Here is a 57671-nt window from a genome sequence, read left to right on the forward strand (position 1 = left end):
TTGGAAGTTGAGCTGGCTAAAGCACAGGCAACTGTGGTTGAACAGCAGGATTCAGTGTTGCGCGCCAAAGCGGAAGCAGAAAATGCCCGTCGCCGCGCAGAAGGCGAAGTAGATAAAGCTAAGAAGTTCGCTTTAGAGCGTTTTGCCGGAGAGTTGTTACCTGTTATCGACAACCTGGAGCGCGCGTTACAGGCTTCTGATAATGCCAGTGACGAAATGAAGCCAATTTTGGAAGGTGTTGAACTTACCCACAAATCATTTGTGGCAACAGTGCAAAAATTTGGTTTGGAAGTTATCGATCCGCAAGGACAACCTTTTAATCCGGAACTGCATCAGGCTATGTCTATGCAGGAATCCGCGGACGTTGCACCAAATACAGTAATCGCTGTGATGCAGAAGGGCTACCAGTTAAATGGTCGTCTGGTGAGACCGGCTATGGTAGCTGTTTCTCGCGCTGCTTCCGACGGTGTAAATACCGAAGCGTAAAAAAAATGCAAAAAACTGGGTTCGGCTTTGTTGAAAAAACGCTGAGCAACCCTATTAAAAATACAGTTTTAAAGAATTTTAAGTTGGAGACATCCTGATGGGTAAAATCATTGGTATCGACCTGGGTACTACAAACTCATGTGTTGCAGTACTGGACGGTGACAAAGCAAAAGTTATTGAAAATGCGGAAGGGGATCGCACAACTCCCTCCATCATCGCTTATACACAAGATGGTGAAACCTTAGTTGGTCAGCCAGCTAAACGTCAGGCGGTGACAAACCCGAAAAATACCTTATTCGCTATCAAGCGTTTAATTGGTCGTCGTTTCGAAGATGCTGAGGTTCAGCGCGACATCGACATCATGCCTTATGAAATTGTTAAGGCTGATAACGGTGATGCATGGGTTGCAGCCAAAGGCGAAAAGATGGCACCACCTCAGGTATCTGCTGAAGTGCTGAAGAAAATGAAGAAAACAGCAGAAGATTATCTGGGTGAGCCAGTAACTGGTGCGGTAATCACTGTTCCTGCTTACTTCAACGATTCTCAGCGTCAGGCCACTAAAGATGCTGGTCGTATCGCAGGTTTAGAAGTTAAACGTATTATCAACGAGCCAACTGCTGCGGCACTGGCTTATGGTATGGACAAGAAGAAAGGCGACAACATTGTTGCTGTTTATGACTTAGGTGGTGGTACCTTCGATATTTCAATCATCGAGATTGATGAAGTTGAAGGCGAGCACACTTTCGAAGTACTGGCCACAAACGGTGATACTCACTTAGGTGGTGAAGATTTCGATAACCGTGTTATCACTTACCTGGTAGACGAGTTTAAGAAAGATCAGGGTATCGATCTGCGCAAAGATCCATTAGCGATGCAGCGTCTGAAAGAAGCGGGTGAAAAAGCCAAGATTGAATTGTCTTCTGCGCAACAAACAGAAGTTAACTTGCCTTACATCACAGCTGATGCCTCTGGTCCTAAACACTTAGTTATCAAGGTAACACGTGCCAAGTTAGAGTCTTTAGTTGAAGACATGGTTAAGAAGTCTCTTGAGCCGGTTAAACAAGCTCTTGCGGATGCTGACCTGTCAGTTTCTGAGATTCACGACATCATACTGGTGGGTGGTCAGACACGTATGCCTCTGGTACAGAAATACGTAACTGAGTTCTTCGGCAAAGAAGCACGTAAGGACGTGAACCCGGATGAAGCGGTAGCCGTAGGTGCAGCGATTCAGGGCGGCGTACTAGCCGGTGAAGTAAAAGACGTATTGTTACTTGACGTAACGCCACTATCTCTGGGTATCGAAACTATGGGCGGCGTGATGACGCCACTGATTGAGAAAAACACCACGATTCCTACTAAGAAATCGCAAACGTTCTCAACCGCTGATGACAACCAGGCAGCAGTAACGGTACACGTACTGCAGGGTGAGCGTAAGCAAGCTTCTGGTAATAAGTCTCTGGGTCAGTTTAACCTGGAAGGTATTCGTCCGGCACGTCGTGGTGAACCACAAATCGAAGTTACTTTCGATATCGATGCTGACGGTATCTTGCACGTATCTGCGAAAGATAAAGATACTGGCAAAGAGCAGAAGATCACTATCCAGGCTTCTTCTGGTCTGAGTGATGAAGAAGTGGAAAAAATGGTACGTGACGCCGAAGACAATGCGGCGGAAGATAAGAAGTTCGAAGAACTGGTATCGGCACGTAACCAGGCTGACGCTATGATTCACGGCACCAAGAAGCAGTTGGAAGAGTCTGGTGACGCGTTAAGTGCAGAAGACAAATCTGCGATTGAAACCGCACTTTCTGCGCTGGAAACAGCGGCAAAAGGCGAAGACAAAGCGGAAATCGAAGCCAAGACTCAGGAGCTAATCCAGGCGTCTGGCAAGCTGATGGAAGCCGCACAGACTGCGCAAGCGGCCGAAGCTGCTGCCGGTGAAGGTGCTAAGTCATCTGGTAAACCTCAGGACGATGTTGTTGACGCTGAGTTTGAAGAAGTTAAAGACGACAAAAAGTAAGAAAAAGACAGCATCAGAATTGTGATGCTGTTACTTGAAACATGGGCGCACCTCAGACTGCGCCCTTGTTTGTGTTAACAGGTTTACTATCTGAAACGGAAATCTGTTCAAGATTTCTGAAGCAAGGTTAAAGACGGGACATATTATCTCCATGTCAAAAAGAGATTATTACGAAGTACTCGGTGTCAGTAAAAGCGCCGAAGAACGCGAAATTAAGAAGGCATATAAGCGCCTGGCAATGAAATATCACCCTGACCGTACGTCGGGCGATAAAGAACTGGAAGAGAAGTTCAAAGAAATCCAGGAAGCTTATGAAATCCTGTGCGATAAAGACAAACGCGCTGCCTATGATCAGTTTGGTCATGCCGGTGTTGATCCTAATCGCGGGGCAGGAGCCGGTGCGGCTGACTTCGGTGATATTTTTGGCGATGTGTTTGGTGATATCTTCGGTGGTGGCCGTGGTGGCGGTCGTCGACGTGCCAGACAGGGCGCTGATTTGCGCTACAACCTGGAAATGTCGTTAGAAGATGCCGTCAGAGGTAAATCAGTCGAAATCAAGGTACCCACCCTGGTATCCTGTGATTCTTGCGACGGTTCAGGGGCTAAAAAAGGTACTTCACCGACAACCTGTCCCACCTGTCACGGTAACGGCCAGGTACAGATGCGTCAGGGCTTTTTTGCGGTTCAGCAAACCTGTCCTACCTGTTCCGGTAAAGGCAAAATCATTTCAGATCCCTGCCGCAAGTGTCATGGACATGGTCGCGTAGAAGAAACCAAAACCTTGTCGGTTAAGATTCCTGCAGGCGTGGATACGGGTGACAGAATTCGTCTTTCCGGTGAAGGTGAAGCCGGAGAAGCGGGTGCACCTCCTGGTGATTTATATGTTCAGGTAAATGTGCGCGATCATGAAATCTTTGTTCGCGACGAAAACAACCTGTACTGTGAAGTTCCGCTGAGCTTTACCATGGCAGCCTTAGGTGGCGAACTGGAAGTACCTACTCTGGATGGTCAGGTTAAGTTGAAGATACCGGCGGAAACTCAAACTGGTAAAATGTTCCGGTTGCGTGGCAAAGGCGTTAAATCAGTACGTAGTGGCGCTGTGGGTGATTTGATGTGTAAGGTATTGGTGGAAACGCCGGTAAACCTGAATAGCCGTCAAATCGAGCTGTTAAAAGAATTTGATTCAACGATGGATTCCGAAAAGGAAAAGTATCGTCCAAAGGAAAAAGGCTTTTTCGACAGCGTTAAACAGTTTTTTGATGATCTGAAAGGCTAAAGACTAATCGAACCGGATTAATGTTGAGAAAACCCTCTTTTTTGGAGGGTTTTTTGTTTTCAGGCCTTTATTAACTGGCTTTTAACGTTTTTAATAAGGCATACCTTCCAAAAACTAATACAACAGGTTAACTATGAAAAAAATTATCGCGCTAATGCTCTCGTTTTCGCTACTTTCTTCAGTGGCAATTGCCGAAGAGGAAGCGGCTTCTGTTAAAGAAGCCCGTAACGCGCTTAAGTTCAGACAATCTTTATTTCAGCTGATTCGCAGCAACATGGGAGATTTAGGCGCCATGGCGAAGGGGGTTAAACCTTTTGATGCGGCGGTGATGGAAAAAAACGGCATGCGCTTGGAGCAATTAAGTTTAATGATTGCTGACTACCTGGCCACAGATACCAGAGAGCATAAACTGGAAACCGATGCTTTAGACAAAATCTGGGAAGAGCCTGACAACTTCAACGAAAAAATTCAGGCGTTAACTACCGCTGCGCAACGATTACAGGCTGTTGCAAAAGCCGGAGATGAATCCCAGTTTCGCTCCGCCATCGGTGGTGTTGGTAAAAGCTGTAAAGGCTGCCACGACGTGTTTAAGGCTGAGTAAGCAAATTATACCTAGGCTGATTAGCTCAGGTTTTTCCAAATACCTGAGTTTGACAGCCATATTGATAATCAAACCTGAATTTACCGGCTCTGAATAGCAGTGAATAATGACCAAATGGCGTATGCGTTGTCAGCAGTAATCTGAGTTTATTTGAGTAATCCGCTTGCCAAGACTTCGAAGGCGTCTATTGCTCTGGGTAGAATTTCTTCAGGATTATCACTGGCTGCCACCCATAGCGCTGCATTGAGTGCTGCGCCATTAAGTAGCCTCGAGATTGCTTCTACATCTACCGGTTTTAAATGGCCGGAATCAACCAAATTACTAACGGTGTTAATCGTTGATTGCAGACAGCTACTTTGGCTTGGCCATTGCGATGGATCACCTAAAAATGCAGGGCCGTCTAGCAGAACGATTCGCTGAACTTCAGGGACCATAGCCATTTCAATGTAGGCTTTACCTTCCGCCATCAGGCCTTCCCATGCACCATCAACCACAGTGGCTTTAGCCTTGGCTTTCGCAGCCATTTCAGAATCAATTTGCTCAACTACTGCAGCGAGTAGGCCGATTTTATCACCAAAGTTATGATATAGCGCTCCACGTGTTAACCCTACGCTGGACGTTAACTCGTCCATAGATGCAGCGGCAAACCCTTTTTCTGCAAAAGCCGCCCTGGCGGCTGAAATCATTTTGGCCCGATTTTCGACCATTTTCTCTAATCGTTTATTCATTTTTTTACTAATCCATTCATATACGATATGTATGTGAAATTGACATACGGCGTGTATGTTAATTATATTCACATACGCTACGTATGTGAGGTTGAGAGTTACTCACTGACCACAGACTCTGTTGTAGTCAAACCTATATCGATTTATAAATATTTTGGAGATTTTGCAATGTCAAAACGCAATGCTATTTATCCTGCCGAATCTTACCGCCATGCACTTTATGATGCACATGGTTATTCAGCGGCAATAAAGTCAGGGGAATTACTTTTTGTATCCGGACAGGTAGGCAGCCATGTTGACGGAAGCCCTGAGCCTGATTTTAAGAAACAAGTTGAGTTGGCGTTCGAAAACTTAAACAGTGTTTTAGCCTCGGCTGGATGTACGTTTGACGACATCGTTGATGTTACAACTTTCCATACCGATCCGGAAAAGCAATTTCCTGACATTATGCAGGTGAAGGAAGAGATATTCCACTCTAAGCCTTATCCCAACTGGACTGCCGTAGGGGTGACCTGGTTATCAGGATTTGACTTCGAAATTAAAGTGATTGCAAAAATTCCGTAAAACCAACCTGAAAACGAGGCTCCTTTGTTCGTCACGGTATTGAGGTAGTCGTAAGTTTAATTAATTCTGAAGAGAACGTTTGTGGCATTCGGTGAGTTGAATTGTGGCCGGATAGGTTTCACAATCCCTCACATGAAATGCCATGAATGTACTTATGCGGCTAATACTGCCCTGATCTTAAACAGGAGACGGGTAGTTCACAAAGAGAATAAAGAGGACAATCTGTTGCACATTACTCGTTTTGCTTAGGTGATTCACACTGGCAATCAATAATAGTCATCGAGGCTCGCCTCAGGCGCAAGGGTAATCAAAACATAAAAAATTGCTGCTGCTATCAACAGCATAACCAGTGCCAGCCACAATTTTGAAGACGCAATGCTTTGCTCTTCGTCAATCATTTTCTTGCCATTGATCATGGCCATGATCAGATTATTTTTCCTGAACAATAAATAGTAGAAGGCGGCGGCAATGTGAATGGCGGCCGCAATCTGAATCAAAGTGAACAGGTTGTGGTGAGCCCAGTCAGCTAAGTCCTGATACTCAGCACTTAAAGCACTTCGCCAGGGGCCATCGGTAAAGATCTCGTCGCTGGTAAACAAACCACTAATGGCTTGCAGTAGCACTGCCAACATCAACAATAACGCCATATAACCACCTAGTGGCGTATGTCCCGGACTATCCTGTTGTTGTCTGATTGAGCTAATCGCTTTAATTGGAGAAACAATAAACTGTTTAAACAGGGCGTAACGGGTACCGAAAACACCCCACAAAATCCGAAACAGAATTAACCCCAGTACAAAATAACCGAGATAAAAATGCCAGGTGAGCCAATCATCCCCTTGCTCACCGGTAAACCATAGACCGGCTAAAGCTAAGACCAAAAGCCAATGAAACAGCCGAACCGGCAGGTCCCAAACCAGTAACGATTTTTTATTATTTGGATTCATTCTCTTTCCATATACCAATCCCACTAAATATTTGACCAACTCAGTGGGAATTGAAACGCGTTTAGGCAAGGCAGATGTTTACAGGTTTAGTGGTTCTAAATCAAGAGCATCTAACGTAGCATAAATGCGTTTCAAACCCATCTTCGACGTTGCTCAGAGCCGCGATCTCTTTGTTGCGTGACGTTTGCAAGACCACCAGTATTACTTCAGTCACGCGCCTTGACCTCGCGGCTCTGAGACAAACGCTGAGTGATTAAATATTTAGTGGGATTGGTATTACTTCCTCCCAGCGCCCAAGTCTAACGTATTTCTGTGGTTTTTTAACTTCGGTTAATGTCAGGTATTTTGATTGATATTATAGCCTTTTGTTCTCATGCATTTATGGAAAATACAGCGCTAAAACGCTAGTATCGGCAGCAAATTATGTAGCAGAGAGTAAACCGGTGAGTCTGGTAAACAGTGGAATATTTGGTGCCAATGGGCGTATGGGCAGGGCGTTGATTGAAGCCCATTTGCAGGAACAAGATATCAACCTCAATTATGCACATGTCAGAGCGTCGTCAAAATGGCAGGGATTTGATATTGGCGAGTTGGCAGGCACAGCTAAGCAGGGCATATTAACGACTTCTGATAGCAGTCAATTACCCGTTGATGTGATGATAGACTTTACGCTGCCAGAAGCGCTGGCAGCGAATCTGGAATTATGTGTGGCACAGCAGCGTCCGGTTGTAGTCGGAACTACCGGACTTGATGAACAGCAAAAAACGTTGATTGCAGAAGCTGCGCAGTCAGTTCCAGTGGTATTTGCCGCGAATATGAGTATTGGCGTAAATCTGTTATTTAATCTGGTACGCCAGACCGCAAGGGTAATGGGGCAGACTGCTGATATCGAAATTTGGGAAGCTCATCATCGCTTTAAAAAAGACGCACCTTCAGGCACCGCTGTGGCGATTGGTGAAGTGATTGCAGACGAACTGGGGCGGGATTTAAACGAGTGCGCTGTCTATGGCCGTGAAGGCGACACAGGTGAACGTGATCCACAGACTATTGGCTTTGCCACCATCCGTGCCGGCGATATCGTCGGCGAGCATACCGCCATGTTTGCAGAGTTGGGTGAGCGTATAGAGTTGACCCACAGAGCGTCTAGTCGCTTAACCTTCGCCAAAGGTGCAGTCAGGGCTGCTAAGTGGCTTGTAAACCAGCCAGTTGGGCTTTATGACATGCAAGATGTTTTAGGCTTAAAAGGCTAAAACAAGCATGTTTATGAAATGTTAACTGGAATTTTTGACCGTTTGGATAGGAAAACGTGTTAAAGGCCTTAAAAGGATAAAAAACCAAATTAAATATGGACCAATTTGCGATGTTGCTCTACAATACGCGGAATTTGCCATAAATTTAGGTTGAACCTAAGTTGTACTCAAAAAAATATCAGTTTAGCCAGAAAAACGGGATGTGAATAAGTTTAGTAATAAGCTTAGAAACAGCCCGTTTTTTATGGGTGTTTGGCAGACTGGCTACGTTAATATTACCGCATTTGGGAGGTTATCTTGACGCATTCAGCGCTACTTGTACTTGCAGACGGCTCTGTCTTTAAAGGCACTGCATTTGGAGCCGAAGGTATTTCAGTTGGAGAAGTGGTATTTAACACTTCGATGACGGGATATCAGGAAATTCTTACTGATCCCTCCTACGCGGAACAAATTGTCACTTTAACCTATCCACATATAGGTAACACAGGTGTCAATTCAGAAGACGAAGAATCTGAACAAATCTGGGCTAAGGGGCTTATCATTCGTGACTTGCCACTCGTTACCAGCAATTTCCGCAGCGAACAATCATTATCTGACTATTTAAAAGCGCGAAATGTATTGGGTATCGCGGATATTGATACACGACGCCTGACCCGTATTCTGCGTGATAAAGGCGCACAAAACGGCTGTATTATCACCGGAGCAGATCTGGATGAAGCGAAGGCCTTAAAAATGGCTCAGGAATTCCCTGGCCTGAAGGGTATGGACCTGGCGAAAGTGGTTTCAGTTAAAGAAAAGTACGAGTGGAAAGAAGGCGTATGGGAGCTAGGGAAGGGGCATTCTGAGTTACAAGAAAACCCAGACTTTCACGTGGTTGCCTACGATTTCGGTGTAAAGCGTAATATTTTGCGTATGTTGGTAGCCCGAGGTTGTAAATTAACGGTAGTGCCAGCGCAAACTTCTGCTGAAGAAGTATTAGCGTTAAATCCAGACGGCGTATTTTTATCCAACGGTCCTGGTGACCCAGAGCCTTGTGATTATGCCATCAAAGCAATTCAACAAATTCTTGAGACTGATATTCCGGTGTTCGGTATTTGTTTAGGGCATCAGTTGTTAGGTTTAGCATCGGGTGCGACTACTGAGAAAATGAAATTCGGTCATCACGGCGCAAACCATCCGGTAAAAGACCACAAACGTGGTGTGGTCATGATCACCAGCCAGAATCACGGTTTTGCCATTTCAGAAAGTAACTTGCCTGATAATCTGGAAGTCACTCATACCTCTTTGTTTGATGGCTCAATGCAGGGTATTCATCGCAATGACAAAGCTGCCTTTGGTTTTCAGGGACACCCTGAAGCCAGCCCGGGACCTCATGACGCCGCGCCGTTATTCGACCACTTTATTGAACTCATGCAAGCACGTAAGTAACAGGATCTGACAATGCCAAAACGTAACGACATACAAAGTATTTTGATTCTGGGCGCAGGCCCAATCGTCATCGGTCAGGCTTGTGAATTCGATTATTCGGGTGCTCAGGCGTGTAAAGCCCTTCGCGAAGAAGGCTATCGGGTAATTCTGGTTAACTCCAATCCTGCCACTATCATGACAGATCCGGAAATGGCTGATGCAACCTACATCGAGCCAATTCACTGGGAAGTGGTCAGAAACATTATTGCCAAAGAACGCCCTGATGCGGTGTTACCCACCATGGGTGGTCAGACAGCACTGAACTGTGCTCTGGATCTGGAAAAGCACGGCGTACTGGCTGAATTCAACGTAGAAATGATTGGTGCGACAGCTGATGCCATAGATAAAGCTGAAGATCGCGAGCGCTTCGACAAGGCCATGAAGTCTATTGGCCTTGAGTGTCCTCGCGCAGAGATCGCTCACACGCTGGAAGAAGCCCACGACGTACTAAGCCGAATCGGTTTCCCTTGTATCATTCGTCCATCTTTTACAATGGGTGGAACAGGCGGTGGTATCGCTTATAACGTTGACGAGTTTGAAGAAATTTGTCGTCGCGGTCTGGATCTTTCACCCACTAACGAATTGTTGATTGATGAATCACTGATTGGTTGGAAAGAGTACGAAATGGAAGTGGTGCGTGACAAAAACGACAACTGCATCATTGTCTGTACCATCGAAAACTTTGACCCTATGGGTATTCACACCGGCGACTCCATTACCGTTGCTCCTGCGCAAACCTTAACAGATAAAGAATTTCAGATTATGCGAAATGCCGCCATGGCGGTATTACGTGAAATCGGCGTTGAAACCGGCGGGTCAAACGTACAGTTTGGCGTTAATCCTGAAGACGGACGTTTGGTTATCATCGAAATGAACCCGCGTGTTTCACGTTCATCTGCACTGGCCTCTAAAGCCACGGGTTTCCCGATTGCAAAAGTAGCGGCCAAGCTGGCAGTGGGATATACCCTGGATGAGCTGGCTAACGATATCACCGGCGGGCTGACCCCGGCATCTTTCGAACCTGCGATTGATTATGTGGTTACCAAAATTCCACGTTTTAACTTTGAAAAGTTCTCCGGTGCAAATGACCGCTTGACTACCCAGATGAAATCAGTGGGTGAGGTGATGGCCATTGGCCGCAATCAGCAGGAATCATTGCAAAAAGCATTGCGCGGTTTAGAAATCGGCGTAAATGGCTTTGATCCAATCCTCGACCTGGAAGCGGCAGATGCTAAAAACCAGTTAGTGAGAGAACTCACTGAAGCTGGCGCCGAGCGCATTTTTTACATTGCAGACGCGTTCCGTTTTGGGATGTCAGTGGATGAAGTGTTCAATCTTACCAATATCGACCGATGGTTCCTGGTGCAAATTGAAGACATCGTGAATCTGGAAAACCACATGCAGCATCAAGGCGTTGCTGCCTTAACAGGTGATTTTCTCAGAAAAATTAAGCGCAAAGGTTTTGCCGATGCCCGCATTGCTGATTTAACAAAACTGGCTGAATCTGATGTTCGTGACCTACGGGTTAAGAACCAGGTATTGCCCGTTTACAAGCGAGTTGATACCTGCGCGGCAGAGTTTTCCACTACGACTGCTTACATGTACTCTACCTATGATGAAGAGTGTGAGTCCAATCCATCTGATAAGGATAAAATTGTCGTTTTAGGTGGCGGTCCAAACCGCATCGGTCAGGGTATTGAATTCGATTATTGCTGTGTTCACGCTTCACTGGCGTTGCGTGAAGACGGTTACGAAACCATTATGGTTAACTGTAATCCGGAAACCGTTTCTACTGACTATGATACGTCCGATCGTTTATATTTTGAGCCGGTGACTCTGGAAGATGTATTGGAAATCGTCCGGGTTGAACAGCCTAAGGGCGTTATTGTTCAGTATGGTGGTCAAACACCGCTTAAGCTGGCCAGAGCTTTGGAAGAAGCGGGAGTGCCTATTATTGGTACGCCACCAGATGCCATTGATCGCGCAGAAGATCGCGAGCGCTTCCAGCAGATGGTGCACAAGCTGCAACTGAAACAACCCGCCAATGCGACTGTCAGCAATATGGAACAGGCACTGGCGGAAGCTGAAAACATCGGATTCCCATTGGTAGTACGCCCTTCTTATGTACTGGGTGGTCGCGCAATGGAAATCGTGTACGACATTCAGGATTTAAAACGCTATCTGAATGAAGCCGTGAGTGTATCTAACGATTCTCCGGTACTACTAGATCGATTCCTGGATGATGCCATTGAAGTGGACGTGGATGCTATTTGTGACGGCAAAGACGTAACAATTGGTGGCATTATGGAACACATCGAGCAAGCCGGTGTTCATTCTGGCGACTCTGCCTGTTCACTGCCTTCCTATAGTTTGCCCAAAAAAGTACAGGATGTGATGCGTCAGCAGGTTAAAGACATGGCGCTGGAGCTGGGTGTCATCGGCTTGATGAATACCCAGTTTGCGGTGAAAGATGGTGAGGTTTATCTGATTGAAGTAAATCCTCGTGCCGCCCGGACTGTTCCCTTTGTGTCCAAAGCAACCGGCAAGCCTTTAGCTAAGATTGCCGCGCGTACCATGGTGGGCCAGACGTTGCAGCAGCAAAACGAGATGGAAGAAGTGATCCCGCCTTACTATTCAGTCAAAGAAGTGGTGATCCCCTTTGCGAAATTCCAGGGCGTGGACCCGCTGATCGGCCCTGAAATGCGCTCTACTGGTGAAGTTATGGGGGTTGGCGAAAGCTTTGTTCAGGCATACGCTAAAGCCAACCTGGGCGCAGGAACGCCGTTACCGAAAAAAGGTAAAGTCTTGCTGTCTTTGCGAGATAATGATAAAAATCGCGCTGTAGAACTGGGTAAAGCTATGCTGCAAAAAGGTTTCGCACTGGAAGCCACCAGTGGTACCGCCCGGTTATTGAACAACGCGAATGTCGATTGTGATGTGGTTAACAAGCTGTCTGAAGGCAGACCAAATATTGTTGACGCCATCAAAAACGGCGAATACTGCTACGTAATTAACACGACCGAAGGGCGTCAGGCCATATCTGACTCCGTATACATCCGTAAAGAAGCACTGCTGAATAAAGTAGCTTATACCACCACCATGAACGGGGCTTTTGCCACTATAAACGCTCATGCTTCGGATGATCGCAATGATGTTAATTCTGTACAGGAGTTACATAAGAGAATAACTAAATGAATCAAATTCCGATGACAGCCGAAGGGGCTGAAATGCTAAAGACGGAGTTGCACGAACTGAAAACCGTGAAGCGTCCGCAAATTGTGAATGCAATTGCCGAAGCGCGAGAGCATGGCGATTTGAAAGAGAATGCTGAGTATCACGCCGCCCGTGAACAACAAAGCTTCTGTGAAGGCCGTATTCAGGACATCGAAGGTAAACTGAGTAATGCTCAGATTATTGATGTTAAAAAGATGACCAACAATGGCAAAGTCATTTTCGGAGCCACTGTTACTCTGTTAAACCTGGATACCGATGACGAAACCACGTACCGCATCGTGGGTGATGATGAAGCCGATATCAAGAGTAATCTGATTTCGGTTAATTCACCCATCGCTCGTGGTTTGATTGGTAAGAGCCTGGACGATGTTGCAACCATCCAGACGCCTTCAGGTGCAAAGGAATTCGAGATAATCGAAGTACAATATATCTAAGCAGTTATTTGTTAAGTAAGTTAAAAAGCCGTTCAATATGAACGGCTTTTTTGTAGTTTCTAATCCATAGTTATCAGCGTATAATGCTGTTTTATTTTTCTGATATTTTCAAGGGAATGATGCATGAAAACCCAGTTTGGGATTCTGCCCAAAAGCGTTTGTTCGCTAATCATTGTAATGACTATTTTTTGTGGTTTTATCGCAAAATCTACAGCAGCTACAATTGATATCACTGCCACACCTCGTTCATATTTATTTAGTGACTCAGCAGTTGCTCAATCTATTTTATCAAATGTTAACGTTACTATCAGTGATGATATTGAGTTAGGTGGAGGGTATCTTACGATTGAGGTTATTGAGCATTCAAATAGCGATAATGAGTTCCTCACGTTATATTATAATCACATCTCTTATAACTATGAAGAAACCGCAGGTGGTGAGGTTTACGACGGTGACAACCAGCAGGTTGGCACCCTTGTTGAAAACCTGAGAGAGCCTGGTAACCGTGTATTAATATTACTAAATGAAAATGCTGACGCCAATGACATTGAGTATTTGATTGAGCAAGTTTTATGGGGAGTTTTTGATAACTCTTTTGACTATACCGGAAGTCGTGAAATAAAAGTCAATCTGACAGACGCCAATAATGTTGAAGAAAGTGCCAGCTTTACAACGGAGATTTCCGTTACCCCAAAAAACGTTTTGTTTACATTTGACCCAATTGGTGACGTTTTATTGGATTCCACAACTCGAAGTCAAGCTGGTTCGGTAACTCTTGTTGAATTTGATATCACCCCACCTAAATTTCAATCTGATTTTCCATATTTGTTATTCAATGAATTGATATTTGATATTGAAGGGGATCTGGACTTAGACAATCTCGAATTTATTCTGGAAGGGCCATGGCTTTCGAAGGAGGGAGAATCTTATTACAAGATCGAAAATGAGAAACTGTATCTTCAAAATACTCTTTTTTATGTTAGTGAAGGTAATACAGAGACATTTGAACTGAAAGCTTGGTTTAAAGAGGATGCAAGTATTGTTGATAACGAATCTTTCACTCTTACCATTGACGCCGACCAGGACATCAATTACGTAACTGAAAACGCAACATATTATGTGTTTCCCGGTTTTGCCGCTACTGAAGCAGTTATCTCAGGCAACCTCATTAGTTCAGTGGAAGCGACGGAATTAGATTTTATCCAAATTGCATCAAGCGCCGTATCGGGTGAAGTAATTCAACCTGCCATTAATATTCATGCTACCGATCAATATGGTAATCTGGATACCGATTTCAACGAAGAAGTTACCGTCGCATTGTCTTCATCAGACCCAGGTACCTTATCTGGAACAACGACAGTCAATGCTGTCAATGGCGTAGCAACATTTTCTAATCTGGTCATTACAAATGCAGCGGTTGGAATTGAGAATGCAAGTCTTGTTGCCAGTGCAACAGGTATTTCTGGCACTTACACCGTTCAAACCGCAATTGCGTCAAACACTCAAATTTCGCCAGTTATTTCATTTCCGAATGATGCTGATGTCCCCTCAGTATTTGGCGATAGCGAGGTTATTCAGAAAATTACTTCAGTCAGTATCGGCGATGTAGACAGTCCAAATTTCAATAATGGCTCAGTCACCATATCTTTTGGAGATGGTGTAGTTTTAGATGAGGACTACCTAACATTGTTTTCGGAGTATATTGATGGTAGTGAAAACGGAGCCAGTGTTATCGTCGATGATATTGTTATTGGCCATCTTGCGGCCGCGATAGCTATCCCAGGCGAGTCTTTAGAAGTAGCACTTAATGAAAATGCAACGACCGAGAATATTGCAGAATTGCTCAGTGAAGCACTTAAGTATGGGAATGCCAATTATGATAATCCGACTACAGGCACACGTACCATCCACTATTCACTTTTTGATGGTAATAGTACGCCTGCGTCAGCGCAATTAGAAATAAATGTCGAATTAAAAGACCGAAAAGTAGAATTTATCCCTGTCTCAATAGTTGGTAGCAATGAATTTCCAAGTACAGTAATAACCTCATTTGATACCGGTAAGAAGTTGTTGGAATTTCAGATTGGCATATCTTCTACAAAATTGCCTACGCTGACTATGAATAAAATTGAATTCCAAACATTTGGCACACTCGACCCCAATTTATTGAATTTCTATATTAAAGCGCCTTTTAGTCCACATGGACAAAGATTGTCATATAGTGGTCGATATGAAAATGGTAAGGTAGTCTTTGATTGCTGTTGGTTTTGGGCCAATAACTATGCTGATTTCACATATTCGGTTTTTGCTTCGTTTAAAACTAAGTCAACATCGGCGCTTGAGCTTAATGATGGACAAACGCTTCAGTTAGCCATTGATCCAAACGAAAATATTCAAATACTTGATCTGTATACAAGTGATGCTTACATTCTTTCAAATGAGTTCCCTGCCACTGAAACATTTTACGGAGACACGTTTGTCGCGGAAATTGCCGCATCAAAATTGGACTTCTCAGATATCCCCGCCCAAATTGTTCAAAATACATCAAATGAACTGAGTGTAACTGTGTCTGCTGTGGATCCTGCCGGGCGGACCGATGTTGACTTCGTTGATCAGGTAACGCTTTATGCTGAAGATCAAAATGGCAATCCAGTTACACTTTTGGGCAATACTACGGTGACTGCGGCAAATGGGGTCGCGGTGTTTTCAAATCTTTCTTTGGGTTCATCATTCCCCGATGGCTCTACAATTCGGTTTATGGCTAATGATACTATTGCAGGTGAAGAGGGGGATTTAACAGAGCTCACTTCCTCCAATATCAGAGTTGTACTCGCTGAATCGACACCCACAGTATCACTTTCTTTAAGTGGTTCAGCCTCGAATATAGCTTATATGTCTAATGCGGAAGTGGATACAATTACTATTGTTGCTGAAATTAAAGGAGAAGATGGCAGCCCGGCAACGCTGGATAGCGATGTATCTATACCTTTGGACTTTTCTGGAACCGCTGTTTTAGGAGAGCAGTACCAACTGTCCAACAATGCACTTATTATTTCTGCTGGTGAATCAATAGGCAGTCTTGAACTTTCCTCTATTCAGTATAGTCCTGTGTCAATTGAAAACCACAACTTAAGCATTAGTATTGTGAATGGTCAGCTTTTGAAGCTCAGAGAAGATACTGAACAGCAAGTTCTTGTGTATTTTTTTGACTCAATGTACCCCAATATTTTTTCTGTCGACACTATCACTTTTTCTGGAAAAGAAGACGTAAGCGGAAACATTGATCTGTCTCAACTTGTTTTGGTAAATGAATCTTATGAGGAATCAGTGTTTACAATCCAGGTTGAGCGTGGGGTTATTACTGGTGGTAGTCCTGATAGTTATGACATAACTTACTCTTTATCTGAGGACATGAGAAAAATTGAAATAGGTGGTAGATTTGATGTTATTCAGGCCTACTTGCAGGATCAACAAGCGATCATTTTTAATCCCGATGAGAATGATAATGGCCAGTTACCTATCGAAATATCTTTATCTGAGATTGGTTCTGCAGTTACAGCAGCTGGTAAATTGGAAATTGAAGCGGTCAATGATGCCCCAACCATATCAGGGTCACCCGTTACCAGTATTTTGGAAGGTGAAGATTATTTATTTATTCCAATTAGTACCGATGTAGATAGCACTGACTTAGTTTTTTCAGTGAGCAATTTACCTTATTGGGCACAATTGAATTCTGAAACCGGAGCGATTTCTGGACTAACAGATAATAATGACGCCGGTATTTACAGCGATATAATTTTAACTGTTTCTGATGGAGAATACTCGGCGACCCTACCTGCGTTTAGTATTGAAGTCAGAGACTTAAATTCACCTCCTGTCATTAGCCTGGGAGAGTCTCATTTTGTTTCCTTAAATGAAGACTCACAATCGGTGGTATCCCTGTCTGCCATTGATGAAGATGGCGATCGCCGCGATTGGAGTATTAGCTCACCGGCCATCAATGGTGTAGCCATACTCTCTGGTACTGGTAGGCCGTCCTTAATCTATACACCTGATGCTGATTATTTTGGTACTGACAGTGTCACGGTTGTGGTAACGGATGGAAAGGATAGTGATTCTGTAATCATTGACTACAATGTTGTTTCTGTAAATGACGCACCAGTAATTTCTGGCTCACCAATAGCTGAAATACAGGTGTCAGAAAGCTACCAGTTTACGGCACTTGCAGAAGATATTGATAGTACAAATCTCACTTTTTACGGACAGAATATTCCAGGCTGGTTAAGCCTCAATACTTCAACGGGATTGTTAAGTGGGGTGGCCAGCGAAGCCGACATTGGTCGCTACCTTAACATTGTCATTGGGGTTAGTGATGGCGTTTTGAACAACACTCTACCCGCATTTAATATCGATGTAACGCGCGCAAATGCTCAACCACAATTGTTAGGGCAGCAGATTGAAGTTGATGAAGACAGCGCCATCGTGATCGACCTAAATGGTACAGATAGTGATGGTGACGAGTTAACTTACGAAATTGATTCAAATCCTTTCAATGGCAGCATTACACTCAATAACGAAAGCATCACCTATACACCTAATCCTGATTACTTTGGTGAGGATAATTTTACCGTAACTGTTTCTGATGGCATCGCAACTTCAGAAGCTGCTAACTTTTCGGTGTCAGTTTTAGGCATAAATGATACACCGGTGATAAGAGGTCAACCTACAATATCCATTGATGAAGGGAAGTTTTATTCATTTACCCCTTCTGCAGAAGATCCGGACAACGACGACATTCGTTTTTCGGTGTTGAATAACCCACAATGGCTGGTGTTAAATGAGATTACGGGAGAGTTATCAGGCAATGTGCCACAAGATGCAGAAGGACTCTATCCGGGGATACAGGTAACAGTTTATGACGATGAGTTTTCTCAGTCTTTGGATGGCTTTGATTTAACAGTTATTGGAGTGAATGTCGCACCAATAATTGTATCAGAAGCGCTTGTTTTAGAGGAAGACCAACCGGCACAGCTTAATTTACAAATCAACGATGTCGATGGTGATTCTACTACTGCAAGAGTAGTGAACCAGGGGCAATTGGGCAATGCTCATTTTGCAGGTGCAACACTTCACTATCAACCCTACACAGATGTATTTGGCTCCGATTCGATTACTGTTATGGCAAATGACGGCGACTTGGATTCTTTGCCTGTTACAATTGATATTGAAATTCGACCGGTGAATGACGCGCCTATAGCTAATGACGATACATTTAACTTTATTAAGTCGTCGACAGGTCAGTACTTACTTGATGTGTTAGTTAATGATACTGATGTTGACTTATTGTCAGGAGAGGACCAGTTAACATTGTTCTCAGCAGCGACTAGTTTTGGCAGTGTATATGTTGCAGAAGATAGGTTGCAACTAGATGTTGGAAGTGCATTTAAGGGGCCACTTTCATTACAATATACACTGGTGGATAGTGCAGGAGAAATGAGCTCAGCCAATGCAACCGTGAATGTCTCCGCTGGACCGGGGGATGCTCTGGTTGTTATTACTCCCCCTGATGATATTGAAGTAAACGCTCAGGGCCAGTTCACTTGGGTGGAACCAGGAAAAGCGGTCGCACATGACACATTCGGCAATAAGTTAGATGTTCATTTAAATCGTGAGGACCTATTATTTAGCAGCGGAGCTCATCAAATAGAGTGGCGGGCCAGACTGGATAATGGTGATTTAGTTTCAGCTCTTCAGAAAATCAATGTATGGCCAGTTATTTCTATAGAGGATGAAGTTTATGTCCAGGAAGGGCATCCAGTATCGATTAAAGTGGAGCTAAATGGACTGCCGCCAGAATATCCCGTGATATTGAACTACTCAATTTCCGGTACAGCTGATATTGACGACCATGACTTGTCCGAAGGTGAGTTAATAATAGAAAGTGGAATGGTGGCTTTCATTGATTTTAACATTGCTGAAGATGATGTCGCAGAGGCCGACGAGACTATTGTTGTAACACTGAGAAGTGATGCACAAAATATAGGTAATGACGAATCTATTGTGTTAATCACAGAAAATGAAATGCTACCCAAAGTAGCATTGATTGCAACGCAAAAAGGTGTACCGAAATCAATTGTTGAACAAAATGCAGAAAACCTGGTTGTCAGCGCTAAAATTTCATCAGTAATTTCTGGAGACAGGGAAAGCATTCAATGGTTTTTAAATGGAACAGTACTTCAAGATGAAACAAGTTCTGTTCTTGAGCTGAATCCCATGGAGATGGAAATGGGAGTCAATAAAATTGCTGTTGTGGTGACATCTGCAGTTGCCCCTTCTGTGAAAAACGAGACTGAAACATTTATAAATTTAGTTACATCATATCCTGCTCTTTCACATGCAGATAGCGATGGCGATTCAATTCCGGATTTAATGGAAGGATTCCTGGATTCTGACTCAGATGGGATTGCTGATTATCTGGATTCGACAAATTCTTGTAGTCTGATTCAACTAACTTCCCACGCTCAGGAATACATCTTTGCTGAGACTTTAACTGGCGAGTGCATAGTTCTGGGTGAGCATGCTATTGAAGACGGAGCAGACGGAATTGCTTTGAATAGTGAATTAGTTACCTCAGCAACAGAATCTCAAGACTTTACTGCTATTTCTTCTGCTGTGGACTTTCGGGTCAATGAAATAGCAAGGTTTGGAGGGACCTCCGAAATTGTAATACCACTTGATTCTGAGATTGCTACTGGTGCCTGGTATCGACAGTTCAATTCGACAGTTGGTTGGCATGACTTTTTGTTATCTGCAAATGATCAAATATATACAGCTAACCAGGTTAACGGGGTTTGCCCTTCTGTTCGTGATAGCAGTTGGAAACCCGGAGTGTTGAGCGGGTACCAATGTCTCAAGTTGGCAATTCAAGATGGAGGGAGTAATGATATGGATGGACTACAAAATTATGCTGTCGCTAGTTTGGGGTATATTGGCTTACCAAAAGGAAGTAATATGCCTCCGGTAGCGAATGATGATGCTTATGTCATACGGCAAGGTGTCACCACGTTGTTTGACTTATTGGCAAATGATATCGACCCCGAAGGTATGCCTTTGCAAATACTTGAAATTGCATCTTTACACGGTGAAATCGGATTGATTGACGCTACAACAGTTCAATATCATTCCCCAAATAAATTCAGTGGTACAGACAGGTTGAATTATAAAATTGTTGACGATATGGGGGCTTCGGATAGCGGTTTTGTAACGTTGACTATTAGCGAGAATCAAGCACCTGTTGCAATCTCAGAACAATTTGAAGTGCGATTTAATAGCGAGTCATTGTTTCCGGTATTGGATAATGACTATGATTTAGATGGTGATTCAATTTCAGTGGTTAGTGCTTCCGCAAAATTAGGGATTGCAGAAGTTCAACAAAATGGCTTTGGAATTAGGTATACAGCCCCTGAATGTTGTGGCGGATTAGATAGCATTAGATACACGATTCAGGATGAGTTTGGAGGAATATCCATTGGTTACGTAACCATCAGGCTAATTGAAGACGACGGTAACTAGCAAAAAGCAGAATAATTCGCCCCAGAATGGGGCGAATCCTTTTATTTTACTTTCGGCAATTCGATCTTTTTCTCTTCCGACTGCTTGTAGAGTACCAACATGTGACCGATGGTTTGCACTTTAACTGCCCCAGATTCGCGAACGATAGCGTCCATTATCAGGTTTTTTTCTTCCCGGTCTTCAGACGGAACTCTGACTTTAATTAGTTCGTGATGCGCCAGGGCTGCATCAATTTCAGCCATTACCCCTTCGGTCAGACCATTCCCACCTAAAAGTACCACTGGCTTAAGACTGTGAGCCAATCCCTTCAGGTGTTGTTTTTGTTTGTTTGTCAGTTGCATAAAACTCTCTGTATTAGCTATTCCCGTCAAAAAATTTTGCGAGATTTAAATGTGATTAATATTGCTTATAGATTACCACATTCCTTATTTAGCAATAAAAAAATTGTCGATCTCTTACAAGAAAACGAGCAAAACCGGAAGCACATTGAGGATAAAAAATATACTAAAGTACTATTTTGCACAGCCACACTAATGACTATGCTAAAAGCAATTATCAAGTTTTTGCAGTGTTGAAGATGACAGATTGTGGCGTTTATACAGAGGACATATTGCGGTTTACCAGCTCTGTCGGGCTGGCACCTGATAGCCTTAAATCCTACATCGAAAATTTAACCGACTACCTGAGAACCACTTTTAATCTCAGTGCCTGTGCGGTCGCGTTAACAGACGTTCATTTTCAAAAAATAGCGCAAAGCACGGGGTATTTTGAAGACGGTCTGGCTGATGAGGATCTGATATATCGTCAGGTAATTGAAGCCAAAACACTGTGCTTTTTCAATGAACGCGCTTTGCAAGACTCTTTTAAGGGCAGTTGGTTGTTAAAATCTGCAGATCACGCCGGGTACTTTGTCGGCGTTTTATTGACGTCTGGCAGCGATAATCCGGTGGGCATGCTCTATGGTTTTGGTAAGGGCGATATGCCCGATCAAAGTGCGGAATGGAGCGGTTTTACCGCGATAGCCAAAAGTATTGAACTGTACCTACAGCAACAAACGGCCAGACCTGACTATTTGTCGAGTTTAGAGTTTCCGCATCTGCTGACCGCCGCTCATGAAGATCTGATTTTTGCAAAAGACGAGCAGTTTCGCATCGTGTTTGCGAATCCTTCGTTTATGCAATTGTATCCGGGAAAAAACCCACAGGACATTCTTGGAACGACGACTGTGGAAGATTATTTGCCAGAAGATGCAGAAGCGTTTCTCGAGCAGGACAAAATCGCATTTGAGCAAGGAAAAAGTGAGGTTTTCGAAGAAATCCTCATGCCGGATGGCCGCAATTGTATCCTGTGGACCATTAAGAAACGCTACATTGCAGATGATGGTCGAGCCTATATTCTGGGCATAGCGCGAGACGTAACACGCCATGAGCAAAGTAAATCTGAGTTAAAGCAAAGCAACGAAGATTTGGAAAACTTTGCGTACATTGCATCACATGATTTAAAAGCGCCGTTAAATTCAGTTGAAAAAATCTGTGGCTGGATAAAGGACGACCTGCAGTCAAAGCTGGATGCCAGTGCCCAGGAGTATTTTAAGCTATTAAGTGGACGCATCGACAGGATGCGTGGATTGCTGGATGACCTGTTAGATTATTCCCGACTGGGACGCATGAACTACAAAGTCAATGACATATCCGTTGCTGATGTGACCAGAGGTATTGTGGAGTTTTTAGATATTGGCCAGGAGTTTACGGTTACCGCTGATGACGTTGTGGTGCAGCTTCCGTCTATACCCTTTGAGTTGGTGTTGCGCAATCTTATTCAAAATGCGGTCAAGCACCATCACAAGGGACAAGGTACTGTTTCTGTTTTAGTGGCTCGCAAGAGTCGTAATTACGTGATTTGTGTAGATGATGACGGTCCCGGAATTGCCCCTGAGTATCGTGAAAAAGTAGTGAAAATATTTCAGACACTGCGCCCAAGAGACGAAGTGGAAGGGGCTGGTATGGGATTAGCCATAGTAACTAAAACGCTCAGCGTTGCAGGTGGCGATATGAAAATCGAAGATAGCCCAATTGGGGGGACACGAATCCAAATTCAATGGCCAGTTTATGCACGTCGGGAGGGATTGATTGATGAGAGCAAATAGTATCGCTGACTTAGAAGTATTGTTAATTGATGATGATGACGTGGATGCCATTTCGGTGAAAAGAGCCTTTACTAAACTGAATTTGCAGGAAACCTTAACGCGTAAAAGCAATGCGGTTGAAGGTTTAAAGTATTTGCGAAATCGCACCAGACATCGCGACATTATCGTTATCCTGGATCTTGAGATGCCGATGATGAATGGATTTGAATTTCTTGAGGAATTAAGGAATGACACCGCGTTGTGCCGTACGGTCGTTTTTATGCTGTCTACCTCATCCAGTAGAGAGGATATTCAAAAAGCTTATGCCAGAAACATTGCAGGATATATTTGTAAAGAAAACGTAGGTAAAGACTTTGAAGGGCTGATGCAGTTAATTGATGGTTTTGGACAAGTGGTGAATTTACCAACGCTTACTAAAGGAGGCAATCATGCGTGTGCTTATAATTGATGATGACATGGTGGATCGCAAGGATATCGTCAGGGTTTTGCAAACTCAGGCAGGCACTTCAATCGTTGAAACCGCAACAGCTCAGGAGGGAATGGCTGCGCTGACCAATATTAAATTTGATATTGTACTTCTGGATTATTTACTGCCTGACAAAAACGGGTTAGAGGTTTTGGCGGGTATTAAAACACTCAATCTCTCGCACCCTTGCGGCATCATTTTGATGAGTGGCAATGATGACAGTGAATTGTTAGAAAAAGCACTTGAAGCAGGCGCTCAGGATTTCCTTGGGAAAAACGAAATTAACCAGCAACGATTACAACGCACAATTCATTTAGCGAGAAAGCGTTTTGAGCTGGAATATCATGTCCGCAAAAGTCAGGAGCGCAGTAAAATCGCTGCCCGTATGGATAATCTGACGCGATTGTTCAATCGAACTGCGTTTGAGACCGCATTGGAAAAAATGCTGTCTTCCAATACAGAGTACGAAGAAGGGGCGGTTATTTTTTTGGATGTGGACAATTTTAAATTTTTTAACGAGTGTTACGGGCATGAAGTGGGTGACGAACTGCTGAAGCAAGTCGCCGCACGGATAAAACAAGTGGTTGATAAGAACGACCAGGTTGCCAGGGTTGGCTCCAATGAATTTGCTGTGCTGTTCAAAGCCCAGGACATTGAAACTAAAAAACGTCGATTGTTAAACCGTTTACTAAAAGCGCTGGATTTTCCTTTTGCATTTGATGATGTGGAGATCAATTGTACTTTCAGTATTGGCTGTACGTTTTTAGGCAATGAAAAATCTAAAAAAGACATTATCAAGCAAGCTAATCTGGCCTTGCACAAGGCGAAAGGCGAGTCTGGCTACAGCGTGACAGAATTCGATGCCAGTCTTTCTGCAGAAATTGAAAAACAGCGCAAGATGAAAGAAGGCCTGGAGTTTCATCTGAATCGAGGTGAATTTAATGTAGTGTACCAACCTATTATTGCTGAATCTGGTGAAACGGTGTCATTGGAAGCTTTGGTTCGCTGGCCTGAAAATAGCCCATTCGGACACTTCAGGCCAGATGAGTTTATTCCTATTTCAGAGCAAAACCAAACTATTGATAAACTGGGAGAATTTGTTTTTAAACAAGCGGTTGAGACCCTGGCCAGCCTGAAAAGTAGGGGATATAACGATATTCGCGTGTCTGTTAACTTTTCGCCAATACAGTTAAATCAATGGGAGTTGAGTGTTCGACTGGTAGATTTGTGCCGTAAGGCGGGAGTGTCACCGTCCGACTTGGTATTGGAAATCACAGAAACGGCATTATTGAGCAATGATTTTGCGACTAAAAGAATGATATCCGAATTGGCCACTGCCGGATTTACCATTTCTCTGGATGATTTTGGTACTGGTTACTCATCCATCAGCCACCTGATTAACTTTCCGATTAATCAGGTAAAAATGGACCGTTCGGTGGTGCCAGTGTCACAGGATGACAGTAAACGCAAAAACCTACTGAGCAGCCTGGTGAGTATGTGTAAATCAATTGGAGCGGTTGTCGTTATCGAAGGAATTGAGGAACAATGGCAGGCAGATTTTTGCCGGGCCTTGCGGGCTGAAAAGCAACAGGGATATTTTTACAGTAAACCGATTTCTTTTGCAGAGTTAACCGAAAAATATTTGCAGTCTGAAGAAGAAACCGCAGCACCTCGCTGCGCGTCAATGTAAGCAAACTAGTGATAATGTTACTAAAATCGATGAGGCGCTATTGAAATCAAGCTATTCAGGAAAACTATATTTACAAATAAATCTCATTCCATAGGTTGAAAAGCTGTATTCTAGCGCCATTTCCTTCGTATCCTTAATATCGATTCATTTAAATGACCAGGGAAAGCTCACATAGCCAGCAATAAACGCTGATTAAAAATATTTTGATGACCATTATGTGCAAAAGGTTGTGTGAACAAGACCAATAAGCAAGGTCTGCGCTTACGAGCTGCATTTAAAATTTAAGAAATTCAGGAAAAAGATCAACAAATAAAACCGGGAATGACGGTTGTTGACTTTTTACAAGGGGCTTCAGGGATGCGAGCGTTCTTGAAACCTTACTGAACAGGATCGACGGAAAGAACGTAGATGTTATTACATCTGATATGGCACCGAACATGAATGATAATGTTACGGTGGATTAAGCAGGGCGATGTGCTTAGTGGAATTGGCTTTTGATATGTGCCAGTAATCCCTAAAAAAGGATGGCGCACTGGTAATAAACGTATTTCAGGGTGCAGGCTTTGATGAATACTTTAAAGTGCTTAAACAGGCCTTCAAAGTCATTAAAACCCGCAAACCAGACTTCTCCAGAGTGCGCTCAAGAGAAGTCTACCTTGTAGCTACCGGCTGGAAACTATAGTATCCTTCGTGGTTAGTGATGTTGTTTCGCAATTTAAGTTTTTATTGAGGTTATTACATTGAGTGATATGGCTAAAAACCTGATTCTTTGGTTAGTTATTGCTGTGGTATTGATGTCTGTTTTTCAGAGCTTTACCCCTGGTGATTCGGGCAAACGGCAAACCAGCTATGACCAGTTTATAAAAGAAGTTAATCAGGGCATGATCCGCGAGATCAGCATCGATAAAGAAACCGGTGAAGTCAGAGGACTAAAGCGCACCGGCGAGAGCTTTAATACTAATATTCCTTACTATGACGACGGCCTGATGGCTGATCTTCTGGATAACAACGTGCGCGTGGTCGGTATTCCACCGGCAGAGCCCTCCATGTTGGCAAATATATTTATTTCCTGGTTCCCAATGTTGTTATTGATTGGTGTCTGGATATTCTTTATGCGACAAATGCAAGGCGGCGGTGGCCGAGGTGCGATGTCCTTTGGTAAAAGTAAGGCCCGGTTATTGGGTGAAGACCAAATTAAAACCACATTCCAGGATGTAGCTGGTTGTGATGAAGCCAAAGAAGAGGTGGTCGAGCTGGTAGATTTCTTGCGTGACCCTTCCAAGTTCCAGAAGCTGGGCGGCAAGATACCTAAAGGTGTCCTGATGGTTGGCCCTCCCGGAACGGGTAAAACACTTCTGGCAAAAGCCATTGCCGGTGAAGCTAAAGTTCCATTTTTCACTATTTCAGGTTCTGACTTCGTAGAAATGTTTGTCGGTGTCGGCGCGTCTCGGGTGCGAGATATGTTTGAGCAAGCTAAAAAGTCTGCGCCTTGCATCATTTTTATCGACGAGATCGATGCCGTGGGCCGTCAACGCGGAGCCGGGTTAGGCGGTGGACACGATGAACGCGAACAAACCTTAAACCAAATGCTGGTCGAGATGGATGGCTTTGAAGGCCACGAAGGCATCATTGTAATCGCAGCAACTAACCGCCCTGACGTTTTAGATCCAGCGCTGCTGCGCCCAGGTCGATTTGACCGCCAGGTCGTCGTGGGATTACCTGATATCCGCGGTCGTGAACAAATTCTTAAAGTGCACATGCGTAAAGTGCCAATTGCGGATAACGTTGAAGCCTCTGTGATTGCGCGTGGTACACCCGGATTTTCCGGTGCTGATCTGGCCAATCTGGTTAACGAAGCCGCGTTATTTGCCGCCAGAGCCAATAAACGCCTGGTAAACATGGAAGAGTTTGAAAAAGCAAAAGACAAGATCATGATGGGGACCGAGCGCCGCTCCATGGTAATGTCTGAAGAAGAAAAAGCCATGACAGCCTATCACGAAGCGGGTCATGCAATTGTAGGCCGTTTGGTGCCTGAGCATGATCCTGTTTACAAGGTGTCTATTATTCCGCGTGGACGTGCATTGGGTGTAACTATGTACCTGCCGGAGCAGGATCGTGTGAGTCACACCAAGCAACATTTGGAAAGTATGGTGTCCAGCTTGTTTGGTGGTCGATTGGCTGAAGAGCTGATTTACGGTGCTGATAAGGTTACTACAGGTGCGTCAAATGACATTGAACGTGCCACCGATATTGCCCGTAAAATGGTCACACAGTGGGGTCTGTCAGATAAGATGGGGCCGATGCTGTACGCAGAAGAAGAAGGCGAAGTCTTCCTGGGAAGAAGCGTCGCGCAAGCAAAGCACATGTCTGATGATACCGCCAGAGCGATTGACGCAGAGATTAAAGGTGTTATCGACAGAAATTACGACCGTGCGAAAAACATCCTTGAAGAAAACATGGATATCTTGCACGCCATGAAAGACGCATTGATGAAGTACGAAACCATTGATGCTAAACAAATTGATGATTTGATGGAACGTCGTGAGGTTCGCCCACCGGCTGATTGGGATAAAGACAATGATAAGTCTGATAAACCCACCGGGGGAGCGGGAGCCGAATCTGATCCTAAGCCTGAGGCTGAAGATAAGAATCCATCCAAAAACACGGTTGGCAAGCCGGGTGACCTTCCTGGTTAAATCCGCTAGACTGTTGAGATTATGAAGTTACTGACGCCTCATTCGAGGCGTTTTTTATAAGCGATTAGAAATTCTACCGGCAATGGCACTACAACATAACATCAGTGGGCAACCCCAGATAATGGGGATTTTGAACGTGACACCTGATTCATTTTCTGATGGTGGTAAATACTCAGATTTAGACGCGGCATTATTTCAGGCCGGGCAGATGATTACGGATGGCGCTGCTATCATTGATATCGGTGGTGAATCAACCCGACCAGGCGCTGCAGAAGTTTCAGTTCAGGAAGAACTGGACAGAACTATCCCTGTTATCGCCGCCATTGCAGCCAGGTTTGATGTATTACTCTCTATCGACACCAGTAAACCCGAAGTGATTTCGGCGGCGGTCGATGCTGGTGCCGGTTTGATTAATGATGTACGTGCTTTGCAATTACCAGGTGCGCTGGAAGCCGCAGCGAAAACCAATGCCGACATTTGTCTGATGCACATGCAAGGGCAACCCAGCTCCATGCAAATTGCACCGCAATATCAGCATCTGTTAACTGAGATTACGCAGTTCTTTGAATCGAGAATTGCCGCCTGTGAGCAATTAGGTATCTCAAGAAACCGATTAATATTGGATCCGGGGTTTGGTTTTGGCAAAAGTCTTGAGCATAATTACCACCTGTTAGGAAATTTGTCGTATTTTGAAGCGTTGGGTTTACCCTTATTGGTGGGGTTATCGCGTAAATCTATGATTGGAAATTTATTAAAACAACCCGTAGATAAAAGGCTGGCGGGAAGCCTTGCCGGCGCCTTAATTGCCGTCCAGCAAGGTGCCAGAATAGTGCGGGTACACGATGTTAAAGCAACATCTGACACACTAAATGTATTACTAAAAACAATAGAGTTGATTTGAGAGACAGTATGAGAAAGTACTTTGGAACAGATGGAATTCGTGGTCGCGTTGGCGAGAATATGATCAACCCTGAATTTGTCACTAAGCTGGGATGGGCGGCTGGTAAAGTACTAGCCGGATACGGTACGAATAAAGTTCTGATTGGTAAAGACACCCGTATTTCAGGTTATATGCTTGAGTCTGCGCTGGAAGCGGGCCTGTCAGCGGCAGGGATTAATATTGGTTTATTGGGACCCATGCCAACACCTGCAATTGCCTACCTGACTAAAACCTTCCGGGCTGAGGCGGGAATCGTTATCAGTGCATCGCACAATCCGTACTATGACAATGGGATAAAGTTCTTTGGTTCCTCAGGTTTCAAATTGGATGACGACATCGAGTTGGCCATTGAAGCTGAAATGGAAAAACCCATGACCTGTGTCAGCTCGGATAAACTGGGCAAAGCAACCCGAATCAATGATGCTGCGGGCCGTTATATTGAGTTTTGCAAAGGTTGCTTCCCTTCAGAGTTGTCATTGCAGGGGTTAAAGATAGTGGTGGATTGCGCACATGGTGCCACTTATCACATAGCACCTGATGTACTGATCGAATTAGGCGCTGAAGTCGTTGAGATTGGCACCAATCCCAATGGCCTAAACATTAATGATAAAGTCGGTGCCACCTCGTTAGATTTGATTCAACAAAAAGTACTGGAAGAAAAAGCCGACCTGGGGTTTGCACTGGATGGTGATGGGGATCGCATCATGATGATCGATCACAAAGGCAATATTTTGGACGGTGATCAGATTGTATACATCATTGCCCGGGATAACCTGAAGTCAGGTAAATTAAATGGCGGTGGTGTAGTAGGCACGGCAATGAGTAATCTGGGACTGGAAATAGCATTGACAAAACTGGGTATCCCTTTTGCCCGGAGTAAAGTTGGCGACCGCTATGTGCTGGAGCTGTTGCAGGAAAAAGGCTGGTGCATTGGTGGTGAAAGTTCCGGCCATGTTTTAAATCTGAATGTTGCATCCGCAGGGGATGGCATTGTTTCGGGTTTGCAGGTGATTGCCTCGATGTTGAAATCGAATATGTCATTGTATGATTTGTCTCGTGGTATGGAAAAATATCCGCAAAAGTTGATTAACGTGCGTTTTAAAGAAGGTAACGATCCATTGCAATTACCCTCTGTTCAGGATGCCGTAAAAGAGGCTGAAGCCGAACTTGGCGATACCGGCCGCGTGTTACTTCGAAAAAGTGGTACGGAACCTCTGATTCGGGTCATGGTAGAAGCCCACGATGCGCCTTTGGCGAATAATTGGGCAGAATATATTGCAAGTGCTGTAAAAGAGGCCCTGTAAGCAATTATTTTAGTCGGAAATCTTGTAACTTGTGTGCGTCTTCGTTAATATCTCGCACCGCTCGAAATTGCAGAAAAAGCTAAATTAACTATGGCGATACAAAGAAAACCATTGGTAGCAGGTAACTGGAAACTGAATGGTTCTGACAGTTTGGTTGAGGAAATGAGTTCAGCGTTGCAAAAGGCTGAGATATCCTCCTCTGATGTTGTTATTTGTGTCCCTGCACCTTATTTGGCAAAATTCCAGAGCAGTGGATTTGATATTGGCGCACAGGATGTCAGTGAACATGACGCCGGAGCCTATACTGGCGAAGTCAGCGCTGAAATGTTGGCGGAGTGCGGTGCAAAATGGGTTATTGTGGGTCATTCTGAAAGACGTACTTATCATGCTGAATCCGACAGTCAGGTAGCGCAAAAAGCTGCCATGGCAATCAAAGCCGGTTTAACGCCCATTGTTTGTTTTGGCGAAGAAGAAGAGATACGTGATAACGGGACCTACACAGACCATTGTATCGCGCAGCTTGCTGCGGTGATTGATGTGCTGGGTATTGAAAATTTTGCCCAATGCGTATTAGCCTACGAACCTGTATGGGCCATTGGCACCGGCAAAACTGCCAGTCCTGAGCAGGCTCAGGATATGCACAAATCAGTGCGCGACTTTATTGCCACTCATTCTGCTGATGTAGCGGAGGGAATGAGAATTTTGTACGGTGGTAGTGTAAAAGCTGATAATGCATCAGAATTATTTTCACAACCTGACGTAGACGGCGGCCTTATTGGTGGGGCCAGCCTTAAAGCTGAAGACTTTATTCAAATTTGTCGTTCAGCCTGAACTAATTAGAGACAGTAAATGTTATACGAAGTACTTTTAGTCATAGATTTGATTGTAGCGATTATGCTGATTGGTTTGATTCTGATCCAGCAAGGCAAAGGCGCTGACATGGGAGCCTCTTTCGGCGGCGGTGGTTCTAACACTGTTTTCGGCTCTACTGGTTCCGGAAATTTTCTCACCAGAACCACAGCGGTACTGGCAACTATCTTTTTTATCGTGAGCCTGGCACTGGGTAATATGTCAAACAACCAGGGTGGCACTGAAGATACTTGGGAAAACCTTGAGGTTCCGGCAGTAGAACAAACTGAAACACAACCTGCTTCTGGTGATGTTCCCGCAGCTGAAAAACAAGAGTCGGATAACGACGTACCTAATACCTGATAATACGCGGATGTGGTGGAATTGGTAGACACGCCATCTTGAGGGGGTGGTGAGCAATGCTCGTGAGGGTTCAAGTCCCTCCGTCCGCACCAATTAAAATAAAAAACCGACTTACGTCGGTTTTTTTGTCTATGGGCCAGGAATTCCGCGGACATCTCCCGTTAATGATATAGAGCCGCTAAATATCTCACGAGAGCGCTATTAGTCGTGGTTGTATTGACTTACACAGTACCGGTCACTCAACACAACAGCTGAAACACCGCTTACCAACCTGTGCATTACTCTTTTGCAATTCTCAATAGATATAAATTCAACCCTTCGGTAGCAATGATTTTTTTAGCTTCTGAAAACTGTTTTTGATCCAGTGGTTTTAAAAAGTTCTTAGGTTGCTGATGATTAAACTGGGCATCTACCCTGAATAAGAAAAACCGCGAATCATGATGCGCAAGTGTAGTTATTTTGCTGTCTTTTAATAAATTAATTACTAATTGAATTAAAGACATGTCATTTTCGATATGTAATAACTCAGTGTCGATAAACAGATATTCAGCATGATAGGAATGCTCTGATAGCAGTAAATGTTTACGGTTTGCGGCATAAGGCCAATATGCATACTGGCTGCCCAGTTTTGCCTGTTCAGGAAGCATATATTCAACCTCCCGAAAGTACGCTATGTTCACTCTGGAATTTGAAGTTTCAGACAAGGTCGTTTCGAAGATGAGATTTCGTGATTTAGCGAGACTATAAAAAGAGCCTAACAAAACAATGGCGATAAGATGCCAGGTGTAGAGCCTGGTGGCCGCTGATGAATTTAACCCCGTTGTGATTTTCTTCCATTGCGTGAATCCTAACATGGATGCAATGACTACGATTGTGACAGATGGTAATCCGTGCCAGTCAAATATGTAGGTTTCATAGCTACTGAAATGATAGATGGCCAGCTCCGGAACGATGGTAAGCAGAAGCAAGGGGGACAAGAATGCCGATATAAACCAGAACAATTCTTTATTGGCCCAAAGTGAACATAGCATCGCGCTGAACGATGTTTTTTGTGAAATTGCTCGTTCAATAATGTCGGAAGCATGTTGAGGTTTGACATTATAGATATCGGGAATGATGACAAGGGCAAAGACGATAAATGCGATGGCCAAGCCGCCCGTCACAACAGCTCTTTTCCTGTCGTTAGTGGTTATAAATGCAATTATTGATGCAATCAGCACAATAAAGGGGACGTTTTCCTTCAGACCCAAAGTGAGAATAAGCATAAAGTAATACATTAAATAGCGAGGACTTTTGAATAAAATCAGGGAAGCAAGAAGTAATGGGGGAATTAATGTGTCGTGATGAAACCCGTTTCCAATGTCTAATGTAGCCATAACGACCGTTGGGTGAACACAGTAGGAAATAATTGTCAGTATCGCAATGGTTTTAGGCAGGTTGATTTTTTGTGAGTAAATAAAAAATAACAAAGCCGTAAATACTGGGGTAACTCCCTGGAGCAACAGCAACATGTACGGAGAGCTCCAGGCCTTATACAATGGCACCAGTAACGCTAAAGTTGACGCAAAATGCTCGGTAAGGTAGCTCTGGTAGCCAAATTCATAAAACAAAAAATCAGAGTAAAAAAACAATCCGTTGAGGTTAGTGTTCCACAATATATTCTGGTACAAAGTAAGGTCGGCATTGGCAAGTCCATGATGTAACGCCGTAATTTTTAAATAACAAAGGCAAGCGCCATAGAACAGAAGAAACAAACATAAGACAGCTTCCTCTGAATGCCAATAAGCATTATTTTTTCTTGTTGTTGTCTTCATAGAAATTAAACTGGGTTGCGCACGCTACGTGCTATTGCGAACATACAGTGAATTTTACTCAGCATCGAGTTTACCTACTCGGTTTGTAAGATAAAAGCAGTGTTATTGTTGAATAGCTTGTATATGTTGTTTTTTGAGCAATACAGGCTTAAAGCCTTTCTTCTTCACTGATGGCTGGTAAGGTCATTTCAACCACAAAATCGTGATTTTCGATAAATTGTCGGAATTGGCACTCTTCGCCATAGATTAGCGTAAGGCGAGCTTCATTGTTGCCAATACCCATACCGAAACCTTTGTTGCTACTGTTTTCATCCAATGGGTTGCTTATACGAATGTACAGAACTTCGTCGATGACTTCGGCTTTAAGTACGATACTGCAATGGGTTTTGGAGCCGTGAACAACCGCGTTTTCTATCAGGGGTAATAACAACATGCCAGGCACTCTTCGGTACAATGCGTCTTTAGTTACCTCTTTGTGATAGGAGAGTTTGTCACCGAAGCGCAGTTTTTGCATGTAGATAAAATTGTCCAACAGGGACAATTCGGCTTCCAGTGTACTGAAATTACTCATTCTGTTATCAATGATCCCCCTGAGTAACAAAGACAGTTCATTGAGGGCGTTCAGTGCGTCCGGTTTGCGCTCTGTTCTTACTAATGCAGAGATACTGTTTAATACATTAAACAAAAAGTGTGGATTGAGCTGGGCCCTGAATGTGGCGAGTTCTGATTGAACCAGCTTTCTGTTGAGTTTTTCCTGTTGCAGTTGCGCATAGACACCGGTTTCATACCACTGCCAGCCGATGCCAATCAATATGTACAGCACATACATTTGAAAATCCAGATTCCACCAGTTGTAAGTGGTGAAATGCTGAAATGCTCTCACCATAGTGTCCAGGTGTAATGGCTTCAAACCTGGCAGGTAATTGTTCAGAAAGTACAGGGCATGCACTGCAATCGAGGTTTGCAGGCAAAAAATCAGTAAGATACTTATCAGTACACAAATCAGCCTGACAACCGTGCTGTATTTTTGCTGCCAAATAAAACAGGCTGAGGCGATGAGCATTGGCATCACCAGAAAGTTACCAGTCCACCACTGCATGCCTTCTGCAAAATAGTGCCAAAAGCTGGAGAAAGTCCAGTCATTGTGGTAACGCACTCGTCGCAGAGAATAACCACAGAGTGTAATTAGCCAATAAATAGCGCAAAGTTTCCACAGAACAGGTGTAAAAAGACGTTGTGGAAAACGGATTTTTTGAGTTTCTGACATTTTATAGTGATTCAACTAAAGAAGTTTAATACCTGGTTTTTCAGTTGTCGCGACACTGGTAGTGTTCTGCCGCACTTGAGTTTTGCCGTGTAATCACCTCGGGTACTGGCAAGCAATTCTGATATGGCGCTGATCCGCACTATCGAGGAACGATGAATACGGATAAAATCTTGTCGGCTTAAGCGGTTTTCCATGTTTAGCATGGTTTCACGGTGCAATACCATTTGACCACTTTTCAGATAGATCTCGACGTAATTACCGCTGCCCAGCAGGTAGTCTATATCGCGGATCTCAATAATTCTGATTTTACCGACCTCTTTGACCGGGATGACTTCACTGACGGGGTTGTTGAGCTGCCTGGAAACAAGACTAAATACCTCCTTTACTTGCTCGTTGTCCGGTTCAGCGCTGAGTAATCGATGACAAACTCTGTCGTAAGATTCGGCAAAGCGCTTTTCGTCTATTGGTTTAAGTAAATAATCAATGGCACTCAGCTCGAATGCTTCAATGGCAAATTCACTGTAAGCAGTTACAAACACAATGACGGATTTCCCGGTGAAGATTTTAGCCAGATCTATACCGGAGATTCTCGGCATATTAATATCCAGATAAGTCACATCCGGTTTTTCTGCAAAAAAGATATCCACCGCACTACTGGCGTTATCTGAGGTTATGATGTCATTGGACGGAGCTTGAGTTTTTAGCAACGAAACTAAATTATCAATGGCCAGTTGTTCATCATCAACTACGAGGATTTTCACGGCTAAACTTGCTGCTCTTCAAAAACTGCTAATGATAGGTTAGCTTAGCCAAAAGGTAATCACCAATTCGTCCCTGAAAACCTGCAACTGGCATACATTGTTAGGGTGGTCATGCACTAATCGTTGAGTTGTTCAAATGTCAGTCCGGCTTTTTCCTTCAGTCGTTCAATCAATGGCATACCGAATAGGGTCGAGGGAGTCCAAAATCCGCCCGTTGAGGCATCTTCGGAGGCCTTATTGAGTTCTGAAAAGAAAATTGCGGTTTCCGCTAACATTTTAGCGGTAGAGCCGTAGCCGGGATCTTTGTCTCCGGTAACTTTACATCTGATGCTCTTACCTGTGGCGGTTTCACCAAAAAAATGCATATTAAAATAGCCATTTTCCTGTTCATCTGGTGTTGGCCCATCGCCAGGCTTCGGCAGAAACAGGGATTCCATTGCCGCGCGTAAAGGCGATATCGCTGCAGAAACCATAAATGCGCCCAGCCCGTAGGTCAGGGCTTTTGCTTTAAAGGCGGACGGGCTTAACATCGCTTCGTCATAGAGAAAGTTTTTACCGTACCGGGCGTTCAGTAATGCATTACTACGATGCACAATTCGGGTGTTAATAGACGCCATGACAAAAGGAGCAGTCCATTGTTTAAAATCATTGTCGTACTTTGCTTTGTTGTTACTGGCCTGTCGGGCAAAAAACGGATGATCTGCGGGGCAAAGTGCATAGGGGTTTGTGAGGGTGCGTCGCAATGCCGGATCGCTGGCTGCTTCCTTGGCCACATTGAGCAGGCTGGCAACCGTGCCACCTGAAAAACCACCTTTCATGGCTTTCACCCGCATTTTTACCCGATAGCAGTAATGACCAAACTGCTGTTTGGCGGCTTCCTGTAAGAACAATACCCCCATATCGGAAGGAATAGAATCAAAGCCACAACAGTGGACAATGCGCGCGCTTGAAGCTTTTGCTTTTTCATGATACTTTTCAACCATGCGTGCTATCCACTGAGTTTCACCCGTGAGGTCGCAATAATCAGTGCCCGATTCACTGCACACTTTTACCAGTGGTTCGCCATAAAGCGCGTAGGGCCCTACTGTTGAAACCACTAACCTGGTTTGACTGACCATAGCGCTGAGTTGCGCCTCATCTGCAGCGTCTGCCAAAATGGTAGGAATTGTCTTGGCATTGTCACCTAACTGACTTTTTAACTGTTCCAGTTTTTGCGCGGAGCGGCCGGCAATCGCCCAACGTATATCTGAATCCTGGTAGTTTTCCGCTAAATAACGACACAAAATTTTGCCAACGAAGCTGCTGGCGCCAAATATTACAAAGTCAAATGGGGTGTCGCTCACAGGCGGAAACTCCTTGTTCTGTCATCGGAAATAAAAATGTAGGTGCTGCGGGTAGTATTTACAACCGGGACAACTAACTTTCTTTGCATATTCTTAAAATCTGCAGATAATGAGCGCCGGTTTAGGCTTTTAACAGCCATCGGCGTTAATCAGGGTGTTATTTCTTACATATTATTCATGAACAGTATTAATCCAACCTTTGTGCGACTTTCTCTATTTACTGTCTGGTGCACCGCTTTTTATCTGATGTCAGATGAACCCGTGGCGCTGTTTCTGGATTATGCAGGGTTTGCTTTGCTGGGGGTTGCCGGGGCTGTTTTTGCCAATGCTACAGGCGCAGGAGGCGGGGTTATCTTTGTGCCCTTTTTCAGCCAACTGGGATTGGACAATATCACAATTGTTGCCACCAGTTTTGCAATCCAATGTTTTGGCATGACAGCGGGTGCGATTTCCTGGTATCTGTGGTTCAGGAAACACCAAAATAGCAACCCTGAGTGGCAACCAGTTCATCGGGTTTTGTGGTGGACAGTCCCGTTTTCCATTGCCGGTATCGTTTTTGTTCAGATTACAGGGTTTGAATCGCCAAATAGTTTGCATGCAACCTTTGGGGCGTTTTCCGTGTTTTTAGCTATCGCGATATTTGCATCAATTCCACTGCTAAAAAAACAGAGCTTTAACAGTCATTTGACAAGAATTGACTATCTGCTTTTACCGCTGATATCAGTGGTAGGTGGTGGAATTACCGCCTGGCTGTCAGTGGGGGTCGGGGAGTTGATTGCGATTTATTTGATCTTTCGTCGCTTTAATGTGTCTTTTGCTATTGCCTGCGCCGTTATTCTAAGTGCCTTTTCGGTTTGGTTTGGCGTGCTGTACCATGTATTTGATACGCAGTCGGTTTATTGGTCTGTCGTGATTTTTGCCGGACTTGGGGCTGCTGTTGGCGGTACCCTGGCACGGCATCTCGCACTGTATTTTTCAGTTACTCACTTAAAGGTGTTCTTTGCCGCCTGGGTATTGCTGATTGGTATTGCATCCATGCCGTTGTAAACTGTTCCATTTTTTCCCGAAACTTCGATGTTCAAGATGATGTTATGACTGATGTGAAGAGCGCTTTTGCGCCAGATGGCGAGCTGGCCAGCAGTATCGAAAATTTTAAGCCAAGAGAAGCGCAAATCAGCATGGCTGAAGCTGTAGCTCAGTCAATAAAATCGCAGTCGCAATTGGTGGTGGAAGCAGGAACCGGCACCGGGAAAACCTTTGCCTATTTGGTGCCAGCCTTATTGAGTAAGCGTAAGACCATTGTATCTACCGGAACAAAAAACCTTCAGGAACAACTTTTCCTCAGGGATTTACCGCTCATTAAAAAAGCCTTGAAAAGCCACAAGAGTACCGCTTTGCTGAAAGGCCGGGCCAATTATTTATGTTTGACGAGGCTGGCGCAACACAGTCGAGGCACCAATCTGATGAGTGCAGAGGTACTTGCAGACCTGACGCGGGTTAAAAGTTGGGCTGTCACCACGGAATCTGGCGATATTGGCGAAATATCGGCCATCAAAGAAGACTCCGGGGTTTTACCTTATGTCACCTCCACGGTAGATAATTGTCTGGGACGGGACTGTCCTGACTACGAAGATTGCTATTTGGTGAAAGCCCGAAAAAAAGCCATGGAATCCGAGTTGGTTGTGGTTAATCACCATTTGTTCTTTGCCGATCTGGCGTTAAAAGATACCGGGTTCGGAGAGCTAATTCCGGAAGCAGAGGCCATCATTTTTGACGAAGCACACCAGATCCCAGATATTGCCACTGAGTATTTTGGCGAGGCGCTGTCTGGCCGACAGGTACATGATATCTGTAAAGACATTGAAGCTTTGCAAAAGACAGTGTTAAAAGATGCCAGCCAGCTATCGCAGGCGGCGGAGCAGTTGCGCGGTTGCATGGCTGAATTGCGCTTGCTGTATCCGCTACAACCGCAAAAAGGCAATTGGTTTGAGCAATTGCGTCGGGAAGAGGTTATTGAACAAATGACCCGTCTCGGCGAGGCATTCGAAGTGCTGTACCAGGTAAGCAAGCTGCACCTTAACCGGGATAAAGCATTTGATGCATTGTTTGAACGCCTGGTGGAAGTCAGAAGCCGGCTGGCTATTATGCAGGACGAACAGCAACTCAATATCAGTTTGTGGTATGAAACCACACCAAAACACATTATTTTGCATGCCACGCCACTGAGCATAGCCGGAAAGTTTGGGGCGATACTGGATAACAGTGACAGTGCCTGGGTATTTACATCCGCAACACTGGCCGTAGGTGACAATTTTAATCATTTTAAGAAATTACTGGGGCTAAAACCCGCCAAAGAACTGATTCTGGATAGTCCCTTTGATTATCAAAAACAGTCGCTGCTGTGTGTGCCGCGTTATTTGTCAGAAGCCAATCATTTTGACCGCAAAAAAGCGCTGTTGCAGGTTGCGCTTAAGATCATTGAAGCCAGTGGCGGGCGATGTTTTCTGTTGTTTACCAGTCACAATATGATGAGACAACTGGCAGCTCTGTTGGAAGATAAAATTAATAATCCAATCTTGGTGCAGGGCGACACTAGTAAACGAGAGCTACTGGAACAATTTATTGCGAATGACAACGCGGTTCTGTTGGGCACCGGTGCATTTTGGGAAGGTGTTGATGTCAGGGGCGATAAACTCACCTGTGTTATGATTGACAAGCTACCTTTTGCATCACCGGACGACCCATTGCTTCAGGCAAAGGTGGAAGATTGTCGCAAAAAAAGGCCTGAACCCTTTTGCTACAATGCAAATTCCTCAGGCGGTCATTTCACTGAAACAAGGGGCAGGGCGGCTTATCCGCGATGTGCAGGACAAGGGCGTGTTGGTTATTTGTGATGACCGGTTGGTAAATAAAGATTATGGCAAAACATTTGTTAAGAGTCTGCCCGATATGAAGCGCACGCGCTCGCTGCAACTGGCTCTTGATTTTTTAAAGGCATTATAGGAATTAGTTTTGAACATTCTGGCAATTGATACCGCAACAGAAGCCTGTTCTGTTGCCCTTGAAACTGAAGCGGGCATCGTTTCCCGATTTGAAGTCTGTCCCCAGGAGCACAGCCGCAAATTGCTGCCCATGGTTAAGTCGGTGCTGGAGGAAGCCTCTGTCCACTTACAGGACCTGAATGCGTTGGCGGTGGGTGCCGGTCCAGGCAGTTTTACTGGTGTGCGTATTGCCATGGGTATGATACAGGGGCTTGCTTATGGCGCTTCATTACCGATAGTGAAAGTCAGCACCTTGCAGGCGATGGCACAACAGGCTGCCAGGCTAAACTCGTGCTCAGAGGTTGTTGCCTTAATTGATGCACGAATGTCGGAAGTGTATTTTGGCAACTACATGGCAGACGAATCAGGCGTAATGCAACTACAAAACGAGGAACTGGTTATATCACCAGAGGCCTTGTTGGCCGGGCCATTGGCCGGATTAAATCACTATGCTCAGGCCGGGACAGGTTGGCAAGCGTATGAGGCGTTGTCTGCGTTAACTACTACTGAGGTAGCTGTAGTGTACCCCAGCGCAGAATTTATGCTACCCATGGCAAAGCAACTTTGGCGGGCGGGTCAACACTATGAGCCGGCCAATATTGAGCCGACTTACTTGCGAGATAAAGTCACCTGGAAAAAGCTGCCGGGACGATAAGTACTTGAAAAATTTAATTTTGGCGAAATATTTGCTTAATATTTACAAAATTGACCCGATACAGAAGGTGTAATCTGTTTGGAAGTGTTCAGTGAACTTTGAATCTACCGTATTAACCCGACCGGGAACTTTAATTATCAGTCCGCCTGTCAATGAGACCGGGCAGCAGGCGGCTGCGCTTAAGTCTCGCCAGGATGATAGTGCTCCGGGACAACAGCCGTTCCAATACGAAACGGTCGTAAAGCGCGGCAATTCAGACACTTACGCCGAAGCGGATAAATACCGTGAACAACAGGAAGGCGCTTACACCGGGTCTGGCAAACGCAGTGGTGTCGATGCCTATCAAAGTCTGGCGTTAGATTATCGCCGCGAGGAAATCAAACAAATGATGGGCGTAGACACATACGCTTAGCCTGTTTTGCTGCTTTCAGTGCACAGAGCCTCATGCTTAATTCAGTAGATATTCACTTTCCCTGGCTATACTTATACACTGGTAGAAACGCATTTTTGCATAAAGGAAAAGTGAGGGCAGTCTCATGAATTGCAGTTTAATCAAACGAAACCTGTTACCTCTAATCGTGATGTTGCTAATGGCAGGGTGCGCTTCTGTGCCCGAGAGTGTGCAATTGCCGGAAGATACGCCGTTGGTCCCATATCAGCAGGCGGCAGCCGAACCTGATGTGCAAAAGGACAAAATGGCACGTTGGGGTGGGGTCATTGCGAATATCGAGAACAAGCAAGATAAAACCCAGTTAGACCTGGTATTTTACCCGCTAAGAGGCTACGGCCGTCCGATTGTGGGCAAGGAAAGTATTGGTCGCTTTCGCGTTTATGTTAAAGGCTTTTTAGATCCGATGGTCTATAAAAAGGGACGCAGCGTAACGTTCGCCGGCAAGATTAAAGGCATTGAAGAAGGTCTTGTTGGTGAGCACGTGTATCAGTACCCTACGCTGGAAGCAACCGGCTATTACCTGTGGGAAGATATTGATCGTATTGAAATCGAAACCATTTCAGTCTGGCCTCATTTCCGCTATGGCTATCCTTACGGCTACCGTGGCATTTACGGATGGAACCACTGGCCATTTTATCAAAGGCACGTTGTAGTGCGAAAACATCAACACCACAACAATGGCGGCAACCAGGGGGACAGCGGTGCGATTAACGGCAATCACTCTAACAATCGCAGTAACGACAGAGGAAATGACTGGCATAAGCAAAGAGGCAATCGAGAGCCGTAAGACTTGTTGTTACCCTGCAAAAAATGATACAAAGCGGCAAATTATTGCCGCTTTGTAGTATTTATGAAAGACATCGAGATTCCGCTTGCCAATATCACCTTACGTGGTCTTGAATTTGGTGACAGTAGCCAACCCACGATTCTGGCATTGCATGGTTGGTTAGACAATGCCGCCAGTTTTATCCCACTTGCGGCGTGCTTATCCGGTTACCACATTCTTGCTGTTGATTTTGCCGGACATGGCAAAAGTGATCACAGAGTTCCCGGAGCCCACTATCATCTTATGGACAATGTTCAGGACTTGCACGAACTGGTGACGTATCTCAAGCTGAACAAGGTCTTGCTCCTTGGGCATTCGATGGGAGGTATTGTTGCTTCTGTTTACGCCAGTTGCTTCCCGGAAAATGTTGAACGGCTTGCCGTAATAGAATCTTTTGGTCCCCTGACAATGGCAGCAGATACCAGTCCGGAACAACTTAAAAAGTCCATTGAAAGTCGCTTAGCGATGCAGCAAAAAGCCCCTCGCCATCCCGACTCTCTGGAAACTGCCGTTAAAGCAAGGTTAATGGCTGGCGATATGAACAAGGCTTCTGCTCAGCTGCTTATGGAACGCAACCTGATGCAAACACCTGATGGACTGCGTTGGCGAACAGATCCCAGGCTAAGAACGATATCTTCTCTGCGACTGACCGAAGCTCAGGCAAACGCTTTTATTGTCAATGTCAGTTGTCCATGGCTAACTCTGTTAGGGTCGGAGGGGTTTGAGAAACTCAAGGTAAACGTTGACAAACGAAAAGCGCAGGTAGCGCAGCTCGAACTGGAAACCTGCCCGGGAGGGCATCATCTGCATATGGATAACCCAAGACCGGTTGCAGAAAAAATAAGCACATTTTTTTCCTGAATGATGAAGTTTCATCACTATTGTTAACGAGATGTGATTAAAAGTTTAACTTTGCAAAAGGTTTGGCTAGTATTAAACAATTGCTCTGGTCCGAGGACTAATTATTAGTTTTGCGTGACAACAGAGTTAACACTAACAATAAATACATTCAGACCCCAGCACCCTCAGGAGCCAATACAGTGGAAAAGATTTGGTTGCAGAATTACCACGAGAGCGTACAACCCGAAGTGGACCCAGATAAATACACTTCATTAGTTGATATCTACGAACAGTCCGTTGCTAAGTATGCCGATAAAGATGCATACATTAACATGGGGCACAAGATAACGTTTCGGGAGCTGGACGAGTATTCAAAACAGTTCGCCGCATATTTGCAAGGGCAGGGCCTTAAAAAAGGTGACGCGGTTGCGGTGATGATGCCCAACCTGATCCAATACCCGATTTGTATTTTTGGCATACTCAGAGCCGGTATGTCTGTGGTGAATGTCAATCCGATGTATACCGAACGCGAGTTGCAACATCAACTCAACGATTCTGAGGCAAAAGCCATTGTCATCGTTGAGAATTTTGCCAATACCCTGTCAGCGATTATCGATAAAACTCCCGTTAAACTCACAATGCTGACGAAAATTGGAGACATGTTACCCATCCCTAAACGTTGGATTGTCAACGCGGTACTGAAACACGTTAAGAAGATGATCCCCGATTTCAGCTTGCCTGGTGCTGTGCCGTTTTTGGATGCGTTAAGCCGGGGCAAGAATCTGCCATTTAACAAACCTGAGATCAGTAATGATGATATTGCCTTTTTGCAGTATACCGGCGGCACGACCGGGGTATCTAAAGGGGGGATGCTGACCCATCGCAACATGGTGGCCAACCTGGAGCAGGTATCCGGAATACTCGAACCCGTTATTACCCCGGGAGAGGAAATTGTGGTGACCGCATTGCCGCTATACCACATTTTCGCGTTACAAGGTAACTGCCTGACCTTTATGAAGTTTGGTTGTCCAAATCTGTTGATCACGAACCCGCGTGACATGCCGGGATTTGTCAATGAACTGAGTAAATATGACTTTTCCATTATTACCGGGGTAAACACCTTGTTTAACGGTTTACTAAACACCCCCGGATTCAGCGAACTGGACTTTTCCCGCTTTAAATTTGGTTTAGGTGGCGGTATGGCGGTGCAAAGCTCTGTGGCTGAGCGCTGGCATGATGTAACCGGTACTGTCTTACTGGAAGGTTATGGCTTAACTGAATGTAGCCCGGTGGTTACCGTAAATCCGCCACAGCTGGAACGATATAAAGGGTCGATCGGCATGCCTGTGCCTTCAACGGATATCCGTTTGTTGGATGAACAGGGCAATGAAGTGCCTATGGGGGAAGCCGGTGAAATGTATGTGCGTGGACCGCAGGTTATGAAAGGCTACCTGAATCGTCCGGAAGCCACTGACGAAATCATAAAAGATGGTTGGTTAGCCACCGGAGATATCGCTAAGTGTGACGAAGACGGTTATTTCTATATCGTCGATCGCAAAAAAGACATGATTCTGGTATCCGGATTTAACGTCTTCCCCAACGAAGTCGAAGATGTGGCAACGATGCATCCGGGCGTTCTGGAAGCGGCTGCAATCGGTGTCCCACATGAGGTTTCCGGTGAAATTGTAAAACTGTTTATCGTGAAAAAAGACGAGGCGCTCACTGATAAGGATATCATCGCGCATTGTAAATCTCACCTGACAGGTTATAAGGTGCCAAAAATTGTTGAGTTTAGAGACGAGCTTCCTAAATCAAATGTTGGTAAGATACTGCGCAGGCAACTCAGAGATTAATAAAAATAACCGGCGCCAGCCGGTTTTTTTTACCCCAACATTTGATACTTATGGAATTCCAAATAATCAACGACAACGGAAGCCTGGCAGAATACTGTCAGCAATCTAAAGGGGCAGAGTTTATCTCCCTTGATACCGAATTTGTACGAACCCGTACCTGGTACCCGCAATGTGGCTTAATCCAAATCAATAATGGCAAGCGCATTGTGTTGGTGGACCCGCTTACTATTTCCGACTGGCAACCACTAAAAGACATTCTGGTGGCACCTGATATTGTCAAGGTACTGCATTCTTGTTCAGAAGATTTAGAGGTGTTTTCCCGGTTGCTGGGAGTTTATCCAGCACCGATATTTGATACTCAGTTTGCCGCCTGTCTGGCGGGGTTGGGCAATACCCTGGGCTACGCCAAACTCATTCAGGACCTGCTTGGGATTGAAGTGGATAAAGGCGAGTCCAGAACTGACTGGTTGCGTCGTCCTTTAAGTGATACACAATTGCAGTACGCAGCCAATGACGTGTTATATCTGCATCAGGTTTACCCAATGTTAAAATCGAAAATCGACGCCTTAGGTCGTTTTGATTGGGTCCTGCAGGAAATGGCAACACTGAGCCTGAAAAAATCCGCTAATTTGGCAGCGCAATACCGGTATCTGTTGGTTAAAAACGCCTGGCAATTAAATGCCGGGGAGTTAGCCGTTTTACAGGAACTTGCAGGCTGGCGCTATAATAAAGCGGTGGAGCAAGATCTGGCGGCAAATTTTGTGATTAAAGAAGCGGCAATGCTGGAAATTGCCCGACGCGCACCTAAATCTATTGCGCGACTGGCTGCATTGAATGTACTTACCGGAAAAGAAATGCGTTTGTACGGGGAGGAGATATTATCCCTGATATTAACTGCATCACTGATCAACGAAGAAAATCGCCCGGAAAAAATTCGTCGCCTGGTGGATATCAAAGCTTACAAGAAGATTTGTCAAAGTATTCGCAGTGCCTGCATTGATGTGGCGGAAGAACAAAATATTCCGCTCGAAGTTTTAGCCTCTAAAAAGCAAATTAATCAGTTTTTGAAATGGTTGTGGTTTGATGTCGAAGAGTGCAAGCTCCAGGACATTAAGCCTGATCTATGTCTTGGATGGCGACACTATTTGTTAGCAGAAGTATTAAGCCAGTATCATTAATTATTCATTGAAGTCAGAAATAACACAGTATGCTTTGTGCCATTTATAAAAGTAGTAAGAAAACAGAAACTTATCTGTATGTTGAAAAGCGTGACGATTTTAGTCGGGTTCCGGAGCCATTAATGGACACTTTTGGAAAGCCGCAGTTTGTCATGTTATTTAATCTTGCCGGATCAAAGAGTTTGATTCGAACCAGTAACGACAAGGTTTCCGAAGCACTGACAGAAAGTGGTTATTATTTGCAATTACCCCCAAAAACAGAAAGCCTCCTGGTGCAACACAAAGCCATGGTCAAAGGTGAGCAGGATGATTAGGGCGTCCACTTTACTTTCATTGCAGTCAATACTTCTGGCACTGTCATTGTTGGTACAACCAACTGTATTTGCGCAAAACAGCGATGGCAAAGTCAGTTTTGAGCAGTACATATCGGATTTTAAAGTAGAGGCTATGGAAAGAGGCTTTAGCCGTTCATTTTTAGATGCCAGCTTCGACGATATTCAGTTTTATCAACGGGCTGTATCCTCGGATAAAAATCAGCCGGAATTTAAACAAACCCTGGATACCTATTTACCGAAAAGATTACCAGCCTGGAAGGTTAACAAAGCGATTGAGTTACACCAGACACACGCGGAATTATTGGCGCAGGTCAGTGAAAAATACGGTGTGCAGTCGCGCTTTATTGTGGCGCTTTGGGGAGTAGAGAGTAACTTTGGTAAATTAACTGGTGGATATCCGGTATTGTCCGCTTTAGCGACGCTGGCCTATGAAGGCCGCCGTGAGGCCCTTTTCAGAAAGCAGTTATATGCGGCGCTGACCATCTTACATGAAGGCCATATCCAAAAAGCTGATTTTAAAGGCTCATGGGCCGGCGCGATGGGACAGAGTCAGTTTATGCCTACATCATTTTTAAATTATGCTCAGGATTTTGATGGTGATGGTAAGAAAGATATCTGGAACAACACCCAGGATGTGTTTGCGTCTATCGCTAATTTTTTGGCCACTGAAGGTTGGGATAATACCAGTACCTGGGGGCGTCAGGTTAAATTACCCGCTGGATTTAATTACAAATTAACGGGGCTGAAACGAGACAAAATGAAACCCTTACGTGAGTGGCAGACCCTTGGGGTCAGACGCATGGACGGACGGGATTTACCTGAAAGGGAACTGATGGCATCGTTGATTATGCCGGATGATGAAAAAGGGCGCATCTATCTGGTGTACGAGAACTTTCATACACTGATGGGTTGGAACCGCTCGACGTATTTTGGTGCCTCTGTCGGCCACCTGGCAGATCGAATAAAGCTGGGACGATGAAACTATGGAGACAGTGACACAATACCAACATCGTTTTACAGACGGTAAACCCTGTCTTTTACAACCAGGAAAAGTGGTGTGTGTAGGGCGCAACTATGCCGATCACATCGCTGAACTAAGCAATGCGGTACCAAAAGAGCCATTATTGTTTATCAAAGCAAATAATAGTCTGACGTCATTTCACGATGTCATTCACATTCCGGAAACTGGTGAGTGTCACAACGAACTTGAATTGGCCTTTTTGTTGGGAAAACCGCTGCGCAATGCAGATGTTTCGCAAGTATATGACGCCATTGCAGGCGTGGGCCTGGCACTGGATTTAACGTTACGAGATAAACAAAGCGAACTCAAAGCCAATGGTCATCCGTGGGAAAGAGCAAAAGCATTCGATGGCAGTTGTCCTGTGAGCGAATTCATGCCTGTGTCTGCGGATACATTAAACACGGCTTTTCAGTTCCAACTTGAAGTAAATGGACATTGTCGCCAGCAGGGAGATTCATCCAATATGTTGTGGCAGTGGCCAGAATTGCTGGCCCATGTTTCACAAACCTTTACGCTTTTTCCCGGTGACATTGTGCTAACCGGCACGCCTAAAGGGGTTGGTCCACTGGTGTCTGGTGACCAGATTAAAGCTTCTCTGCACAACATGTTAACCTGTGAAGCCACAGTGAAGCAGGGGAGTACACTGTAAAATGCCGGCCTTTTGGGAAGAGAAATCATTATCAGAAATGACCCGTCAGGAATGGGAATCTCTCTGTGACGGATGTGGCAAATGTTGTCTGCACAAGTTTATTGATGATGACGCCGTTGAAACCCCGGAAACCACGGATGTGCTGGAAGAGGGTGAGTCGGTTGAATTTACCAATATTGTCTGCGATTACCTCAATACCAAAACCTGTTCCTGTACGCAGTATGATAACAGAACAGAACTGGTGCCTGATTGCGTGCAACTTACGAAAGATAATTTGCGCGATATTTTTTATATGCCCACCAGTTGCAGTTATCGACGCCTGCATGAAGGCCGTGGCTTACCAGCCTGGCATCCTCTGTTAAATCGCAATAAGAAAACCGCGATGCACAAGGCCGGAATGTCGGTGCGGGGTAAGACGGTGTTTGAACATCAGGTGGATGCAGAAAAGTACGAAGACTATATCGTACTATGGCCATTGCAAGACACAGATTAATACCTGAATAACCGTTTTTGCCATTAATGCGCATTTTTTTTTGATAAACAGGTGATAAAAACCGCATACTTTTAATTGTTGCGGTTATACGAAAAATGTTACCAGGCGTATCCTAAGCGCAATTGATTTTTCTTTTTCTGTGTTAGTGTTGCTTCATAGTCAGAAGTGCGGGATCATCCCTGATCCCTTATAACAAGCGTGTTTAAGTGTGTTTTTAGCGTGTTCCATAAGGTACAGACAGCTCAAAAATCAAAATCCTCTATCAAAAAAAATATATTTTTTTAATTGCTAAAAAGTGTTTGTTTTCCGCCTTTTATCTGTCTATAAATAAATAGCGCGGATGGGGTTTCCCCCTGTGCGCAGGAAAATAAATCCACAAAAATCACATACACAATGGCTCTGTCATAGAGCTTAAACACTTAGAATAAATTGGAACACAGCTATGAACAGTCAACTATCAAAACTAAGCAAATGCATTCGTTTTGTGACAATGTCTTCATTGGCAGCGTCAATCACTGCAGTACCTGCAGTTATGGCTCAAGAATCAGGTGAAAACGCAGACGCCAGCGTTGAGAAAATCGCCGTTGTTGGTACACGTTCAGCACCGCGCTCAGTGGGTGAGTCAGCCGTACCCGTAGATATTATTTCAGAAGAAGAATTCCGTAATCAGGGCTCCACAGACATGGTTTCCATGATGCAGGCGGCAGTACCTTCTTTCAACGTTAATGAACAGCCTATTAACGATGCGTCAACCCTGGTTCGTCCTGCTAACTTACGTGGTATGGCTTCTGACCATACCCTGGTTTTGTTAAACGGTAAGCGTCGTCACCGTTCTTCGGTTATCACCTTCCTGGGTGGTGGCTTATCTGATGGTGCTCAGGGGCCGGATATTTCCGTTATCCCTTCCATTGCCCTTAAGCAGGTGGAAGTATTGCGTGATGGTGCGGCAGCACAATATGGTTCTGATGCTATCGCGGGTGTTATCAACTTCGCACTGAAAGAAGACTCCGAAGGCGGTAGCCTTGAGGCGCGTTACGGCTCTTATTATGAAGGCGACGGAGACATGATGATGATCTCCGGTAACGTTGGCCTGCCATTTACCAAAGATGGCTTCTTAAACATGAGTTATGAATACCGTGAAGCTGATGACACGTCGCGCAGTGTGCAGCGTGATGATGCCGCAGGCTTGATTGCTGGTGGTAACACCAATGTTGCCGACCCTGCCCAAATCTGGGGTAACCCGGAAGTTAGTGGTGATATTAAGTTTATTTTTAACGCGGGTATCGAGTTAAACAATACCGATTCAGCTTATTTCTTTGGTAACTATGCAGAGCGCGAAGTGGACGGTGGTTTCTATTATCGTAACCCACATAATCGCGGCGGTGTATATGATGGTGGCACCAACGCTGATGGTGAACAGCTTTTATTGGTCGCTGATTTGACAGGTGATATGTCAGGAAACTGTCCGACTGATATCGTAGTGGGTGACAATGTTTTGGATAACCCGCGTTATCAAAGCGAAGTGGCCAATAACCCTGATTGTTTCGCATTTAACGAACTTTTCCCAGGCGGCTTCACTCCGCGCTTTGGTGGTAAAATTCAGGATGCGTCTTTGGTCGTTGGTACCAAGGGTGAATTTGGCGATGAAATTAACTATGACATCAGTGCTTACGTGGGCATGAACGAAGTTGATTTCTCTATTCGCAATACTGTTAACCCTTCTTTGGGTCCAGATACGCCAACCGAATTTAGCCCAGGCCGTTATATTCAGTCAGAGCAAAGTTTCAACATTGACTTAAATAAATCGTTTGATGTTGGTATGGCTGAGCCACTGTTTCTTGCCGGTGGTGTTGAATATCGCAATGAATCATACGAATCCATCGCCGGTGATGCGAAGTCTTATGAAGTAGGTCCTTTGGCTGCTCAGGGCTTTGGTATCGGCTCCAACGGTTTCCCTGGTCTGGCTGCCAGATTCCAGGGTAAAGAAAGCCGTAACAGTATTGCCATGTACCTGGATTCAGAAATGTATCTGACAGAAGACTTCATGGTTGGCGCTGCTATCCGTTTTGAAGACTTCTCTGACTTTGGTAATACCACGAAAGGTAAAGTGTCTGCTCGCTGGCAGATGACCGATGACTGGGCATTACGTGGTGCGGTGGCGACTGGCTTTAAAGCACCAACAATTGGTCAAAGTAACGTGCGTAACGTAACAACAGCGTTCTCACCGGCTGGATTGGTTGACCGTGCAACATTGCCGCCTTCGGATCCAATTGCACAGCAAAAAGGTGCAACAGAACTACAACCAGAAGAAAGCACCAGCTTTAGCTTCGGTGTTGTTGGTCAACTGGACAACGGTTTGTTCGTGACAATGGATTACTACAACATTGAACTGGAAGACCGTCTAAGTACAACTTCCGGTTTGCAGTTATCTGATGCTGATATTGCCGCTCTGCTTGCTGCCGGTGTAACTGACGCCAGTAGCTTCAGTGAGGTTAGCTTCTTTACGAATGACTTTACCACTACCACTCAGGGTGTGGATTTAGTGGCTAACTACACCATGGAAATGCTGGGTGGTGACACAGTATTTTCTTTGGCCTACAACTGGACGAAAACTGAAGTTGACTCGGTGAAAGCGTTCAACCTGGCCACCGGTGGTGTGAGAGAAGTAAGCCCAAGTGAAATCGATAACATTGGTGACGATGAAACTGTTAACATTTCAGCTGATCGAATTCACATGTTAGAAGATAACTTGCCAGCAGTGCGTTATAGCCTGACAGCAAATCATACTAACGGTGACTGGAGAGTGATGGGCCGCCTGAACTATTTCGGTAGCATCTTTGAAGACCACCTTGATTCTGGCCTACCTATCGACAACATCGGTTCTGAAGTAACCGTTGATTTGGAGTTGGGTTATACAGTAAACGATTCACTGACACTGATTCTTGGTGCCAAGAATGCGTTTGACGAGTATCCAGATGAAAACCTGGCGTGGGATACTGAAGTGGCAGGTGCACAATACCCAGTTACTTCGCCCATTGGTATCAACGGTGGTTTTTACTACTTGAGAGCCTTATACAATTTCTAATATAGTGTCCTCCCTGACACTGAAATGAATGGGGGCCTGTGCCCCCATTTTATTGACAACCATTTTCAGTTTATTGCTATGACAATGCGTTTTGAGTTATAGCAATAGGTTGCAAGATACATTTAAAGATATGGCCAAACCCTCAAACATTACTGACGTATTTCTCAAGTATCGCTCCCAATTAAAGCGAGCGGTAAGTGGGATTGTAAGTTCTGATGAAGTGGATGACATTGTCCAGGAAACCTGGCTGCGTAGCTATGAAGCAGAATTGAAGCAGGAAATTCAGTTTGAAAAAACCTATATGCTGAAAACTGCACGGAACCTTGCGCTCAATCACGTCTCTAAAGCTTCTGAAAAGCACAACTTTTCCATGGAAGAGTTGGACGAGCAGGATGCTATTTTCGCCGGCATGCAACTGGAACGGCAGGTGGAAAGCAAAGAGCGTTTTTTGCATTTTTGTCGCGCTACTGACCATTTATCGCCAGAAGTAAAACGCGTGTTTTTATTGAAAAAGGTCTATGAATTGAGTCAAAGGGAAATTGCTGATTATTTGCAGATCAGTGAAAGTACCGTGGAAAAGCACGTTGCCAAAGGTTTACATCAATGTGCGAATTATTTGAAAACTAACCAGGCCACGGGCAGTGGCCGTAAAGATGAGAAGTCTGAAAAAGGAAAGCGAAGTGACCCCAAAAACAATCTTTCCAGCCTGTTCGGACGTGGTAAATAAGTTATGAATAAAGTGACCCCACTTATTTCTAAAGAGCAAATCCAGGAACAAGCCTGTGAATGGATTAGCCGGATAGATCGAGGTTTAGAAGATCGGGAGCGCAATCAGTTGCAGCTTTGGATTAAACAAAGTGATAATCATCAGAGTTCGCTGTTTGAAATGGCGGCTCTGTGGGATGATCTCAGTGTTATGCATGAACTCAGTGGATTGTTTCCCTTAGCTGAAAAATCGAATGCTGACGCCCAACAGAGTCGGGTATTCTTGAGTCGGCCCTTTATGGCTACCGCGGCCAGCTTTGCATTGCTATGCTCAATTATGTTTATGTGGATGCAGTGGCAACCCCAGTCCGATATTCCACAGCAAGTACAGGCGCAAAGTCAGGTACATGAAACCTCAGTAGGTGAACAAAAAACGATTGCTCTTGGAGATGGCTCATTAATAGCGCTGAATACTAACAGTGCGGTGGAAGTAAACCTGGGAGATAAAGTGCGCAGCATTAAAATACTCTCAGGAGAGGCTCACTTTGAAGTTGCACCCGATGCGAACCGGCCTTTTGTGGTTGCTGCGGGGCAAAACAAAGTAACGGCTATTGGTACGGCGTTTAATGTTCAATTGTTGGAAAACAAACGGTTTGAGTTGTTGGTAACGGAAGGCAAGGTATTGGTTTCTGAAATTAATCAGTCAATGCCGGATGATATTCACAAACTAAAAACAGATGATTTTAGCGCACTGGGTACCATCATGGTGTCTGGTGATACTGCGGTATTCGACGGGTTTTTCTCTGAACCTATGATCAGATTGTCGCTGGATCAGGTTCAGCGCAACTTGTCCTGGCAACAGGGCATGCTGGTCTTTCAGGGCGAAAGTCTGGAATATGCCATTGCCGAAATGAATCGCTATACTGCGAAACAATTTGTACTTAAGGACGAAGTGATAAAAGCCCGGCGCGTAGCAGGTTACTTTAAAGTGGGAGACACGGAAGGCTTGTTACACGCACTGCAAAACAACTTTGCGATTGAGCATGAGGTTGTGGGGGGTGTTATCTATTTAAATGCGGCGCAATCGCATTAATTAGCAAGCGTTTTCTAAGTTTTTTTGGTAATGTGCCAGCCATAAAAACGAAAAAAATAATTAAAATTGCCAGTATCCGGGAACGCAAATAAAAACTGTTATGAAGTATCGGGAGCTATTGTGTCAGGCTTCATAGCGGCTTTCGCCCGGATAAGAGTGGTACTTTACTCGCTGTGGTTCCTCTTAACGATTGTAATATCCGCTGCCGCAGGGGCAGAAGATAAGATTTTATTTAATATTCCTGCATTACCCGCACATGAAGCGTTAACTGAATTCGCATTACAAGCTAACACCACATTACTCTTTCCGTATGAGCTTGCTGAGCAAGAGCGCACCAATGCATTACAAGGCGAATACACCATCGAGCTGGGCATAGTGAAGCTCCTTGAAGGCACCGGGTTATATCCGGTGACCGATGTTCACGGGCAACTCAGTGTACGGCCAATCAGGCATGTGCCGGCCAGGTACGCAACCGCCAGACCCTTGTTAAACAGCGAACTTGAAACCGAGCGCTCCAGTTACAAAGTTGAGTTGCAGGAAACCTACATTGAAAAAATCGCCATCGTAGGTACGCGCACCAGCCCGCGTAATGCAATTGAATCGTCTGTGCCTCTGGATGTGATATCTGCCGCTGATATGCGCCGTCAGGGCAATACCGATATGTTGTCAATGTTGTCTAAGTTGATCCCGTCTTTCAACGTCAATGACCAGCCAATCAATGACGCCTCAACACTTATCCGTCCGGCAAATCTGCGGGGCATGGCTTCTGATCACACTCTGGTATTGATTAATGGCAAACGCCGCCATCGCTCTGCTGTTATCACGTTTCTGGGAGGCGGCTTGTCGGATGGCGCGCAAGGGCCTGACATTGCTGCAATCCCCATATCCGGCATTAAACAGGTTGGTGTATTGCGGGACGGAGCATCCGCACAATATGGCTCAGATGCCATTGCCGGGGTTTTGAACTTCACTCTTAAGGATGACAGCGAAGGAGGCATGTTTGAAAGTCGTGTTGCGCAATATTACGAAGGAGATGGCCAGGCACTGCAATTACTGGCCAGTCGAGGCTTTTCTGTGGGGGAAAATGGGTTTTTAAACTTAAGTGCCGAGTCAGTTCACAAAGAACCCACAAGTCGAAGCACACAAAGGCAAGACGCCGGTTTTTTGGCTGAAAACGGTTTGCCAGTAGCTGATCCCGCGCAAATTTGGGGCACACCGAAAACTTATTACGACGTTAAGGCAATGGCTAATTTGGGTATTGAGCTCGATGCTGAAAATCAATTTTACAGCTTTGCGAATATTGCTAAACGGAAGATAGAAGGCGGTTTTTTTTACAGAAATCCGCAGACCCGTTCGGGTGTCAATGCGATTCCTATTTTTGATGATGGCGACGTTACTGATGGCACGAATAACGAGTTTTTAACGCCTTCTGCCTACCGCTGGATCGTATTAGATTTAACCCCGGATGATGGTATGGCTTGTCCGCAACTGACCTATCAGGGGGATACGGTACTGCACTTAACACCTGAGTATCAGCAGGTGTTCGATGATCCGAATTGTTTTGCGTTCAACGAAATGTTCCCGGCGGGATTTACTCCTCAGTTTGGGGGCATTGTGGAAGATGGGTTTTGGGCTGCCGGTTTCACAGGAACTTTGTCAGGTGGTTGGGAATACGATATGAGTGCGGCACTGGGTTATTCGTCAGTGGATTATTTTCTCAGTCAGTCGGTTAACCCATCACTGGGACCCGACTCTCCGACCTCATTTAATCCTGGAGGGGCCAGACAAATCGAAAGGAGTGTTAACCTCGATCTAAAGAAATCCCTTGTTGTGGGTTGGTTTGATGAACTCAACCTTGCCACGGGGTTAGAATGGCGTCGGGAAACTTACCGTCAGGTTGCCGGGGATTATGCGTCATGGGTGACCGGACCTTATGCATTGACCGCCGAGACACGACAAGCTACCGGGTTAACTATTGGCTCCAATGGATTTCCTGGCTATCGTCCGGAATCTCAGGGCAGTTGGTCTCGCGGAAACTGGGCGGCTTATCTGGAACTCGAATCCTGGCTCAATGAAAATTTGCTGATTAATACGGCAGTGCGCTATGAAGATTACACTGACTTTGGAAATACCCTTGACGGGAAGTTGTCTTTTTTGGCACAACTGGATAGTTCGTTTGGGTTGCGCGGCTCGATAAACAGTGGCTTTAAAGCCCCCACAGTGGGACAAAGCAATGTGATTAATGTCACGACAGCATTTTACAATAATCAACTGCAGGACCAGGCGACCTTACCGCCAACACACCCCATCAGCCAACAGGTAGGAGCTACTCCGCTTGAGCCTGAAGAGTCAGTTAACGTGAGTTTTGGTTTGGTGGGACAATTTGCGAAACAGTTTTTCATTACCCTGGACTATTTTCAGATCAACCTGAAAGAACGTATCAGCACCACATCTGGTATTGCTCTGACCAATGAGGATTTGGCGGCGTTGGTCAGTCAGGGCATTGAGGACGCTGACCGTTTTTCTTCCATCAAGTTTTTTACCAATGATTTTGATACTCAAACGCGTGGCGTCGATTGGGTCATGAATTATGTCACCGATATTGAAGGGGTTCAGACGCAGTTTTCATTTAACTACAACTGGACCCAAACGGATGTGGAGCGCGTATCTTTATATACCAGAGCAGATATTAATGGCGATCTGGTGACGCAAGCCAACCTGACCGAGCAGCGCATTCGCATGATAGAGCAGAATATTCCCAGGCACAGAGCCTCACTGGCTATCAGCCAGACCTGGGATGATTTTAACACCTTACTGCGTTTTAATTATTACTCGGGTTACTACGAAGACCATCTTGATGCCTCCTCGGGGTTTGACATTTATGCTGGCTCTGAAGTCACAGTGGATATTGAGTTTGGTTATCAGTTTTCGCCCTCCTGGTCGTTGGTGGCTGGAGCGAATAATTTGCTGGATAATCGTCCTGACAGCAATCCCTGGTCAGGCAGAGCCGGGGCGTTATATCCCTCAACGTCCCCTATGGGTATTAACGGTGGGCTGTGGTACGGGCGTTTACTCTATCAATTTTGATGTTGTGAGATGAATTGCGCCAGCGCCTTATCTTCATAGTGGTCACTGGCGGCTAATCTTTCCCGTGTTTTAATTTGATCTGCTTCACTGCGATGTTGCCCAAGCTTAAACTTACCCTGCAGGTTACTCACTGAAATATGAAAGCTCACAATGGCCTTGCTGAGCCTATCGATATAGGCGTCATTATACACTGACTGGTGTTCTGTATGGTCAGGTTCGTAATGACTCAGCATACGCAATGCCACCAGTCGGTTTTGCTCTTCCGGTAGTCGGGCGATTGTGCCTGTTACATGCACTGTTGTGTAATTCCAGGTGGGCACAGCCGGGCCTTTTTCGTAATCGAGTCCGGAAATATAGGCGTGTGGTCCGGTAAAAATGCATAGAGCTTCACGACCATCAAAGCATTTGTAGTGAGGGTTGGCCCGGGCGACATGCCCCTCTAGCAGCAGTGTACCATTCTGGTTTTCTATCAGCGTTAACGGCACGTGGGTGGCTTGCAATGGCTCAGTGGTTGTTATGCTGGCAAAGGGATATGCCCGAATAAAATTCAGGCTTTGCGAGAGCTCTACGTTAAACGGTTTTGGGATATACATACTAAAAGCGCTTTTGCACAATAAGGCGTGGGATCAACATCGCGATTAACATCAGACTGTACAAACCAAACAGGATTATCATCCACTGCGGCATGGAAAAATGCAGGAACTGCCAGTCGATATTGCCACAATCTCCGGTGGCTGCAAAAAACGCGGGTAGCAACTCGTGCAGGGGCAAAAACGATGGGAAGTTAGGGACAATCTCACAGGAGGCGAAAAAGGGGTTAGGGTCCATCTGAATATCAACATGCTCTATGGCGATTAGTAACCCCCAAATTGCCGACAACCCCCAAAGCATAAAGCCAAACAGTCGGGTGGCGAAATGGTTGTAAATGAACGGCACCAAACCTGCGATAAGAATACCCAACATGGCGGTGCGTTGATAGATGCACATTATACAGGGGGCTAATCCCATAGAATATTGAAAAAATAGCGCGGTAATTTCAAACCCCAGGGCGCTTAGCCATAACGCACCCCAGGCACTTTTTTCATCGGGGAATTTGCTCAGTAGTTCCAGCACGGTCATTTCTCGTTATTTTTTGCGGTATTATAAGGGGCTACGTAAAAAAAAAGCACCTGTTAAAAGGTGCTTTTAGTAATAAAATATGTACTGGTGCTAATGTCCGGACACTTCACCCAATTCAGCGGAGTGATGGCTAATCCAACCCATTTCATAAAACCAGTCGGTCATATCGTACAAATTAAAGTAAACCGCTAACAGGCCAACAATCGTTAACACAACAGTGTAAGGCAACGCCATATACACCATCTTACCATAGGAAAGGCGCAGCAGTGGTGCCAGCGCTGATGTTAGCAGAAACAGGAAGGCGGCCTGGCCGTTAGGCGTCGCAACACTGGGTAAGTTGGTACCGGTGTTGATTGCCACTGCCAGCATGTCGTATTGGTCACGGGTAATTTCACCTGCTTTAAGAGCGTTGCCCACTTCGGTTATATATACCGAACCGACGAATACGTTGTCACTGACCATGGAGAGAACCCCGTTAGCCATATAAAACACCAGAAGTTGAGTTTTCCCTTCGAAGGTCAAAACCCACTGAATAACCGGGATAAATAGTTTTTGGTCGATAATGACCGCTACAATCCCGAAAAACACACAAAGCAGGGCGGTAAATGGCAGCGCTTCTTCAAAGGCATGGCCAATAGCGTGTTCTTCGATAACACCACAAAAAGCGGTAGCAAGCACGATAATGGACAAACCAATCAGACCTACTGCTGCCAGGTGCATACCCAGACCGATGACTAGCCACACCGCAATAATGGATTGAATAAACAGTTTCGCCCGGTCTTTATCTGTACGTTGTTCATCCAGGTGAGTACTGTAACTGACCAGGATTTCCCGGACCGCAGGTGACAACTGTGCACCGTAGCTAAATACTTTCGTTTTTTCCAGAATTGCGGTGGTTAACAGACCAAAAATAAACACCGGGATAGTGACCGGGCTCATGCGGATAAAGAATTCCAGGAAGCCCCAGCTCGCTTGCTGAGCAATGATCAAGTTTTGTGGCTCACCCACCATAGTCATAACGCCTC

General features: G+C 45.0%; 43 protein-coding genes, 1 tRNA gene and 2 pseudogenes (1 of these 46 running past the window's edge). 36 read left to right on the plus strand and 10 right to left on the minus strand.

Going from position 1 to position 57671, the window contains the following annotated elements; translation table 11 throughout:
- The 4 genes from grpE to LJ740_RS18425 form a co-directional block, all read left to right on the plus strand.
- The coding region (grpE, locus tag LJ740_RS18410; protein WP_229530604.1) for a nucleotide exchange factor GrpE at nt 1–486 on the plus strand (486 nt) is incomplete at its 5' end.
- A 97-nt stretch (nt 487–583) separates the two neighbouring features.
- Nucleotides 584–2503, plus strand: coding sequence for a molecular chaperone DnaK (gene dnaK / locus LJ740_RS18415; RefSeq protein WP_229530605.1), 1920 nt, complete (start codon nt 584–586; stop codon nt 2501–2503).
- A 151-nt stretch (nt 2504–2654) separates the two neighbouring features.
- Complete coding sequence (gene dnaJ, locus LJ740_RS18420; RefSeq protein WP_229530606.1) at nt 2655–3779, plus strand: molecular chaperone DnaJ; 1125 nt, start codon at nt 2655–2657, stop codon at nt 3777–3779.
- Nucleotides 3780–3912: 133 nt separating this feature from the next.
- Nucleotides 3913–4380 (plus strand): c-type cytochrome, encoded by a 468-nt coding sequence (locus LJ740_RS18425; protein ID WP_229530607.1) that lies wholly within the window; start codon nt 3913–3915, stop codon nt 4378–4380.
- A 146-nt stretch (nt 4381–4526) separates the two neighbouring features.
- Here LJ740_RS18425 and LJ740_RS18430 read toward each other — a convergent pair whose 3' ends face one another.
- The gene (locus LJ740_RS18430; RefSeq protein ID WP_229530608.1) at nt 4527–5108 is read right to left on the minus strand and encodes a TetR/AcrR family transcriptional regulator; all 582 of its coding nucleotides are present in this window, start codon (nt 5106–5108) and stop codon (nt 4527–4529) included.
- A 168-nt stretch (nt 5109–5276) separates the two neighbouring features.
- Between LJ740_RS18430 and LJ740_RS18435 the strand changes: the two genes are divergently transcribed.
- Nucleotides 5277–5672, plus strand: coding sequence for a RidA family protein (locus LJ740_RS18435; protein ID WP_229530609.1), 396 nt, complete (start codon nt 5277–5279; stop codon nt 5670–5672).
- A gap of 266 nt (nt 5673–5938) precedes the next feature.
- On the opposite strand, the gene LJ740_RS18440 is transcribed toward LJ740_RS18435, so the two are convergent.
- Nucleotides 5939–6619, minus strand: coding sequence for a cytochrome b/b6 domain-containing protein (locus LJ740_RS18440; protein ID WP_229530610.1), 681 nt, complete (start codon nt 6617–6619; stop codon nt 5939–5941).
- A 449-nt stretch (nt 6620–7068) separates the two neighbouring features.
- Between LJ740_RS18440 and dapB the strand changes: the two genes are divergently transcribed.
- From dapB to LJ740_RS18465, 5 genes are all read left to right on the plus strand, one after another.
- Nucleotides 7069–7869, plus strand: coding sequence for a 4-hydroxy-tetrahydrodipicolinate reductase (dapB, locus tag LJ740_RS18445; RefSeq protein ID WP_267498361.1), 801 nt, complete (start codon nt 7069–7071; stop codon nt 7867–7869).
- Between the two features lie 297 nt (nt 7870–8166).
- Nucleotides 8167–9297, plus strand: coding sequence for a glutamine-hydrolyzing carbamoyl-phosphate synthase small subunit (gene carA / locus LJ740_RS18450; protein ID WP_229530611.1), 1131 nt, complete (start codon nt 8167–8169; stop codon nt 9295–9297).
- Nucleotides 9298–9309: 12 nt separating this feature from the next.
- Nucleotides 9310–12531 carry a carbamoyl-phosphate synthase large subunit gene (gene carB / locus LJ740_RS18455; RefSeq protein ID WP_229530612.1) on the plus strand — a complete coding sequence of 1074 codons (3222 nt, stop codon included), beginning with the start codon at nt 9310–9312 and terminating at the stop codon, nt 12529–12531.
- Nucleotides 12528–13004, plus strand: coding sequence for a transcription elongation factor GreA (gene greA / locus LJ740_RS18460; protein ID WP_229530613.1), 477 nt, complete (start codon nt 12528–12530; stop codon nt 13002–13004). The genes carB and greA overlap by 4 nt, the downstream gene beginning before the upstream one ends.
- 123 nt (nt 13005–13127) lie before the next feature.
- Nucleotides 13128–20576: an Ig-like domain-containing protein gene (locus LJ740_RS18465; protein WP_229530614.1), complete on the plus strand. Its 7449-nt coding sequence runs from the start codon at nt 13128–13130 to the stop codon at nt 20574–20576.
- Nucleotides 20577–20617: 41 nt separating this feature from the next.
- On the opposite strand, the gene yhbY is transcribed toward LJ740_RS18465, so the two are convergent.
- Complete coding sequence (yhbY, locus tag LJ740_RS18470) at nt 20618–20917, minus strand: ribosome assembly RNA-binding protein YhbY (RefSeq protein WP_229530615.1); 300 nt, start codon at nt 20915–20917, stop codon at nt 20618–20620.
- Between the two features lie 236 nt (nt 20918–21153).
- Between yhbY and LJ740_RS18475 the strand changes: the two genes are divergently transcribed.
- From LJ740_RS18475 to LJ740_RS18520, 10 genes and pseudogenes are all read left to right on the plus strand, one after another.
- Nucleotides 21154–22722 carry an ATP-binding protein gene (locus LJ740_RS18475; RefSeq protein WP_229530616.1) on the plus strand — a complete coding sequence of 523 codons (1569 nt, stop codon included), beginning with the start codon at nt 21154–21156 and terminating at the stop codon, nt 22720–22722.
- Nucleotides 22709–23170: a response regulator gene (locus LJ740_RS18480; protein ID WP_229530617.1), complete on the plus strand. Its 462-nt coding sequence runs from the start codon at nt 22709–22711 to the stop codon at nt 23168–23170. Before LJ740_RS18475 ends, LJ740_RS18480 begins: the two co-directional genes overlap by 14 nt.
- On the plus strand, nt 23151–24878 hold the full coding sequence (locus tag LJ740_RS18485; protein WP_229530618.1) for a putative bifunctional diguanylate cyclase/phosphodiesterase: 1728 nt from the start codon (nt 23151–23153) through the stop codon (nt 24876–24878). Before LJ740_RS18480 ends, LJ740_RS18485 begins: the two co-directional genes overlap by 20 nt.
- A 231-nt stretch (nt 24879–25109) precedes the next feature.
- Nucleotides 25110–25560 (plus strand): annotated as a pseudogene (locus LJ740_RS18490) (SAM-dependent methyltransferase); the annotation flags it as partial.
- 58 nt (nt 25561–25618) lie between these two features.
- Entirely contained in the window at nt 25619–27574 is a 1956-nt protein-coding gene (gene ftsH / locus LJ740_RS18495; protein WP_324255634.1) for an ATP-dependent zinc metalloprotease FtsH, read from the plus strand.
- Nucleotides 27575–27656: 82 nt separating this feature from the next.
- On the plus strand, nt 27657–28475 hold the full coding sequence (gene folP / locus LJ740_RS18500; RefSeq protein ID WP_229530619.1) for a dihydropteroate synthase: 819 nt from the start codon (nt 27657–27659) through the stop codon (nt 28473–28475).
- 8 nt (nt 28476–28483) lie between these two features.
- Nucleotides 28484–29818, plus strand: coding sequence for a phosphoglucosamine mutase (glmM, locus tag LJ740_RS18505; RefSeq protein WP_229530620.1), 1335 nt, complete (start codon nt 28484–28486; stop codon nt 29816–29818).
- A 90-nt stretch (nt 29819–29908) separates the two neighbouring features.
- Nucleotides 29909–30649 (plus strand): triose-phosphate isomerase, encoded by a 741-nt coding sequence (gene tpiA / locus LJ740_RS18510; protein ID WP_229530621.1) that lies wholly within the window; start codon nt 29909–29911, stop codon nt 30647–30649.
- Between the two features lie 18 nt (nt 30650–30667).
- Nucleotides 30668–31030 carry a preprotein translocase subunit SecG gene (gene secG / locus LJ740_RS18515; protein ID WP_229530622.1) on the plus strand — a complete coding sequence of 121 codons (363 nt, stop codon included), beginning with the start codon at nt 30668–30670 and terminating at the stop codon, nt 31028–31030.
- 6 nt (nt 31031–31036) lie between these two features.
- Nucleotides 31037–31122 (plus strand) — tRNA-Leu (locus LJ740_RS18520).
- A gap of 186 nt (nt 31123–31308) precedes the next feature.
- Here the strand turns inward: LJ740_RS18520 and LJ740_RS18525 are convergent.
- The 4 genes from LJ740_RS18525 to LJ740_RS18540 all read right to left on the minus strand — a co-directional run bounded on the left by LJ740_RS18525 (nt 31309) and on the right by LJ740_RS18540 (nt 36215).
- The gene (locus tag LJ740_RS18525; RefSeq protein WP_229530623.1) at nt 31309–32844 is read right to left on the minus strand and encodes a DUF2079 domain-containing protein; all 1536 of its coding nucleotides are present in this window, start codon (nt 32842–32844) and stop codon (nt 31309–31311) included.
- A 148-nt stretch (nt 32845–32992) separates the two neighbouring features.
- The gene (locus LJ740_RS18530) at nt 32993–34111 is read right to left on the minus strand and encodes a sensor histidine kinase (RefSeq protein ID WP_229530624.1); all 1119 of its coding nucleotides are present in this window, start codon (nt 34109–34111) and stop codon (nt 32993–32995) included.
- An 11-nt stretch (nt 34112–34122) separates the two neighbouring features.
- Entirely contained in the window at nt 34123–34872 is a 750-nt protein-coding gene (locus LJ740_RS18535) for a LytR/AlgR family response regulator transcription factor (RefSeq protein WP_229530625.1), read from the minus strand.
- Nucleotides 34873–34988: 116 nt separating this feature from the next.
- Nucleotides 34989–36215, minus strand: a complete 1227-nt coding sequence (locus tag LJ740_RS18540) for a saccharopine dehydrogenase family protein (RefSeq protein ID WP_229530626.1) — start codon at nt 36213–36215, stop codon at nt 34989–34991.
- Between the two features lie 177 nt (nt 36216–36392).
- Here LJ740_RS18540 and LJ740_RS18545 point away from each other — a divergent pair, with 177 nt between their 5' ends.
- From LJ740_RS18545 to LJ740_RS18620, 16 genes and pseudogenes are all read left to right on the plus strand, one after another.
- On the plus strand, nt 36393–37262 hold the full coding sequence (locus tag LJ740_RS18545; RefSeq protein ID WP_229530627.1) for a sulfite exporter TauE/SafE family protein: 870 nt from the start codon (nt 36393–36395) through the stop codon (nt 37260–37262).
- A gap of 44 nt (nt 37263–37306) precedes the next feature.
- Nucleotides 37307–39218 (plus strand): annotated as a pseudogene (locus LJ740_RS18550) (ATP-dependent DNA helicase).
- A gap of 9 nt (nt 39219–39227) precedes the next feature.
- On the plus strand, nt 39228–39911 hold the full coding sequence (gene tsaB / locus LJ740_RS18555) for a tRNA (adenosine(37)-N6)-threonylcarbamoyltransferase complex dimerization subunit type 1 TsaB (protein WP_229530628.1): 684 nt from the start codon (nt 39228–39230) through the stop codon (nt 39909–39911).
- 91 nt (nt 39912–40002) lie between these two features.
- Nucleotides 40003–40323: a hypothetical protein gene (locus tag LJ740_RS18560; protein ID WP_229530629.1), complete on the plus strand. Its 321-nt coding sequence runs from the start codon at nt 40003–40005 to the stop codon at nt 40321–40323.
- A gap of 124 nt (nt 40324–40447) precedes the next feature.
- Nucleotides 40448–41149 (plus strand): Slp family lipoprotein, encoded by a 702-nt coding sequence (locus LJ740_RS18565; RefSeq protein ID WP_229530630.1) that lies wholly within the window; start codon nt 40448–40450, stop codon nt 41147–41149.
- Nucleotides 41150–41212: 63 nt separating this feature from the next.
- Entirely contained in the window at nt 41213–42049 is an 837-nt protein-coding gene (locus LJ740_RS18570; RefSeq protein WP_229530631.1) for an alpha/beta fold hydrolase, read from the plus strand.
- Nucleotides 42050–42228: 179 nt separating this feature from the next.
- Entirely contained in the window at nt 42229–43881 is a 1653-nt protein-coding gene (gene fadD, locus LJ740_RS18575) for a long-chain-fatty-acid--CoA ligase FadD (RefSeq protein WP_229530632.1), read from the plus strand.
- A gap of 50 nt (nt 43882–43931) precedes the next feature.
- Nucleotides 43932–45059 carry a ribonuclease D gene (gene rnd / locus LJ740_RS18580; RefSeq protein WP_229530633.1) on the plus strand — a complete coding sequence of 376 codons (1128 nt, stop codon included), beginning with the start codon at nt 43932–43934 and terminating at the stop codon, nt 45057–45059.
- 29 nt (nt 45060–45088) lie between these two features.
- Nucleotides 45089–45373 (plus strand): YcgL domain-containing protein, encoded by a 285-nt coding sequence (locus LJ740_RS18585; RefSeq protein ID WP_229530634.1) that lies wholly within the window; start codon nt 45089–45091, stop codon nt 45371–45373.
- Nucleotides 45366–46373 carry a lytic murein transglycosylase gene (locus tag LJ740_RS18590; protein ID WP_229530635.1) on the plus strand — a complete coding sequence of 336 codons (1008 nt, stop codon included), beginning with the start codon at nt 45366–45368 and terminating at the stop codon, nt 46371–46373. The genes LJ740_RS18585 and LJ740_RS18590 overlap by 8 nt, the downstream gene beginning before the upstream one ends.
- Nucleotides 46374–46377: 4 nt before the next feature.
- Nucleotides 46378–47064 (plus strand): fumarylacetoacetate hydrolase family protein, encoded by a 687-nt coding sequence (locus LJ740_RS18595; protein WP_229530636.1) that lies wholly within the window; start codon nt 46378–46380, stop codon nt 47062–47064.
- A 1-nt stretch (nt 47065) separates the two neighbouring features.
- Nucleotides 47066–47557, plus strand: a complete 492-nt coding sequence (locus LJ740_RS18600; RefSeq protein ID WP_229530637.1) for a YcgN family cysteine cluster protein — start codon at nt 47066–47068, stop codon at nt 47555–47557.
- 442 nt (nt 47558–47999) lie between these two features.
- On the plus strand, nt 48000–50642 hold the full coding sequence (locus tag LJ740_RS18605) for a TonB-dependent receptor plug domain-containing protein (protein WP_229530638.1): 2643 nt from the start codon (nt 48000–48002) through the stop codon (nt 50640–50642).
- Between the two features lie 130 nt (nt 50643–50772).
- Nucleotides 50773–51369, plus strand: coding sequence for an RNA polymerase sigma factor (locus tag LJ740_RS18610; protein WP_229530639.1), 597 nt, complete (start codon nt 50773–50775; stop codon nt 51367–51369).
- Between the two features lie 3 nt (nt 51370–51372).
- On the plus strand, nt 51373–52440 hold the full coding sequence (locus tag LJ740_RS18615; RefSeq protein ID WP_229530640.1) for a FecR family protein: 1068 nt from the start codon (nt 51373–51375) through the stop codon (nt 52438–52440).
- 120 nt (nt 52441–52560) lie between these two features.
- Nucleotides 52561–55527, plus strand: a complete 2967-nt coding sequence (locus tag LJ740_RS18620) for a TonB-dependent receptor plug domain-containing protein (RefSeq protein ID WP_229530641.1) — start codon at nt 52561–52563, stop codon at nt 55525–55527.
- Here the strand turns inward: LJ740_RS18620 and LJ740_RS18625 are convergent.
- From LJ740_RS18625 to nhaB, 3 genes are all read right to left on the minus strand, one after another.
- Nucleotides 55518–56120, minus strand: coding sequence for an FMN-binding negative transcriptional regulator (locus LJ740_RS18625; RefSeq protein WP_229530642.1), 603 nt, complete (start codon nt 56118–56120; stop codon nt 55518–55520). The genes LJ740_RS18620 and LJ740_RS18625 overlap by 10 nt on opposite strands.
- 1 nt (nt 56121) lies before the next feature.
- Nucleotides 56122–56637: a disulfide bond formation protein DsbB gene (gene dsbB / locus LJ740_RS18630; protein ID WP_229530797.1), complete on the minus strand. Its 516-nt coding sequence runs from the start codon at nt 56635–56637 to the stop codon at nt 56122–56124.
- A gap of 99 nt (nt 56638–56736) precedes the next feature.
- Nucleotides 56737–57671: the 3' portion of a sodium/proton antiporter NhaB gene (gene nhaB / locus LJ740_RS18635; protein ID WP_229530643.1), read on the minus strand. 643 nt of this gene lie beyond the right edge of the window; the window shows 935 of its 1578 coding nt (coding positions 644–1578); its start codon lies off the right edge, out of view; its stop codon occupies nt 56737–56739.

The sequence above is a fragment of the Planctobacterium marinum genome, assembly GCF_020687805.1.
GTDB classification, from domain to species: domain Bacteria; phylum Pseudomonadota; class Gammaproteobacteria; order Enterobacterales; family Alteromonadaceae; genus Planctobacterium; species Planctobacterium marinum.

Bases quoted from the DNA above. Each gene is read 5' to 3' on its own strand.
- dnaK (WP_229530605.1), top strand. From the start codon at position 584: ATGGGTAAAATCATTGGTATCGACCTGGGTACTACAAACTCATGTGTT.
- dnaJ (WP_229530606.1), top strand. From the start codon at position 2,655: ATGTCAAAAAGAGATTATTACGAAGTACTCGGTGTCAGTAAAAGCGCC.
- LJ740_RS18425 (WP_229530607.1), top strand. From the start codon at position 3,913: ATGAAAAAAATTATCGCGCTAATGCTCTCGTTTTCGCTACTTTCTTCA.
- LJ740_RS18430 (WP_229530608.1), bottom strand. From the start codon at position 5,108: ATGAATAAACGATTAGAGAAAATGGTCGAAAATCGGGCCAAAATGATT.
- LJ740_RS18435 (WP_229530609.1), top strand. From the start codon at position 5,277: ATGTCAAAACGCAATGCTATTTATCCTGCCGAATCTTACCGCCATGCA.
- LJ740_RS18440 (WP_229530610.1), bottom strand. From the start codon at position 6,619: ATGAATCCAAATAATAAAAAATCGTTACTGGTTTGGGACCTGCCGGTT.
- carB (WP_229530612.1), top strand. From the start codon at position 9,310: ATGCCAAAACGTAACGACATACAAAGTATTTTGATTCTGGGCGCAGGC.
- greA (WP_229530613.1), top strand. From the start codon at position 12,528: ATGAATCAAATTCCGATGACAGCCGAAGGGGCTGAAATGCTAAAGACG.
- LJ740_RS18465 (WP_229530614.1), top strand. From the start codon at position 13,128: ATGAAAACCCAGTTTGGGATTCTGCCCAAAAGCGTTTGTTCGCTAATC.
- yhbY (WP_229530615.1), bottom strand. From the start codon at position 20,917: ATGCAACTGACAAACAAACAAAAACAACACCTGAAGGGATTGGCTCAC.
- LJ740_RS18475 (WP_229530616.1), top strand. From the start codon at position 21,154: ATGACAGATTGTGGCGTTTATACAGAGGACATATTGCGGTTTACCAGC.
- LJ740_RS18480 (WP_229530617.1), top strand. From the start codon at position 22,709: ATGAGAGCAAATAGTATCGCTGACTTAGAAGTATTGTTAATTGATGAT.
- LJ740_RS18485 (WP_229530618.1), top strand. From the start codon at position 23,151: ATGCGTGTGCTTATAATTGATGATGACATGGTGGATCGCAAGGATATC.
- folP (WP_229530619.1), top strand. From the start codon at position 27,657: ATGGCACTACAACATAACATCAGTGGGCAACCCCAGATAATGGGGATT.
- glmM (WP_229530620.1), top strand. From the start codon at position 28,484: ATGAGAAAGTACTTTGGAACAGATGGAATTCGTGGTCGCGTTGGCGAG.
- tpiA (WP_229530621.1), top strand. From the start codon at position 29,909: ATGGCGATACAAAGAAAACCATTGGTAGCAGGTAACTGGAAACTGAAT.
- secG (WP_229530622.1), top strand. From the start codon at position 30,668: ATGTTATACGAAGTACTTTTAGTCATAGATTTGATTGTAGCGATTATG.
- LJ740_RS18525 (WP_229530623.1), bottom strand. From the start codon at position 32,844: ATGAAGACAACAACAAGAAAAAATAATGCTTATTGGCATTCAGAGGAA.
- LJ740_RS18530 (WP_229530624.1), bottom strand. From the start codon at position 34,111: ATGTCAGAAACTCAAAAAATCCGTTTTCCACAACGTCTTTTTACACCT.
- LJ740_RS18545 (WP_229530627.1), top strand. From the start codon at position 36,393: ATGAACAGTATTAATCCAACCTTTGTGCGACTTTCTCTATTTACTGTC.
- LJ740_RS18565 (WP_229530630.1), top strand. From the start codon at position 40,448: ATGAATTGCAGTTTAATCAAACGAAACCTGTTACCTCTAATCGTGATG.
- LJ740_RS18570 (WP_229530631.1), top strand. From the start codon at position 41,213: ATGAAAGACATCGAGATTCCGCTTGCCAATATCACCTTACGTGGTCTT.
- rnd (WP_229530633.1), top strand. From the start codon at position 43,932: ATGGAATTCCAAATAATCAACGACAACGGAAGCCTGGCAGAATACTGT.
- LJ740_RS18585 (WP_229530634.1), top strand. From the start codon at position 45,089: ATGCTTTGTGCCATTTATAAAAGTAGTAAGAAAACAGAAACTTATCTG.
- LJ740_RS18590 (WP_229530635.1), top strand. From the start codon at position 45,366: ATGATTAGGGCGTCCACTTTACTTTCATTGCAGTCAATACTTCTGGCA.
- LJ740_RS18595 (WP_229530636.1), top strand. From the start codon at position 46,378: ATGGAGACAGTGACACAATACCAACATCGTTTTACAGACGGTAAACCC.
- LJ740_RS18600 (WP_229530637.1), top strand. From the start codon at position 47,066: ATGCCGGCCTTTTGGGAAGAGAAATCATTATCAGAAATGACCCGTCAG.
- LJ740_RS18605 (WP_229530638.1), top strand. From the start codon at position 48,000: ATGAACAGTCAACTATCAAAACTAAGCAAATGCATTCGTTTTGTGACA.
- LJ740_RS18610 (WP_229530639.1), top strand. From the start codon at position 50,773: ATGGCCAAACCCTCAAACATTACTGACGTATTTCTCAAGTATCGCTCC.
- LJ740_RS18615 (WP_229530640.1), top strand. From the start codon at position 51,373: ATGAATAAAGTGACCCCACTTATTTCTAAAGAGCAAATCCAGGAACAA.
- LJ740_RS18625 (WP_229530642.1), bottom strand. From the start codon at position 56,120: ATGTATATCCCAAAACCGTTTAACGTAGAGCTCTCGCAAAGCCTGAAT.